Origin of the sequence: Streptomyces griseofuscus, assembly GCF_014673495.1 — a bacterium.
Lineage (GTDB): Bacteria > Actinomycetota > Actinomycetes > Streptomycetales > Streptomycetaceae > Streptomyces > Streptomyces murinus.
In genome coordinates, this window is the sequence record NZ_CP051006.1 from 4,449,163 (window position 1) to 4,505,412 (window position 56,250).

The 56,250-nt window shown below is 72.6% G+C and carries 49 protein-coding genes, 7 tRNA genes and 1 other RNA gene (1 of these 57 only partly in view); 25 read left to right on the plus strand and 32 right to left on the minus strand.

The genetic code is table 11. From position 1 onward, the window contains the following. Positions 1–355: the 3' portion of a long-chain fatty acid--CoA ligase gene (locus tag HEP81_RS19775; protein WP_037650600.1), read on the plus strand. 1,301 nt of this gene lie to the left of the window's left edge; only the last 355 of its 1,656 coding nucleotides appear in the window; its start codon lies off the left edge, out of view; it ends in the stop codon at positions 353–355. Between the two features lie 67 nt (positions 356–422). Here the strand turns inward: HEP81_RS19775 and HEP81_RS19780 are convergent, their stop codons facing one another. Together HEP81_RS19780 and HEP81_RS19785 are read right to left on the minus strand one after the other, a co-directional pair. Continuing rightward, positions 423–4,829, minus strand: a complete 4,407-nt coding sequence (locus HEP81_RS19780) for a PAS domain-containing protein (protein ID WP_078967100.1) — start codon at positions 4,827–4,829, stop codon at positions 423–425. A gap of 179 nt (positions 4,830–5,008) precedes the next feature. Then, positions 5,009–5,479, minus strand: a complete 471-nt coding sequence (locus HEP81_RS19785) for an SSI family serine proteinase inhibitor (protein ID WP_078967101.1) — start codon at positions 5,477–5,479, stop codon at positions 5,009–5,011. A 186-nt stretch (positions 5,480–5,665) separates the two neighbouring features. Between HEP81_RS19785 and HEP81_RS19790 the strand changes: the two genes are divergently transcribed. The 3 genes from HEP81_RS19790 (at position 5,666) to HEP81_RS19800 (ending at position 6,554) form a co-directional block, all read left to right on the plus strand. Continuing rightward, a tRNA-Ser gene (locus tag HEP81_RS19790) sits at positions 5,666–5,756 on the plus strand. A gap of 180 nt (positions 5,757–5,936) precedes the next feature. Continuing rightward, positions 5,937–6,009 (plus strand) — tRNA-Arg (locus HEP81_RS19795). Between the two features lie 128 nt (positions 6,010–6,137). Continuing rightward, positions 6,138–6,554 carry a DUF6234 family protein gene (locus HEP81_RS19800; RefSeq protein WP_037650606.1) on the plus strand — a complete coding sequence of 139 codons (417 nt, stop codon included), beginning with the start codon at positions 6,138–6,140 and terminating at the stop codon, positions 6,552–6,554. An 11-nt stretch (positions 6,555–6,565) separates the two neighbouring features. Here the strand turns inward: HEP81_RS19800 and HEP81_RS19805 are convergent, their stop codons facing one another. Next, a complete protein-coding gene (locus HEP81_RS19805; RefSeq protein ID WP_037650609.1) occupies positions 6,566–6,841 on the minus strand; it encodes a hypothetical protein in 276 nt (91 codons plus the stop codon). Positions 6,842–6,891: 50 nt separating this feature from the next. Further along, complete coding sequence (locus HEP81_RS19810) at positions 6,892–9,480, minus strand: ATP-binding protein (protein WP_078967102.1); 2,589 nt, start codon at positions 9,478–9,480, stop codon at positions 6,892–6,894. 31 nt (positions 9,481–9,511) lie between these two features. Here HEP81_RS19810 and HEP81_RS19815 point away from each other — a divergent pair, with 31 nt between their 5' ends. Continuing rightward, the gene (locus HEP81_RS19815) at positions 9,512–10,399 is read left to right on the plus strand and encodes a hypothetical protein (RefSeq protein ID WP_190276012.1); all 888 of its coding nucleotides are present in this window, start codon (positions 9,512–9,514) and stop codon (positions 10,397–10,399) included. Between the two features lie 67 nt (positions 10,400–10,466). On the opposite strand, the gene HEP81_RS19820 is transcribed toward HEP81_RS19815, so the two are convergent. Further along, complete coding sequence (locus HEP81_RS19820) at positions 10,467–10,895, minus strand: hypothetical protein (RefSeq protein WP_037650612.1); 429 nt, start codon at positions 10,893–10,895, stop codon at positions 10,467–10,469. A gap of 182 nt (positions 10,896–11,077) precedes the next feature. Beyond that, a complete protein-coding gene (locus HEP81_RS19825; RefSeq protein ID WP_037650614.1) occupies positions 11,078–12,253 on the minus strand; it encodes an MFS transporter in 1,176 nt (391 codons plus the stop codon). 233 nt (positions 12,254–12,486) lie between these two features. Here HEP81_RS19825 and HEP81_RS19830 point away from each other — a divergent pair, with 233 nt between their 5' ends. The 6 genes from HEP81_RS19830 (at position 12,487) to HEP81_RS19855 (ending at position 20,349) form a co-directional block, all read left to right on the plus strand. Continuing rightward, the gene (locus HEP81_RS19830; RefSeq protein WP_078967103.1) at positions 12,487–13,359 is read left to right on the plus strand and encodes a DUF2797 domain-containing protein; all 873 of its coding nucleotides are present in this window, start codon (positions 12,487–12,489) and stop codon (positions 13,357–13,359) included. 101 nt (positions 13,360–13,460) lie between these two features. Then, positions 13,461–14,198 carry a response regulator transcription factor gene (locus tag HEP81_RS19835; RefSeq protein ID WP_037650620.1) on the plus strand — a complete coding sequence of 246 codons (738 nt, stop codon included), beginning with the start codon at positions 13,461–13,463 and terminating at the stop codon, positions 14,196–14,198. Then, the gene (locus HEP81_RS19840; RefSeq protein ID WP_078967104.1) at positions 14,198–15,907 is read left to right on the plus strand and encodes a sensor histidine kinase; all 1,710 of its coding nucleotides are present in this window, start codon (positions 14,198–14,200) and stop codon (positions 15,905–15,907) included. The genes HEP81_RS19835 and HEP81_RS19840 overlap by 1 nt, the downstream gene beginning before the upstream one ends. A 14-nt stretch (positions 15,908–15,921) precedes the next feature. Beyond that, the gene (locus HEP81_RS19845) at positions 15,922–17,211 is read left to right on the plus strand and encodes a bifunctional glycosyltransferase family 2/GtrA family protein (protein WP_078967105.1); all 1,290 of its coding nucleotides are present in this window, start codon (positions 15,922–15,924) and stop codon (positions 17,209–17,211) included. Then, positions 17,208–19,439: a glycosyltransferase family 39 protein gene (locus HEP81_RS19850; protein ID WP_078967106.1), complete on the plus strand. Its 2,232-nt coding sequence runs from the start codon at positions 17,208–17,210 to the stop codon at positions 19,437–19,439. The genes HEP81_RS19845 and HEP81_RS19850 overlap by 4 nt, the downstream gene beginning before the upstream one ends. A 154-nt stretch (positions 19,440–19,593) precedes the next feature. After that, entirely contained in the window at positions 19,594–20,349 is a 756-nt protein-coding gene (locus HEP81_RS19855) for a TetR/AcrR family transcriptional regulator (RefSeq protein ID WP_243279492.1), read from the plus strand. 42 nt (positions 20,350–20,391) lie between these two features. On the opposite strand, the gene HEP81_RS19860 is transcribed toward HEP81_RS19855, so the two are convergent. Then, positions 20,392–20,862 (minus strand): PPOX class F420-dependent oxidoreductase, encoded by a 471-nt coding sequence (locus HEP81_RS19860; protein WP_037650622.1) that lies wholly within the window; start codon positions 20,860–20,862, stop codon positions 20,392–20,394. 144 nt (positions 20,863–21,006) lie between these two features. On the opposite strand from HEP81_RS19860, the gene HEP81_RS19865 reads away from it, so the two are divergent. Further along, complete coding sequence (locus HEP81_RS19865) at positions 21,007–21,747, plus strand: GAF and ANTAR domain-containing protein (RefSeq protein ID WP_037650624.1); 741 nt, start codon at positions 21,007–21,009, stop codon at positions 21,745–21,747. Positions 21,748–21,809: 62 nt separating this feature from the next. On the opposite strand, the gene HEP81_RS19870 is transcribed toward HEP81_RS19865, so the two are convergent. The 3 genes from HEP81_RS19870 to HEP81_RS19880 all read right to left on the minus strand — a co-directional run bounded on the left by HEP81_RS19870 (position 21,810) and on the right by HEP81_RS19880 (position 25,806). Further along, a complete protein-coding gene (locus tag HEP81_RS19870) occupies positions 21,810–22,631 on the minus strand; it encodes a YceI family protein (RefSeq protein WP_037650626.1) in 822 nt (273 codons plus the stop codon). A 102-nt stretch (positions 22,632–22,733) separates the two neighbouring features. Next, complete coding sequence (locus tag HEP81_RS19875) at positions 22,734–25,223, minus strand: MFS transporter (RefSeq protein ID WP_037650835.1); 2,490 nt, start codon at positions 25,221–25,223, stop codon at positions 22,734–22,736. An 88-nt stretch (positions 25,224–25,311) separates the two neighbouring features. Further along, positions 25,312–25,806 (minus strand): MarR family winged helix-turn-helix transcriptional regulator, encoded by a 495-nt coding sequence (locus HEP81_RS19880; RefSeq protein ID WP_037650628.1) that lies wholly within the window; start codon positions 25,804–25,806, stop codon positions 25,312–25,314. Between the two features lie 207 nt (positions 25,807–26,013). On the opposite strand from HEP81_RS19880, the gene HEP81_RS19885 reads away from it, so the two are divergent. Next, entirely contained in the window at positions 26,014–26,217 is a 204-nt protein-coding gene (locus tag HEP81_RS19885; RefSeq protein ID WP_037650629.1) for a hypothetical protein, read from the plus strand. 37 nt (positions 26,218–26,254) lie between these two features. Here HEP81_RS19885 and HEP81_RS19890 read toward each other — a convergent pair whose 3' ends face one another. The 9 genes from HEP81_RS19890 to HEP81_RS19930 form a co-directional block, all read right to left on the minus strand. After that, positions 26,255–27,025: a hypothetical protein gene (locus HEP81_RS19890; RefSeq protein WP_078967107.1), complete on the minus strand. Its 771-nt coding sequence runs from the start codon at positions 27,023–27,025 to the stop codon at positions 26,255–26,257. Positions 27,026–27,063: 38 nt separating this feature from the next. Further along, positions 27,064–27,978 (minus strand): RNA polymerase sigma factor SigF, encoded by a 915-nt coding sequence (locus tag HEP81_RS19895; protein ID WP_037650631.1) that lies wholly within the window; start codon positions 27,976–27,978, stop codon positions 27,064–27,066. Positions 27,979–28,381: 403 nt separating this feature from the next. After that, positions 28,382–29,236 carry an RNA polymerase sigma factor SigF gene (locus HEP81_RS19900; RefSeq protein WP_078967108.1) on the minus strand — a complete coding sequence of 285 codons (855 nt, stop codon included), beginning with the start codon at positions 29,234–29,236 and terminating at the stop codon, positions 28,382–28,384. 164 nt (positions 29,237–29,400) lie between these two features. Beyond that, positions 29,401–29,694, minus strand: coding sequence for a Dabb family protein (locus HEP81_RS19905; RefSeq protein WP_037650634.1), 294 nt, complete (start codon positions 29,692–29,694; stop codon positions 29,401–29,403). A 10-nt stretch (positions 29,695–29,704) separates the two neighbouring features. Then, a complete protein-coding gene (locus HEP81_RS19910) occupies positions 29,705–29,884 on the minus strand; it encodes a hypothetical protein (protein ID WP_037650636.1) in 180 nt (59 codons plus the stop codon). A gap of 155 nt (positions 29,885–30,039) precedes the next feature. Then, positions 30,040–30,124, minus strand: a tRNA-Ser gene (locus HEP81_RS19915). Between the two features lie 45 nt (positions 30,125–30,169). Continuing rightward, complete coding sequence (tadA, locus tag HEP81_RS19920) at positions 30,170–30,601, minus strand: tRNA adenosine(34) deaminase TadA (RefSeq protein ID WP_037650838.1); 432 nt, start codon at positions 30,599–30,601, stop codon at positions 30,170–30,172. A 68-nt stretch (positions 30,602–30,669) separates the two neighbouring features. Then, complete coding sequence (locus HEP81_RS19925; protein WP_037650638.1) at positions 30,670–31,212, minus strand: tRNA adenosine deaminase-associated protein; 543 nt, start codon at positions 31,210–31,212, stop codon at positions 30,670–30,672. A gap of 321 nt (positions 31,213–31,533) precedes the next feature. Beyond that, positions 31,534–31,728, minus strand: coding sequence for a hypothetical protein (locus tag HEP81_RS19930; RefSeq protein WP_037650840.1), 195 nt, complete (start codon positions 31,726–31,728; stop codon positions 31,534–31,536). Between the two features lie 103 nt (positions 31,729–31,831). Here HEP81_RS19930 and upp point away from each other — a divergent pair, with 103 nt between their 5' ends. Further along, positions 31,832–32,467 (plus strand): uracil phosphoribosyltransferase, encoded by a 636-nt coding sequence (upp, locus tag HEP81_RS19935; RefSeq protein WP_037650841.1) that lies wholly within the window; start codon positions 31,832–31,834, stop codon positions 32,465–32,467. Positions 32,468–32,547: 80 nt separating this feature from the next. Here the strand turns inward: upp and HEP81_RS19940 are convergent, their stop codons facing one another. Beyond that, positions 32,548–33,198, minus strand: coding sequence for a LytR C-terminal domain-containing protein (locus HEP81_RS19940; RefSeq protein WP_243279499.1), 651 nt, complete (start codon positions 33,196–33,198; stop codon positions 32,548–32,550). Between the two features lie 136 nt (positions 33,199–33,334). Next, positions 33,335–33,631, minus strand: coding sequence for a type II toxin-antitoxin system VapB family antitoxin (locus HEP81_RS19945; protein WP_003986294.1), 297 nt, complete (start codon positions 33,629–33,631; stop codon positions 33,335–33,337). A 155-nt stretch (positions 33,632–33,786) separates the two neighbouring features. Here HEP81_RS19945 and HEP81_RS19950 point away from each other — a divergent pair, with 155 nt between their 5' ends. After that, positions 33,787–35,382: a helicase HerA-like domain-containing protein gene (locus tag HEP81_RS19950; RefSeq protein WP_037650643.1), complete on the plus strand. Its 1,596-nt coding sequence runs from the start codon at positions 33,787–33,789 to the stop codon at positions 35,380–35,382. A 48-nt stretch (positions 35,383–35,430) separates the two neighbouring features. Here the strand turns inward: HEP81_RS19950 and HEP81_RS19955 are convergent, their stop codons facing one another. Together HEP81_RS19955 and HEP81_RS19960 are read right to left on the minus strand one after the other, a co-directional pair. After that, positions 35,431–36,126, minus strand: a complete 696-nt coding sequence (locus HEP81_RS19955; protein ID WP_037650645.1) for an HdeD family acid-resistance protein — start codon at positions 36,124–36,126, stop codon at positions 35,431–35,433. A 103-nt stretch (positions 36,127–36,229) separates the two neighbouring features. After that, positions 36,230–36,823 (minus strand): HhH-GPD-type base excision DNA repair protein, encoded by a 594-nt coding sequence (locus HEP81_RS19960; RefSeq protein WP_037650646.1) that lies wholly within the window; start codon positions 36,821–36,823, stop codon positions 36,230–36,232. A gap of 96 nt (positions 36,824–36,919) precedes the next feature. Here HEP81_RS19960 and HEP81_RS19965 point away from each other — a divergent pair, with 96 nt between their 5' ends. Genes HEP81_RS19965 through HEP81_RS19980 form a run of 4 tightly spaced genes read left to right on the plus strand, consistent with a single transcriptional unit; the run spans position 36,920 to position 40,850 of the window. Beyond that, a complete protein-coding gene (locus HEP81_RS19965; protein WP_037650649.1) occupies positions 36,920–39,010 on the plus strand; it encodes a penicillin acylase family protein in 2,091 nt (696 codons plus the stop codon). Further along, the gene (locus tag HEP81_RS19970) at positions 39,007–39,594 is read left to right on the plus strand and encodes a GNAT family N-acetyltransferase (protein ID WP_037650652.1); all 588 of its coding nucleotides are present in this window, start codon (positions 39,007–39,009) and stop codon (positions 39,592–39,594) included. Before HEP81_RS19965 ends, HEP81_RS19970 begins: the two co-directional genes overlap by 4 nt. A 21-nt stretch (positions 39,595–39,615) precedes the next feature. Further along, a complete protein-coding gene (locus tag HEP81_RS19975) occupies positions 39,616–40,092 on the plus strand; it encodes a cupin domain-containing protein (protein WP_037650654.1) in 477 nt (158 codons plus the stop codon). Next, entirely contained in the window at positions 40,089–40,850 is a 762-nt protein-coding gene (locus tag HEP81_RS19980; protein WP_037650656.1) for an SDR family NAD(P)-dependent oxidoreductase, read from the plus strand. Before HEP81_RS19975 ends, HEP81_RS19980 begins: the two co-directional genes overlap by 4 nt. On the opposite strand, the gene HEP81_RS19985 is transcribed toward HEP81_RS19980, so the two are convergent. Together HEP81_RS19985 and HEP81_RS19990 are read right to left on the minus strand one after the other, a co-directional pair. Continuing rightward, on the minus strand, positions 40,840–42,537 hold the full coding sequence (locus HEP81_RS19985) for an SNIPE associated domain-containing protein (RefSeq protein ID WP_078967110.1): 1,698 nt from the start codon (positions 42,535–42,537) through the stop codon (positions 40,840–40,842). The genes HEP81_RS19980 and HEP81_RS19985 overlap by 11 nt on opposite strands. A gap of 174 nt (positions 42,538–42,711) precedes the next feature. Next, positions 42,712–42,799: transfer RNA gene (locus tag HEP81_RS19990), tRNA-Ser, on the minus strand. Between the two features lie 73 nt (positions 42,800–42,872). Here HEP81_RS19990 and ffs point away from each other — a divergent pair. From ffs to HEP81_RS20020, 6 genes are all read left to right on the plus strand, one after another. Beyond that, positions 42,873–42,967: signal recognition particle sRNA small type (gene ffs, locus HEP81_RS19995), an RNA gene on the plus strand. A gap of 56 nt (positions 42,968–43,023) precedes the next feature. Then, positions 43,024–45,339: a DNA polymerase III subunit gamma and tau gene (locus HEP81_RS20000; protein WP_037650658.1), complete on the plus strand. Its 2,316-nt coding sequence runs from the start codon at positions 43,024–43,026 to the stop codon at positions 45,337–45,339. Positions 45,340–45,875: 536 nt separating this feature from the next. Beyond that, positions 45,876–47,132: a phosphoribosylamine--glycine ligase gene (gene purD, locus HEP81_RS20005; RefSeq protein ID WP_037650661.1), complete on the plus strand. Its 1,257-nt coding sequence runs from the start codon at positions 45,876–45,878 to the stop codon at positions 47,130–47,132. Positions 47,133–47,461: 329 nt separating this feature from the next. Beyond that, positions 47,462–49,303, plus strand: a complete 1,842-nt coding sequence (locus tag HEP81_RS20010) for a M48 family metalloprotease (protein WP_037650663.1) — start codon at positions 47,462–47,464, stop codon at positions 49,301–49,303. A 202-nt stretch (positions 49,304–49,505) separates the two neighbouring features. Then, entirely contained in the window at positions 49,506–51,002 is a 1,497-nt protein-coding gene (locus tag HEP81_RS20015; protein ID WP_037650845.1) for a N,N-dimethylformamidase beta subunit family domain-containing protein, read from the plus strand. A 91-nt stretch (positions 51,003–51,093) separates the two neighbouring features. Continuing rightward, entirely contained in the window at positions 51,094–51,993 is a 900-nt protein-coding gene (locus HEP81_RS20020; RefSeq protein WP_037650665.1) for a phosphoribosylaminoimidazolesuccinocarboxamide synthase, read from the plus strand. A 43-nt stretch (positions 51,994–52,036) separates the two neighbouring features. On the opposite strand, the gene HEP81_RS20025 is transcribed toward HEP81_RS20020, so the two are convergent. The 7 genes from HEP81_RS20025 to HEP81_RS20055 form a co-directional block, all read right to left on the minus strand. Next, a tRNA-Gly gene (locus HEP81_RS20025) sits at positions 52,037–52,112 on the minus strand. Positions 52,113–52,135: 23 nt separating this feature from the next. Further along, positions 52,136–52,750: a response regulator transcription factor gene (locus HEP81_RS20030; protein ID WP_037650667.1), complete on the minus strand. Its 615-nt coding sequence runs from the start codon at positions 52,748–52,750 to the stop codon at positions 52,136–52,138. After that, positions 52,747–54,033, minus strand: coding sequence for a sensor histidine kinase (locus HEP81_RS20035; RefSeq protein WP_037650670.1), 1,287 nt, complete (start codon positions 54,031–54,033; stop codon positions 52,747–52,749). Before HEP81_RS20035 ends, HEP81_RS20030 begins: the two co-directional genes overlap by 4 nt. Before the next feature lie 17 nt (positions 54,034–54,050). Beyond that, positions 54,051–54,854 (minus strand): ABC transporter permease, encoded by an 804-nt coding sequence (locus HEP81_RS20040; protein WP_051849822.1) that lies wholly within the window; start codon positions 54,852–54,854, stop codon positions 54,051–54,053. Further along, on the minus strand, positions 54,851–55,813 hold the full coding sequence (locus HEP81_RS20045; protein ID WP_051849825.1) for an ABC transporter ATP-binding protein: 963 nt from the start codon (positions 55,811–55,813) through the stop codon (positions 54,851–54,853). The genes HEP81_RS20040 and HEP81_RS20045 overlap by 4 nt, the downstream gene beginning before the upstream one ends. Before the next feature lie 164 nt (positions 55,814–55,977). Next, a tRNA-Gly gene (locus HEP81_RS20050) sits at positions 55,978–56,053 on the minus strand. An 82-nt stretch (positions 56,054–56,135) separates the two neighbouring features. Beyond that, positions 56,136–56,207 (minus strand) — tRNA-Gly (locus tag HEP81_RS20055). Positions 56,208–56,250: the final 43 nt, after the last annotated feature.

Below are 56,250 nucleotides of genomic sequence, written 5' to 3' on the forward strand. Positions count from 1 at the left end.
CCTCACCGACCGCGCCAAGGACGTCATCAAGTCCGGCGGTGAGTGGATCTCCTCCGTGGAGCTGGAGAACGCGCTGATGTCCCACCCGGACGTAGTCGAGGCCGCGGTGGTCGCCGTCCCCGACGACAAGTGGGGCGAGCGCCCGCTGGCCACGGTCGTGCTGCGGGAGGGCGCGGACGCCGACTTCGAGACCCTGCGCGCCTTCCTCGCCGAGGAGGCCCGTATCGCCCGCTGGCAGCTGCCCGAGCGCTGGACGATCGTGACGGCGGTGCCGAAGACGAGCGTGGGCAAGTTCGACAAGAAGCTGCTGCGCAGGCGCTACGCGGACGGGGACCTGGACGTCACCCGCCTGTGAGCCACACGTCATGTGGGGAGGGGCCGGGCAGCAGCCCGGCCCCTCCCCACATGACGTTCCCCGTCGGCTAGTTGGTGCCGATCCGGGACAGCAGGTCCACGATCCGCGACTGCACCTCGGTGCTGGTGGACCGCTCCGCGAGGAACAGCACCGTCTCGCCCGAGGCCAGCCGGGGCAGCTCGGCGGACTCGACGGCGGCCGTGTAGACGACCAGCGGGGTGCGGTTGAGCTGTCCGTTCGCGCGCAGCCAGTCCACGATCCCGGCCCGCCGCCGGTGCACCTGCATCAGGTCCATCACCACGAGGTTCGGCCGGAACCGGCCCGCCAGCGCCACCGCGTCGCTGTCGCTCGCGGCCCGCGCCACCTGCATCCCGCGCCGCTCCAGCGTCGCGGTCAGGGCCAGCGCGATCTCCTCGTGCTCCTCGATCAGCAGCACCCGCGGCGGATGCTGCTCGCTGTCACGCGGGGCGAGCGCCTTCAGCAGGACGGCGGGGTCGGCGCCGTACGCCGCCTCCCGCGTGGCCTGCCCGATCCCGGCCGTGACCAGGACCGGCACCTCGGCGGCGACGGCGGCCTGGCGCAGCGACTGGAGGGCGGTACGGGTGATCGGGCCGGTCAGCGGGTCCACGAACAGCGCGGCGGGGAAGGCCGCGATCTGCGCGTCGACCTCCTCGCGGGAGTGCACGATCACCGGCCGGTAGCCGCGCTCGCTCAAGGCCTGCTGCGTGGTCACGTCCGGCGCGGGCCACACCAGCAGCCGGCGCGGGTTGTCCAGCGGTTCCGGGGGCAGCTCGTCGTCCATCGGCTGCGGCCGGGGGGTGTCCGCCACCTCGACGGCCCCTCCGGGACCGTCCAGCGGCTCCGGCCCCTCGGCGGCGTTCGCGTCCGGCGCGCCGATGGCGTACGACCGTCCGCCGCCCTCGGTCCCGGGCGCGATCCGCGCCGCCCCGGGCAGCGAGGAACCCGGAGCGGGCACCGCCTCGCCGGACGCCTCCTGGCGCGCGGCCGGATCGGGCGGCGTACCGAGCTTGCGGCGCCGTCCGGAACCACCCGGCGTGTGCGGCGGCGGGGTGGCCTGCGTGACCTGCCGCGCGAACGGCACACCCTGACCGAGCGTGCGCACGCTGATGGCCCGGCCCTGGGTGGAGTCGGGGTCGTACCCGGGCACGCCCCCGGGGGCCTCGGCGGGCAGCGGCAACGGCTGGGCGGCGCGCGGCGGCTGAGCGGCCGGAAGGGGAGTGCCGGCCGCGGGGGTCGACGGCGGCACGGGCGCCCCGGCGACCGGGCTCGCGGCCCTCGGGGGTACGGCGGTACCGGCGGCCGGGGTGGCCTGAGCCGACCGGGACGCCGGTGACGCCTGCGGTGCCTGAGGTGCTTGCGGTGCCTGCGGCGACGGCGGTACGGGGGTGCCGGGGGCCGGGGTGGCCGGTGCGGGCTTCCGCGCGGCGGCGGCCTCGGCGGGCAGCGGGAGGGGCCCCGCGGCGGGGGCACCGGCGGCCGGGACGGCCTGGGGCGCCGTCGGGGCGACGGGAGCGGCGGGCACCGCGGGCGTCACGGCGCCGGCCGGAGCAGCTGGCGCGGTCTGAGCGCCCGGTGCGGTCGGTGCGCCCGGGGTGATCGGAGCCGACGCGGGCACGGCGACCGAGGGTCCGGCCTGGAGGGCGATGCCCTGGCCGATCGTGCCCTGGGCCTGCGTCGGAAGGGCCGTTCCGGGGATGGCCTGTCCCGGGGCCACCGCACGGGGGGCCTGCGCGGGAAGGGCGATGCCCTGCCCGTTCGTGGCCTGAGCCTGAGCTCGCGCTTGCGCCGGAGCGGGTTGTGCCGGAGCCCCCGGCGTCGTACCGGACTCGGCGGCCCGGGCTGCCGGAGCGGCCTGCACCGTCGGCACCGCCTGCGGGGCCTGCGGGGCCTGTGAGGTCTGCGCGGGAGGCGCCACCGCGCGGCGGCGCCGGCCGGTCGGCGCGGTCGTGGGATGCGGCTGCGGCGGAGTGTGGTCCTCGGCCTGGCTCAGCGGTACGGCGTCGTGCCGCCCCTCCTCGCCGGGCACGGGCGCGGCGGCCGGTGGCGCCTGAACCGGCCCGGTCCCGGCCTGCGGTACCCGGGCCGCCTCCTCCTGCGGAGCGCGGTCCGCGGCGGCGGGCGGCAGCGCGAAGACCGTACGCGCCCCCGTCTCCTGCGCGGCGGCCCGCTCGGCCGCGGCGGCCAGCGCACGGCGCCGCCGCCCGGTGGGCTGCCCCTCGTCGTCGGCGCCCTCGGCACCCGGCGCACCCTCGGCATCCGGCGCGCTCTCGCCCCCGGCCGGCGGCAGGGCGGCGGGCAGCGCGGCCTGCGGAGCCTGCTCGGCGCCGGTACGGGAGTGCTGTCCGGCGGGCACGGGCACGCCACCCGGCGGCACGGCGGCCCCGAGACCCGTACCGGAGGCGGCGGCCCCCGCGGCATGCTCGGCCGCGGTCACCACGGCTCCTTCGCTCACCCCGTCGGCACCGGCGTCGGCGCGCGCCGGATCGAGCTCGGCGGGCCGTCCGCGGCGCCGCCCGGTACCACCGGACGCGCCCTGCGTGGCCTCGGCCGGAACCTCGGTCGTCTCGTCGGCGACCCCGGCCGCGCGCCTGCGGCGGCGTCCGGTGGGCGCCTCACCGCTCGGCGTGCCCGAACCGGTCAGGTCGGCGTCGAGGAAGGCGTCCGTGGAGCCCCGCCGCGCGCGCCGTCGGCCGCCGTCGAAGGTCTCCTGCGCCGTCTCGGCGAGCTCCGGCTGCACGGACGGCGCCACGACGGCCCCCGCGCCGCCCCCGAGCGGCACCTCCAGGACGTACGCGTTGCCGCTCATGCCCGGCACCTCGTGCGTCTGGAGCACACCGCCGTGGGCACGCACGATCCCGCGCACGATCGGCTCGTGCACCGGGTCCCCGCCGGCGTACGGCCCGCGCACCTCGATCCGGGCGACCGAACCGCGCTGCGCGGCCGCGACGACCACGGTGTTGTCGAGGTAACCGCCCGTGGAGACGGGCGCGTTGCCGGTGGCGTCGACGCCCGCGACGTCCGCCACCAGGTGCGCGAGCGCGGTGGCGAGCCGTTGCGGGTCGACCTCGGCCTCGATGGGCGGCGCGTGCACGGCGAACTGCACCCGGCCGGGGCCGATCAGCTCCACCGCGCCGTCGACACCGGCGGCGACGACGGCGTCCAGCATCACCTTCGTACGGGTGATGTCCTCGGTGCCCGTGTCGATCCGCTGATAGGCGAGGACGTTGTCGATGAGGGTGGTGATCCGCGAGTACCCGGCGGAGAGATGGTGCAGCACCTGGTTGGCCTCGGGCCACAGCTGCCCGGCGTCGTCGGCGGCCAGGGCGGCCAGTTCGCGCCGCAGTTCGTCCAGGGGGCCGCGCAGCGACCGGGCGACCAGGGTGAGCAGCTGTTCGTGCCGCCCGGCCAGCGCCTCGTACCGGTCCTTCTCCCGCTCGCCGAGCGCGGCGTACCGCTCCTCGCCCGCCGCCAGCTCCTCCGCGTGCTGCTCGCGCAGCTCGGCCAGCTCGATGTCGTACTTCTCGCGCAGCTCCGCCACCTCGGTGGCGTGCTCCTGGCGCAGCGCGGTGAGGTCGGCGGCGTGTTCCTCGGAGAGCTTCTCCAGCTGCTCGGCGTGTGCCTGCTCCAGCGTCGTCTTCTCGTCCACCAGGGAGTCGAAGGGCCGCCGGTCGGTGAAGGTCATCACGGCGCCGACGAGCTGGTCCCCGTCGCGCACCGGCGCGGTGGTCAGATCGACCGGCACCTGGTGATCGCCCTTGGACCACAGGACCTGCCCGCGCACCCGGTGCTTGCGCCCGGAGCGCAGGGTGTCGGCGAGCGGCGACTCGGCGTACGGGAAGGGGGAGCCGTCGGCCCGCGAGTGCAGGACGAGGTTGTGCAGCTCCTTGCCGCCCAGCTCGCCCGCCCGGTAACCGAGGATCTGCGCGGCCGCCGGGTTGACGAGCACGATCCGCCCGTCGGTGTCGGTGCCGACGACGCCCTCGGACGCGGCCCGCAGGATCATCTCGGTCTGCCGCTGCGAGCGGGCCAGCTCCGCCTCGGTGTCGACCGTCCCGGACAGATCCCGGACGACGATCATCAGCAGCTCGTCGCCCGTGTAGCCGTAACCGTCGTACGCCTGCTGGCCGTTCTCCAGGTTCGCGCTGGTGACCTCGACCGGGAACTCGTGCCCGTCGGTGCGCCGGGCGACCATCCGGGCCGGCTTGGTCCTGCCCTGCGGGTCCCGCTGGCCCGGGCGCCGCATGGAGCCCGGGATGAGCCGCGAGTCGAACTCGGGCAGCAGATCCAGCAGCCCGCGCCCGACGAGCGCGGTGCCGGGCGCCTCGAAGGCTTCCAGCGCGATGGTGTTGGCGTTGACGACGGTTCCGTTGGCGTTGACCAGGACCAACGCGTCCGGTAGAGCGTCGAGTATGGCTGCGAGGCGAGCAGCGCCTCGGGATGGCCTGCTGCTCACGAGACGCTTCCTCCCTGTTACCGCACCTTGCCGACCGCTCGGGCCATCTTGCCAACCGGCCCGCGACGTGTCACGCGAGGGAGTCTATGCGCACGTGTTGTCCGGAGGGTGCCGGATGAGAGGGAGGTCCCACGAGGAAGTGACGCCGATGTGGTGACGACCGGACCTTTGGACCGGCCCTACCCGAGCTTCGGCAGCAGCGGCACCATCCGGTTCCACCGGTCGATCTCGCATCCGTTGTTCCGGTCGTACGACGCGTCGACGGGCCGTCCCGCCCAGGTACCGGTGACCCGCGCGGTGGCCGGCCCGCCGGAGATCATGGAGCAGATGGTCCCGGGCGGAACCGGCGCGAAGAGGTCCCGCCCCCACTGCGTCTGCTCGTCAAGCTTCTGACAGGCACCCCGCACATCCGGGTGATGCCCGCCGGCGGGATGACAGAACAGCTCGTACGTCCCGTCCCGCCCGGCCCCGGCATGCCGTACGACGACGGTGAGGTGATCCCCGCCGCGCCCCTGACCGAGGGCGGCGGCGGGCGCGGCGATCAGCGGTACGACGGCGGCGGCGGTGACGGCGGCGGTGGCGAGGACGGCGAGGCCGCCACGACGGACGCGCCCTTCGAGACCCGGCAGACCCGACAGAAGAGAACCCATGTCCTTCTCAACGCCCGACCTCGCCGGACGTTGCGCCACGTTCCCCCGGAAAACGCCACCCCGTCGAAGAAGCCCTTTGCTCTGCGGCCGGACTGCCTAGTACCGTAGGGGTCGATTGGTGACGGGCCCTGCGGCTGTGTCATCATCTGCACGCACCACTCGCGCGCTCGCGTGAGCGGTTGTGCTGGAGGCGTCGCCTAGTCCGGTCTATGGCGCCGCACTGCTAATGCGGTTTGGGTCTTAAAGCCCATCGAGGGTTCAAATCCCTCCGCCTCCGCCCCAACCGAAGCCCCGGTCCACTGGACCGGGGCTTCGTCGTTCCCCCTCCGGGACGTTTCCGCAGGTCAGAAGGGGTGTGCGGATCGGATTTCACATGACGGCGGCAGTCATGTAATGTTCTTCCTGTCGCCGGAACGGGCCGAAAGGAACGGAAACGGAGACAAGAACAAAAGAACAAGCACTCGTAGCTTAACGGATAGAGCATCTGACTACGGATCAGAAGGTTGCAGGTTCGAATCCTGCCGAGTGCACATCGGTCCAGAGGCCCCGGAGAGATCCGGGGCCTCTGGCGTTTGCCTTGGACCATGGGCATCGTCCGGGTGGAGCTGAGTACTCCTACTCATGCGGCCGCCCCGCTCGCACGAGCAAGGTGACGGGTATGGACTTACCCGTCGCCCCGCCGGCCTTCGACGCGACCACCGGCCCGAGGCAGCGCGGCCGTGCCGACCTGGGCGCCGACATCGGAGCCGGGTGCGGCCTGGTGTTCCTGGAACTGGTCGCCTTGGCCGTGATCTTCGGGCTGTGGTTCCTGTCCGGGTTCAATCTCGACCCGGGCAGAACCGTCACGACCGACTCGCTGTGGGGCTACCTGGCCGCCGCCGGAGGGGTCGGAGTCCTCGCCGTCGCGGCGGCCGCGATCGCCGCGCGGGCCGGGGCCGTCGTCACGGTGGTCACCCAGGCCGGCATGGCCGCTCTGATCTGCGTCCTCGTCTTCGGCGGGGCCGCGGCGCAGTCGCATCAGGACCGGCTGTGCCGTGACCACCCCTCAGCCACGGGCTGCAAGGGGAGCGACTAGGCGGCCCGGAATCAGGCTCCGGACGGGTGGACGTCGTTCAGGCTGCCGACGATCGTCACGGAGGATGGATGCGCGGGCGTGGGCACCTGGATGAGGATGGGCACGTAGACCACGTCGCCGTGCCGGTACTCGGCCTTCCACGAACTCCGGTAACAGATGGGTGTGTCCGGGTCGCGGTGCGTCGCGTAGCACCGAAGTGCCGACCCGGCGGATCCGGCCTGCGGCCCCTGCGCCGGCGAGAACGCCGTACAACAGGAGGCGGCGGCCACGAGACTGATGCCCAGCAAGGTTGCTTTACGAACTTTCATCAACCCCTTCCGAGTTACGGAGACACGCCTCAGAGTTTCGGGTCGTGAAGTCTGCGGGCGGCCTCCTGCCGGGAATGGACGCCGAGCTTGGCCATCACCGCGCCCACATGGTGCCCGGCGGTCTTGGGCGTGATGTAGAGGCGGGCGGCGATCTCGGCGTCCGTGAGACTCTCGTCCAGCAGCTTGAGCACGTCCATCTCGCGGATGGTCAGCCCGTACGGATTGGCAAGGGTGGCTCTCCGCGGGCCGCGCCTGACGGGGCGGACACCCTGAGCACGCATCACGGCGCGGGTGCGCGCCACGACCGGCCGGGCGCCGAGCTCCTCGAAGGCGGCCAGAGCCTGGTGCAGTGCCGGCGCGTCGCCGGACAGACGGACCAGCGCGGCCTCGTACGGGCAGCCGAGGCTGTCCCACTGGGCCGCCGCGCCGCGCCAGTCGCCGGCCAGTTCCAGCGCGTAGGGCCCGGCCGCGGGCACCTGCGGGGGTGTTCCGCCGGTGCGACGGACCCAGCAGGCCAGGGGTCCGGAAAGCCAGGGATGGGTTCGTTCCGCCAAGGCGTCCAGACCGCTTCGGGCCTCCGCCTGGCCCCGTTCGGGATCGCCGCCGAGCCAGGCCGCCTCGACACGGGCCTCCCACCCGAGGCCCGTGTCCAGCAGGCAGCCCGAGTCGACCAGCCCCGCCGCCCGCTCCAGCAGGGGCCATGCCTGGCCGTTGCCCTGGCGGGCCCGCACCAGGCCCAGCACGGTCGAGGCCAACGCCCGGACGACGGGGGGTGAGCCAGGGTGGGAGAGCACTCTCTGCGCGGCGTCGGCGGCCTGGGCCCACAGGCCCCGGTTCAGCAGTCCCCAGCTGCCCCAGGCTCTCGTGCACAGCAGGTGGGGCAGCAGATCGTGATCGCGGCAATGGGCTTCCGCCCGGTCCACAGCCGCGGTCATCCGGCTGGTGTCGCGCCGGAGTGCGGTGAAAAAGCACATGATGAACGCCAGGAAGCCCGCGTCCTCCGGAGGCACCTGCCCCATCGCGCCGGACACGGCCTGCTCGCATTCCTCCCAGCCCGACCCGCTGCCCAGCATGTCCGCCACCGCCGCGTGGAAGCGGGCCTGAACGACCACTCCGTTGTCGCCGAATCGCTCACCCAGAGCGATCGCCTTCTCCGCGCAGGCCGCGGTCACCACAGGTTCCTCATGCCCGCGGCAGGCCAGCTGACAGAGATTCAGGTACGCCCGGGCCAGTTCCCGGCTCGGCTCCAGCCCTTCGAGCACCCGTACCGCCTCCAGGCCGGTCCGTCCGGCCTCCACGGTCCTCCCGAACGGCCACAGCCAGCACGACAGCCAGCGCAGGTCGTCGCCCTCGCGCAGCCGGTCGCCCAGGGCACGGCGCAGCTCCACCGCGGTACGGCGGGAGGCGATCCCTTCGTCCAGCCGACTGGACGCCAGACACGCCAGCGAATGGCCCTCCAGCAGAGAAGCCTTCCGGCTGAGCGGCAGGAGGTCGGCGTACCGCAGGGCGCGGGCGTACTGGACGGCTGCCTCCCGGTGCGCGCCCGACGCGAGCGCGTGGGCGGCCGCGGCGGGTGCGTACTCCAATACGGCGGCCGGGTCTCCGGCACCGTCCGCGTGCTCGGCCAGCAGCGGCAGATCGTCCGCGGTGACCGGGCGGGACCGCTTCGCCGCCAGCACCTGCCGGTGCATCCGCAGACGGTGGGCGGCGGGGACGCAATCCAGCACCGCCAGCCGGGTCAACTCATGGCGGAACTCGGACAGCTGCCCGTCGGTCCGCACGATTCCGCTGGCCACCGCCTCGTCGAGCGCCTCCTCAGAGGCGGGCAGCAGGTCGGACAGGACGGGCAGCGGGACCCGGCGCCCCAGGACCGCCAGCGTGTCGACGACCCTGCGCGCCGCGGCCGACAGACCGGCCAGGCGGCCGGCGACTGCCTCGCGCACGGTGGCGGGAATGGCCTCCGTGGGGGCGGTCAGGACCTCGGTGACGATGAACGGATTGCCGCCGGAGACCTCGTACAGCTCATCGGCGTCGACGGTGTGTCCGCGGGCCAGCCGGGCCACGGCCGGGCGGCTCAGCGGGGTCAGGTCATGGCGGTCCACCCACGGGTAGCCGGCCAGGGTGCCCAGGAGAGCGGTCACCTTGTGGGTGCGGCCGATCTCGTCGTCACGGTAGGTGGTCACCACCAGCGTCGGAACGCTCGGCAGCCGCCTGGCCACGTATCGCAGCAGGTCCATCGTGGCCTCGTCGGCCCAGTGGACGTCCTCCATGACCAGAAGGCTGGGGTAGGAGCTCAGATCGGCGAGCAGGCAGTCGAACACCTCATCGGGACGGCAGGTGCCGGCCAGCGCCCCGGTCAGGGCCCCGCGCACCGCTTGGCCCAGCCGCGGGGCCAGGTCCATCAGAGGACCCAGCGATCGGGGTGCGGCCAATGGATCACAGGCTCCGGCCAGTATCCGGATCCCGGGATCGGCGAGTTGGGCGAGGCGGTTGACGACACTGGTCTTGCCGATACCCGCCTCGCCGCGCACCAGGGCCAGTCGGCCAGGACCGACCACGGCCGCCCGTAGGTGACCGGTGAGGTCCTGGAGTACGGCCTCTCGCTCCAGCAGGTCCATCACCAGCCATTTTCCCTCCGCCACCGGGACCGTGCAAAAGATCCAGACCGATCAAGGCAGCCCGGACGGTGGGTTGACGCGGGGAGTGACGGACCGGGTCGTGGGGTGTGCCGAGGTGGAACTTGGGGTGCCCACCCGATGCGCATCCGACCGTGGCGGAGGCAGGCTGGGAAAGCATTCCACGCCTGGGCTTCCTGGGTTTCCGGTCTGCGCGGCCAGCCGATTTCGGGGCGGGCTCGGGCGGATCGCCGCGACGCAATCGATGAGCCAGGCCGAACGGATCGCCCCCTGCGGATCGAACGGGGCTTCGACTCGGCCGAGCCGCACTCAACGAAAAGGGATCACCATGCTCAAGAAGATCGCAAAGCGTACGGCAGTGCTGACCGCCTCGGCGGCCCTGGCCGCAGGGGGTGCTCTCGTCCCCTCCTCCGCCTTCGCGGCTCCGACGCCGACCGTCGCCCATGTGACGACACCGAACGACAACGGAGGCGGGAACAACAACAACAATAACAATAACAACGGCCGAGGCGGGAACAACAACAACAATAACAACAACAACGGCCGAGGCGGGCGTCACCACAACAACAACAACAATAACAACAACAACGGGAGGGGAGCGAACAACAACAATAACAACAACAACAACGGGAGGGGAGCGAACAACAACAACAATAACAACAACAACGGGAGGGGAGCGAACAACAACAACAATAACAACAACAACGGGAGGGGAGCGAACAACAACAACAATAACAACAACAATGGCGGGGGTGGAAACAACAACAACAATAACAACAATGGTGGAGGCGGAAACAACAACAATAACAACAACAATAACGGCGGGGGTGGAAACAACAACAACAATAACAACAACAACGGTGGGGGTGGGAACAACAACAATAACAACAACAACGGCTGAACTTCGCAGCCCGGGGACCGGTGAAGGCTCACTCGGTCCCCGGGCTGTTCTGTGCCGAGGCGGTGCCTCAGTTCTGGTGGCAGTTGATGTTCTGGTTACCGGTGAAGGTGTTGCCCGAGCCGACCTGCCCCTTCGGATAGCACACCTGGAAGTTGATGAGCGACTTGCCCAGAAGTGAGAGGATTCCCGCGCCGTCAGCCTGAGCCTGGCTGTCGCCGTTGTTGTTATTGTTGTTGTTATTCGTGCCGCCTCCATTGTTATTGTTGTTGTTGTTCGGACCGCCCGTGTTGTTGTTATTGTTGTTGTTGGTCTGAGTTCCGGTGGAGCTGTCACCCGGTCCGGCCGTCCCCATCGAGAAGGGCATACGCAGCAGCGGAATGTCGCCCAGGAGCGACAGCAAGCCCCCGCCGCTTTGAGCCTGGGCGCCGCCGGCGCTGAAGAGAATTGCCGCCGTGACGGCGACGCTGATCGCGGTAAATCGCTTGGCGAGCTTCAATCGACTGACCTTCCGTCGTCTCTGGTGCCGAATCCCGTGCTTTAGTGGCAAGGATGGCGAACGCAAGGCGTCGAACGATTACTAGGCGCGCTGCGGGGCCCTTCTTTTCCCCCGTACAGCCCCAGATTCCTGGGCGGTGGGCCGCGAGGGGTGAGGACCCGCACCGGCCCGGCCCGGCAGGCTCAGGCGATGACGCGGGCCGCCTTGGGGGCCCGGGCCAGGAAGAGGAGATAGGCGCCACCCGCGAGTAGGCAGAGGGCCGAGGCCGTCGCCAGCAGGGCAGGGGTGTGCCGGGGGTGGAGGGAGAGGCCCACCGCGAAGCTCAGGAGCAGGGTGGCGTTCAGGATCCAGTTGAACGCGGCCCAGGCGTGGGGCTGGCCCGCGGCCGGGACGCCCGACCAGATGACGCGGGTGAGGAGGAGGTTGAAGACGCCGTTCCCGATGCCCCCCAGGGCGAAGGTGACGGCGGCGGACCAGAAGGGGAGGCCGAGGCTCGGGAGACCGATCGCGAGGGCCACCAGCAGGTCGGACAGGGGGAGGAGAGCGCGAATGCCGGTGAGACGGCGTGGCGTCACCGCCGCCGCGACCATGGAGGCCACGGCCCAGCAGGCCATCACCACACCGAGCCCGTGCGCGTCGTAACCCGGTGTCCGGGCCAGCATGAAGGGGCCCGACACGCCCTCCAGGCTGGTGGTGATCAGCATGACGGTCACGCAGAGGAGGCCGAGGGCGCCGAACGCGCCGGGGGCCAGCAGGCGGCCGAACCCCGCGGTGGCGCCACGGCTGCCCGCCGTACCGTCCTGCGGGATCCGCGGCGACCAGGCCACGGCCAGCACCAGCAGGAAGGTGAGGGCGTTCAGGGCGAAGGCCGACGCCGCGCCGGACACGGCCACCACCACACCGGCCAGCACCATGCCCGCGGCGCCGGCCCCCGCCTTCGAGACGCTCCACCACTTGGCCAGTTCGGCCTGCCGACCGTCGCTGAGGGCGTGCAGGAGCGAGCGGGAGAACGGCATCGTCAGGGCCTCGCAGGACGCGGCGACGAGAATGCAGGCGAGGACGGCGATCCGGTGGTCCGCCACCGCGCCCGCGACGGCGAACGCCGCCACCTGACCGATCAGCCCGGCCCGCCACGCCGTCCGCGAGCGGATCCAGCCCCGGGAGCTGACGAGCGGCGTCAGCGCCAGGACCGGGATCGTCTGGGCGGCCAGTACGGAGGCGAGGAAGGTCGTCGAACCCGCGCGCACCGCGATCAGCGCGTACGCCACCTGCACCAGCTTGTCCCCGAACTCGGAGGCGGCCAGGGCGAGAAGAGTCCCGACGAGCCCGGCCGGCCGGGCGGCGGAACGGCCTGACAACGCTGGTACCCCCCACGCTCGCGGAACCGACACCGGAGAGATGTCAGGGGAGGCTATCCCGCACTCCGACGGCACCGCTGCGCATTTTCCGGCGCCCGGGTCCGAGGCGATCGTCCGGCTGGGGAGCGCGACATCCGCGCGGACGGGGCGCCGGCTCCCTCGATCTCCTCGCCGACCGACCCGTCCCCGCCGCCCCCAGGCATTGTCAGACCCACCCCCTACCCTCACGAGTGATGGCACAGATGTGGAGATGCTCCGGGCTTCGCTGGTCCGGCGACGGGCTCGTGCTCGCTTGGGAGGGCGGGCGGGGCAGCGCGCTGGCGTGGGGGAAGCGGGTCGGGTTCGCCGTGCCGGAAGGAAGCGGGCGTGTCTGTGTGGGGGCGCGGGGGCACACGTGTCCGGTGCGGGCGGCCGTATCGGGGCGCGGCACCGGCGCCCGGTGCGAGGAGTGCGCGCGGCTCGACCGGGCGCACTCCGTGGCCGCCGACACGATCGCCGACGACCCCCGGCCGTACCGGGTGTATCTCGCCTGGTTCGGACCCGGCCTGGTCAAGGTCGGCATCACGGCCGTCGAGCGGGGGCCGGCGCGATTGCTGGAGCAGGGCGCCATCTGTTTCAGCTGGCTCGGGACCGGGCCCCTGATGGCGGCGCGCCGTACCGAGGAGATGCTGCGGACCGCGCTGGGCGTGCCGGACCGGATCGCGTACGCCGAGAAGCGCGCGGTGCGGGCGAGGCTGCCGGGGACGGCGGAGGAGCGGGCGGCCGAGGTGCGCGCGCTGCACCGGAGGGCCGTCGCGCTCGACCGGTGGCCGGAGTCGCTGCGGGCCGAGCCCTGCGAGGTCGTCGACCACGTGCGGGCCTTCGGGCTCGAAGGCGTACCCGCCGCCTTCGGCGAGGTGACCGAGCTCGTCCCCGGTGGTGCCATCGGCGGGGAACTGGTCGCGGCCGCCGGGCCCGATCTTCATCTGGCGGTGCGCGGCCGCGGGGTCGTCGTGCTCGACACCCGGCTGATACGGGGGTGGGGACTTGTGCCCTCGCTGCGGGACGACGATGAACTCGCCCTGCCCGTACGCGAGTTCCACCAGGAGCAGGATGGGCTGTTCTGAGGGGCCGCCCAGGCGTTGTCTGAGTGGTGGCTGTGTGTTTCTCAGGAAAAACCAAGACTGGTGAAACACTCCTCTCAGAGGGCCCCGCCAGTGTGGCCGCCATGACCACGACCTCGCCCCAGGGGCGCACCGAACTGCTGAGGCCGGACGGGAGCCCCGTCCGCGTGCTGGTGGTCGACGACGAGACGTCGATCACCGAACTGCTGAGCATGGCCCTTCGCTACGAGGGCTGGCAGATCAGAAGCGCGACGGACGGTCAGGGAGCCCTCCAGACGGCCCGCGAGTTCCGCCCCGACGCCGTCGTCCTCGACATGATGCTGCCGGACATGGACGGACTGGCCGTCCTCGGCCGGCTGCGCCGTGAACTGCCGGACGTGCCCGTGCTGTTCCTCACCGCCAAGGACGCGGTGGAGGACCGGATCGCCGGGCTCACCGCGGGCGGCGACGACTATGTGACCAAGCCGTTCAGCCTGGAGGAGGTCGTCGCCCGGCTGCGCGGACTGATCCGCAGGTCCGGGGCGACCGACCGGCGTTCCGAGTCCGTGCTCGTCGTCGGGGACCTCACTCTGGACGAGGACAGCCACGAGGTGACCCGGGGCGGTGACTCCATCCACCTGACCGCCACCGAGTTCGAGCTGCTGCGCTTCCTCATGCGCAACCCGCGGCGCGTGCTCAGCAAGGCGCAGATCCTGGACCGCGTCTGGTCGTACGACTTCGGCGGCCAGGCCAATGTGGTCGAGCTGTACATCTCGTATCTGCGCCGGAAGCTGGACGCCGGACGCGAGCCGATGATCCACACCCGGCGCGGCGCCGGTTACCTGATCAAGCCCGCCGTGTGATGGGCGCACCGCCCGGGCCCCGACCCGCACCCCGGTCGAGCCCGGTACGACGGTCCACACGAGTACGGCGGCCCACCGAGCGGCCGTCCCGTCCCTCCCGGAGCCCCCGCCCCCGCTCCCCCCGCACCCTGCGCACCCGCCTCGTCGTCGCCTCCGTCGTCCTGATCGCCGTCGTCTGCGCGGTGATCGGCACCGTGACGACCCTGGCCCTGCGCTCGCATCTGTACGCCCAGCTGGACGGCCGGCTGGACGAGGTCGGCAAGCGGGCCTCCGGTGCCTTCGCCCCGCCGGGGCAGGACAAGGGGCCCGGCGGACCCGGCGGCGGGCGGGCGCCCACGGGCACCGAGCTGGGCCAGTTCGTCGCCCTGGGCCCGCAGCCGCAGTACACGGTCGTGGCCGTGGTGAGCGACGGCACCGCGACCGAGGGCAAGGTCGGCCGTAAGTCGAGGTCGGCGCCGTACATGAGCGCCCACGATCTCGACGCGGCCCAACTAGCGGCCCTCGGCGAGGTGCCCGCGGACCTCCGCGCGCACACCCTCGACCTGCCCGGCCTCGGCAGCTACCGCGCCGAGTACACCACCGGTCCCAACGGCTCCTTCTATGTGGCCATTCCGACCGACGACACCGACGGCATCATCAACACCCTGATCCTCGTCGAGGTCTGTGTCACCGCGGCCGGGCTGCTCGCGGCCTGTCTCGCCGGGACCGTCATCGTCGGCGTGGCCACGCGCCCGCTGCGCAGGGTCGCCGCCACCGCCACCCGTGTCTCCGAACTGCCGCTGCACACCGGCGAGGTGAACCTCAGCGAGCGCGTCCCGGACGCCGAGTGCGATCCGCACACCGAGGTCGGACAGGTCGGTGCCGCGCTGAACCGGATGCTCGACCATGTGCACGGCGCCCTTCAGGCCCGGCAGCGGAGCGAGACACGGGTACGGCAGTTCGTCGCCGACGCCAGCCATGAACTGCGCACCCCCCTCTCCTCCATCCGCGGCTACGCCGAACTGACCCGGCGCGGCCATGAGCGGGTCGGACCCGACACCCGGCACGCCCTCGGGCGGATCGAGTCCGAGGCCGGGCGGATGACCCTGCTGGTGGAGGACCTGCTGCTGCTCGCCCGCCTGGACGCCGGCCGGCCCCTGGAGTTCGGGCGGACCGATCTGGTGCCGCTCGTCGTGGACACCGTCAGCGACGCCCGCGCGGCCGGCCGGGACCACGAGTGGCGGCTCGCGCTGCCGGACGAACCCGAGCCGGTCCGCGCCGACCCCGCCCGGCTCCAGCAGGTCCTGGTCAACCTGCTGGCCAACGCCCAGCGCCACACCCCGCCCGGTACGACCGTCACCGCGCGGGTGCGCCGGCAGGGGCCCTGGGTCTGCGTGGACGTCGAGGACGACGGGCCGGGGATCCCGGCCGAGCTGCTGCCGCATGTCTTCGAGCGCTTCGCGCGCGGGGACTCGGCGCGGACCCGGGCCACCGGCTCCACCGGGCTCGGGCTCGCCATCGTGCAGGCCGTCGCGGCGGCGCACGACGGCGCGGTGAGCGTGCGGAGCGCCCCCGGGCGGACCGTGTTCACCCTGCGCCTGCCCGCGCTCGGCACCCGGTCCGGCCCCGGCACCGACGGCTGCGATGGCGTCAACTCCCCTGTTGTGCAAGCCACTTCGGACTCACAGCCGTACCACAGCGCCACCACATCGATGCGACAGGGCATCTGACAAGAGTCGGTTCCATGCGAACCGACTCTTCTCCCGACTCGCCCCCCGGCACCCTGCCGGCCCGGGAGCACCTGCCGGTCTCGGCCGCCGGCAAGGCCGTCCTGGACGTGGTGATCCCCGTCTACAACGAGGAACAGGACCTCCAGCCGTGCGTCCGCCGGCTGCACGAGCATCTGACGCGCACCTTCCCGTACGCCTTCCGCATCACGATCGCGGACAACGCCTCCACCGACAGCACCCCAATTCTCGCGGCGCGGCTGGCGGCCGAGCTGCCCGGGGTGGGGGTCGTACGGCTGGAGCAGAAGGGCCGCGGCCGGGCGCTCGCCACCGTGTGGTCCGCGTCCCAGGCGCCGGTCCTCGCCTATATGGACGTCGATCTGTCCACCGACCTCAACGCCCTGCTGCCGCTGGTCGCACCGCTGATCTCCGGTCACTCGGACCTCGCGATCGGCTCCCGGCTGGCCCGCTCCTCCCGGGTGGTGCGCGGCCCCAGGCGCGAGCTGATCAGCCGGGCGTACAACCTGATCCTGCGCGGCTCGCTCCAGGCCCGCTTCTCGGACGCGCAGTGCGGGTTCAAGGCGATCAGAGGCGATGTGGCGCGGGTGCTGCTGCCGCTGGTGGAGGACACCGGCTGGTTCTTCGACACCGAGATGCTGGTGCTCGCCGAGCGGGCCGGGCTGCGGATCCACGAGGTGCCGGTCGACTGGGTGGACGACCCCGACTCCACCGTGCACATCGTGCGCACCGCGACCGACGACCTCTTGGGCGTCTGGCGGATCGGCCGGGCGCTCGCCACCGGTTCGCTGCCGCTGGACCTGCTCGCCCGGCCGTTCGGCGACGACCCGCGCGACCGCGAGCTGACCGGAGTGCCCAAGGGCCTGGCCCGCCAGCTGATCGGCTTCTGCGTGGTCGGCGTCCTGTCGACCCTCTGCTATCTGCTGCTCTACAGCGGCTTCCGGGAGTTCTGCGGGCCGCAGCCCGCCAACGGCCTCGCGCTGCTGGTCTCGGCCGTCGCCAACACGGCCGCCAACCGCCGGCTCACCTTCGGGGTGCGCGGCCGGGGCGGTGCGGTCCGCCATCAGGCGCAGGGCCTGGTGGTCTTCGCCATCGGACTCGCCCTGACCAGCGGTTCCCTGGCCGCCCTCGACGCGGCAGGCGGCCGTCCCGCGCACTCCACCGAACTGGCGGTCCTCGTCACCGCCAACCTCGCCGCGACCGTACTGCGGTTCCTGCTCTTCCGCGCCTGGGTGTTCCCGGACCAGCGGCAGCCGTACGACACCGACACCCCCGAAGGGTCCCGATGAGCACCTCCTACGACCGTCCGCTCGACGCGAACGAGGGGCCGGCCGGCACGACCGGCTGGGGCCCGCCCGGGTCACCGCCCCCGGCGGCCGCACCGGAAGCCGCGTCCCGGCCGTCCTCCCTCCCGCACCGCCTGTGGCGCGGCCGCCCCGAGGACCCCCGCTGGGCGCGCCCCGCCCTCCTCGGCCTGCTCGCCGCGACCCTGCTGCTGTACCTGTACGACCTGAGCGCCTCCGGCTACGCCAACTCCTTCTACTCGGCGGCCGTCCAGGCGGGCAGCACATCCTGGAAGGCGCTGTTCTTCGGCTCGCTGGACGCGGGCAACGCCATCACCGTCGACAAGCCCCCGGCCTCACTGTGGCCGATGGAGCTGTCGGTGCGGATCTTCGGCCTGAACTCCTGGGCGATCCTCGCGCCCGAGGTGCTGATGGGCGTGGCGACCGTGGCCGTCGTGTACGCCGCGGTGCGCCGCCGCAGCGGCCCCGCGGCCGGTCTGCTCGCGGGCGCGGTGCTCGCGCTCACCCCGGTCGCGGCGCTGATGTTCCGGTTCAACAACCCGGACGCCATGCTGGCCCTGCTGATGTCGCTGGCCTGCTACCTCGTCGTACGGGCGCTGGAGGACGGCCGGACCAGGTGGCTGGTGTGGGCCGGGGCCGCGATCGGTCTCGCGTTCCTCGCCAAGACGCTCCAGGCGTTCCTGATCCTGCCGCCGCTCGCCGTGGTGTACGCGGTGTGCGCGCCGGTCCCGCTGAAGAAGCGCCTCGGCCAACTGGCCGCCGCCACCCTCGCGTTGGTGGTGGCCGGGGGCTGGTGGGTGGCGATCGTCGAGCTGTGGCCGGCCGCCTCCCGCCCGTACATCGGCGGCTCGCAGCACAACAGCTTCCTTGAACTGACCTTCGGCTACAACGGGTTCGGCCGGCTGAGCGGCGAGGAGACCGGCAGCGTCGGCGGGGGCGGCGGCCCCGGCGGTGGCGCGGGCGGCGGGATGTGGGGGGAGACCGGCTGGAACCGGATGTTCGACTCCGAGATCGGCGGCCAGATCTCCTGGCTGCTGCCCGCCGCGCTGATCCTGCTGGTCGCGGGGCTGGTGGCGACCCGGCGGTACCGGCGTACCTCGGTCACCCGCGGCGCGCTCCTGGTCTGGGGCGGCTCCCTGGTGACCACCATGGTGGTGTTCAGCTACATGGCGGGCATCTTCCACCAGTACTACACCGTGGCCCTCGCCCCCTGTCTGGCCGCCGTCATCGGCATGGGTGCCGGGCTGCTGTGGGAGCGGCGCGGGCAGGTGTGGGCGGCGCTCGCGCTCGCCGCCTCCGTGGTGGCGGCCGCGGCCTGGGGCTATGCGCTGCTGCACCGCACCCCGGCCTATCTGCCCTGGCTGAAGTGGCTGGTTCTGATCGGCGGCCTGGTGGCGGCCCTCGGCCTGATCTTCGCCGGGCGCCTCACCCGGCCCCTCGCCCTCGGAGCGGCGGCCCTCGCCCTGGTCGCCGCGCTGGCCGGGCCGACCGCGTACACCCTGAGCACGGTGGACTCCGCGCACGAGGGTTCCATCCCGACGGCGGGCCCGGCGGGCGCGAGCATGATGGGCTTCGGCGGCGGCCGGGGACCGGGCGGCGGCCGGATCGGCGGCGCCCGGGGCGGCTTCGGCGGCGGCATGCCGGGCCAGCAGGGGCAGCAAGGACAGCAGAACCAGCAAGGCCGGCAGGGCATGCCCGGAGGTGGTCAGGGCATGCCGGGTGGGCGGAACGGGAACGGATTCCCGGGCCTCGGCGGCGACTTCGCCGGAGGTTTCCCAGGAGGCGCCCGCGAGGGCGGGGCCGGCGGCATGGGCGGCCTGCTGAACGGCGCGAACGTCGGCTCGGCGGCCAAGGCGCTGCTGGAGAAGGACGCGTCCCGGTACACCTGGGTCGCCGCGTCCATCGGCTCGCAGAACGCGGCCAGCTACCAACTCGCCACCGGGGACCCGGTGATGGCGATCGGCGGCTTCAACGGCACCGATCCGTCCCCGACGCTCGCCCAGTTCAAGAAGTATGTGGCCGACGGCCGGATCCACTACTTCATCGACGGCGGCGGCATGGGCGGCGGCAGGGGCCAGGGCGGAGAGGGCGCCGGGCGCGGTGGCGACAGCGGCACCGGGTCGCAGATCGGCTCCTGGGTCCGGAGCAACTTCAAGAAGGTGACCGTGGGCTCGGCCACCTTCTACGACCTCACCCAGCACAGAGGAAACTGAGAGGAAACGGCGGAGCGGGCCGCGCCTAAGAGCCGGGGGATATGGGTAACGGCTCAGGGATGCGGGCCCGTGCCCCCGCGCCGGCCGACCCCTGGCCTCCCGGGCAGTGACCTCGATGGGCTCCGACTGGCCGGAAACAGAGGAAGGTGCGCCGGTGGCGAAGACGGCGGGGCGGACGGCGCGGGACAGTGTGTGGCTCCAGGAGAAGCCCCCGCGCGGCGGCCGCGGTGGACAGCCCTCCGGCCTCGACCGGGAGCGGATCACCGCCGCGTCCGTGCGCCTCCTGGACGCCGAGGGCCTCGCGAAGTTCTCCATGCGCCGCCTCGCCGGCGAGCTGAACGTCAGCGCGATGTCCCTGTACTGGTACGTCGACACCAAGGACGACCTGCTCGAACTCGCCCTGGACGCGGCCTACGGCGAACTGCGCCTGCCCGCCGAGGACGACGCGGCCGACTGGCGGGAGCGGCTGCGGGCACTGGCCGCCGAGTACCGGAGCCTGCTGGTGCGCCATCCCTGGCTGTCCCGGCTGGCCGGCCAGTACCTGAACATCGGGCCCCACTCGCTGGACTTCTCCCGCAGCGTGCAGCGCACCCTCGGCCGCTCCGGGCTGCCCGCGCACCGGGTGATGGGCGCGATCTCGGCCGTCTTCCAGTTCGTGTACGGCTTCGGCACGAAGGAGGCCCAGTTCATGGGCCGGATCGCGGACTCCGGGCTGACCCCGGACGACTACTACCAGCAGGCCAGGAACTCCGTACGGGAGGACCCGCACACCGCGGACTTCGTCCAGGAGTCCCGGCAGATCATGGAGGCCCGCGGCCGGGGCACGGTCGCCGAGCTGATGGGCCGTGACTTCACCTTCGCCCTGGACCTGCTGATCGCGGGCATCGAGGCGATGGTCGAACGGGGCTGAGCCCTCTCCTGCCCGGCAGGGGCCGGAGCCCCTGCCGGTCGGTCACTCACCGCCGACCAGCCGCGCCGGGAACCCCCCGGTCGCCACCGGCCCCCAGCGCTCGGGCGTCACCCGGATGATCGACTTGCCCTGCTTGCGCATGGCCGCCCGGTACTCGTCCCAGTCGGGGTGCTCACCGGCGATGTTCCGGTAGTACTCGACCAGCGGCTCCACCGACTCCGGGGTGTCGACGACCTCGGCGGTGCCGTCGATCTGCACCCAGGGGCCGTTCCAGTCGTCGCTGAGCACGAGCAGGCTCACCCGCGGGTCCCGCTTGGCGTTGCGGGTCTTGGCCCGCTCCGGGTAGGTCGAGACCACGATCCGGCCCGAATCGTCCACCCCGCAGGTCAGCGGGGAGGCCTGCGGGGAGCCGTCGGCACGGCGGGTGATCAGGAGCGCCCGGTGGCGGGGTCGTACGAAGTGCAGCAGCTCGTCCAGGGAGACACGGGTGTTCGTCGCGATGTTGGGTGCCATGGCCGCAGCCTAGAACGCTCCCGGCCGCCGCGAGCGGCACCGGACGAAGGTCACTTCACCGCAATGGAGCAGCTAAAGTTCTTCTGTCCTGTGCTCGCAGTCGGGAATGTGCTGCGGAGCTCTCCTGCGCATGGCCGTACGGTCATGTCATCCGAGAGGTTCGTGGTGGCTGCGTCCGACTTTTCCGTGCCCGACTCCCCCTCGTACGACTTTTCCGCGTACGACGTCGTCGAGGCGACCCGTTCCCCCGGCGCCCTCGATCTGGCCGAGGCCCTGACGGCGGCCGCCCAGGAGCTGCACGAGAGCGCCTCTCCCAGCGCCACCCTCGACACCGCGGTCCGGCTCGCGGTGCATCTGCTGCCCGGCGCCGAACACGCCGGGGTCTGCGAGATCGAGCGGGGGGAGAGCCGGCGCACGGTCGCCTGGAGCCATGACATCGTGCGCGCGGCCGGCACCCCCGACCTGCCGCACTGGGAACGCCTGTGGGACGCGCCGGTGGTGCGGGTGGCGGACAGCGGCGGCGCGGACGGCGAACCGCAGGAGCTGCGCTCGGTGCTGTCGATGCGGCTGCGCGCCGACCGGCGCCGGCTGACGGTGCTCACCGCCTACTCCCGGGAGCCCGGCGCCTTCGACGAGTCGGCGGCCCGGCTCGGCCGGCTGTTCACCGCGCATGTGAGCCTCGCCCTGAACTCCGTGATGGTACGCGAGCAGTTGACCGCGGCCATGCACACCCGGGACCTGATCGGACAGGCCACCGGGATCCTGATGGAACGCCTGGACATCGACGCCCAGGCCGCCTTCGAGAGCCTGGTGCGCGCCTCCCAGCGGGAGAACGTCAAGCTCCGCGACCTGGCCCGGCGCATCGTGGGCGCGACGGACAACTAGCGCGGCGCACGGGAAGAGCCCGCCGACCGGCATCCGGTCGGCGGGCTCTTCCGTGCCGTGGATCAGCCGGTCGGCAGGCTGTCCCCCTGCACCGCCTGGATGTCCAGCTGGACCTTCAGCGTGGTGCCGATCGCGGCGATACCGGCCTGGAGGACCTGGTTGTAGTTCATCGCGAAGTCCTCGCGGTGCAGCTCCGCCGTGGCCCGGAAGGCGGCGCGGGTGCCGCCCCACGGGTCGGCGCCGGTGCCGAGGTAGGCGAGGTCCAGGGCCACCTCGCGCACCACGCCGTGCAGCGCCAGCTCGCCGTGCACGGTCCAGCGGTCCGAACCGGCCTGGGTCAGCCCGGTGGAGCGGTAGGTGATCTCCGGGTGGTTCTCGATGTCGAGGAAGTCACCGGAGCGCAGATGCGTGTCGCGCATCCCGTTGCCGGTGTCGATGGACCCGGCCTTGATCACCGCCTCCACCCGGGACTTGGCGATGTCGTCCGGCGCGATCTCGATGGTGCCGCCGAACTCCGTGAACCGGCCGTGCACGCTGGAGATCCCCAGGTGCTGGGCGACCGCGGCGACCGAGGAATGCGCCGGGTCGATGGTCCAGGGGCCGGGCGGGGGCAGCTCGGTGCCGCCCTGCCGGGCCAGGGTCACGGCGCCGATCTCGGCGCGGCCGCTCGCGGTGACGATCGCGCTGGACGCGGCAGGCGCGTATCCGACGGCGGTCACGATCACGGTGTACGCCCCCGGGGCCAGCTCGGTGGTGTCCCGTACGGCTCCCTCGGCGTCCGCCTCGGCCCGCAACACCTGCGTACCGGTCATGTCGGTCACCGTGACGACCGCGTGCGACACGGCCCACCCGTCCCGCGTACGGATCTTCGCGGTCAGTCCCATCCCGTTTTCTCCCTGCGAGGCCATGCAAATCGGTCATAAGAAGCCGGCCCGTGGCGCCGGGCAGCTCCGCTCGGAGCGTGCCCTGCCACGGGCCGGGTGGAACTACTCGCCGGGGTGGGCGAGTTCGATGTCGTGACCGTCGGCACCGGTGCCGGTGACGGTCAGCGCGGTCGCCACCGGCGGGTAGCCGGTCGCGATGACGGTGTACTCACCGCTGTCCAGGTCGGTGAAGGCGTACGCGCCGTCCGTACCCGTGGTGGCGCTGCCGACCACGTTTCCGGCCTGGTCGACCAGGGTCACCCGGGCGTCGGCCAGCGGTCCGTGCGGGGCCTTGACGACACCCTGGAGGCGGGCACCGGCGTCCAGGTCGACGCCGACCCGGGTGATACCGGTGGCGGCCACCTCGACGGGCAGGGCGCGCGGCCGGAAACCGCCCGCGTTGACGGCGACCGTCACCGGTCCGGGCACCAGGTCGGTGAAGGCGAACTCGCCCTGCTCCCCGGTGGCGGCGGTGGCCAGCAGGTCACCGCGCACATCGGTGACGATCACCATGGCGTCCTTGACCGGCAGCGCGCTCCCGCTCGCCCGCACCACACCGGTCAGCCCGCTGGTGCCGCTGAGCAGAAGGTCGTACGACAGCGCTTCCTCGCCCACCACGACGGTGGAGGCCTGCGGCTGGTAGCCGTCGGCGGAGGCGATCAGGACGTAGCTGCCGGTGCCGGGGGCGGCCAGCGCGTAGGAGCCGTCGGCCTGGGCGACGGAGCGGCCCAGCTGGCGGCCGGCCAGCGAGATCAGGGTGACCGCGGCCCCCGGGACCGGGGCGCTCTCGGCGCCGCGGACGAAGCCGTGCACCGGGGTGCCGTCGCCGCCCGAACCGGGTTCGGCGATGGTCGCCACGGCCGTCATCGGGGCCGCGCTCGCGGTCGCGGTGGCCAGCGCTTCGGTGGCACCCACCACCGGGGCGGGCGCGGTCAGGCTGGGCACCTTCTCCTGGACGGGCTCGTCCGGCACGTTCCGCATGGTGTTCTCCACAGTGCTCTCCAGCGTGTTCTCCACGATCCCGGCCTTCTCCTGCGCGGCCTGGGTCAGCGCGCCGGTCGTCCGCAGCGGGACCTCCTTGATGAACATCACCACGACGAAGGCGACCAGGGCGCAGGGCGCCGCGTAGAGGAAGACGTCGGCGATGCCGTGCCCGTAGGCGCTTTCCAGCCAATGACGGATCGGCAGGGGCAGGCTGTTCATGTCGGGCAGCTCGCCGCCGCCGACGGCCTGGGCCGCGGCCATCCGGGCCTTCGGGCTGAGTTCGCCGATGCTGTTGGCGGCGTAGTGGCTGATCCGGTCCGACATGACCGAGCCGAGCACGCCGACGCCGACCGCACCACCGAGGGAGCGGAAGAAGCTCACCGTGGAGGAGGCGGCGCCCAGGTCCTTCGGGGCGACCTGGTTCTGCGTGGAGAGCACCAGGTTCTGCATCATCATGCCGACGCCGATACCCAGGAGCGCCATGTAGATGGACAGCTGCCAGTAGGGGGTGTCGTAGCGCATCAGGCTGAGCAGGGACAGCCCCGCGGTGAGGAACAGACCGCCGGCGACCAGCCAGTTCTTCCAGCGTCCGGTGTTGGAGATGATCCGCCCGGAGACCATGGAGGAGAGGAACAGACCACCGATCATCGGGATGGTCATCACACCGGACATGGTCGGGGACTTGTCCCGCGCCAGCTGGAAGTACTGCGAGAAGAAGACGGTGCCCGAGTACATGCCGACGCCGACGAACAGCGAGGCCACCGAGGCCAGCGAGATCGTGCGGTTGCGGAACAGGCGCAGCGGGATGATCGGCTCCGCCGCCTTGGTCTCGGTGAAGACGAAGGCCAGCGCGAGCAGGATCGTGCCGCCCACCATCACGTACGTCTGCCAGGACAGCCAGTCGTACTTGTCGTTGGCGAAGGTCACCCAGATCAGCAGCAGCGAGGCGGCCGCGGTGATGAAGAAGGCGCCGAGCCAGTCGACCTTGACCTCGCGCTTGGTGAGCGGCAGGTGCAGGGTCTTCTGGAGGACGACCAGCGCGATCAGCGCGAAGGGGATGCCGACGAACAGGCAGTAGCGCCAGCCGAGCCAGCTGGTGTCGGTGATGACACCGCCGAGCAGCGGACCGCCGACGGTGGCGACGGCGAAGGTGGCGCCGGTGTAGCCGGAGTACCGGCCGCGCTCACGCGGGGCGATCATCGCGGCCAGGATGACCTGCACCAGGGCGGACAGACCGCCGGCGCCGAGGCCCTGGATCACCCGGGCGGTGATCAGCATCGCCGGGTTCTGCGCGAGACCGGCGATGATCGAGCCGGCCACGTAGATGACCAGGGATATCTGGACGAGCGCCTTCTTGCTCATCAGGTCGGACAGCTTGCCCCACAGGGGCACGGAGGCGGTCATCGCCAGCAGGGCCGCGGTGACGACCCAGGTGTACGCGGACTGGCCGCCGCCGAGGTCCTTGATGATCGTCGGCAGTGCGTTGGTGACGATCGTGGAGGACAGGATGGCGGCGAACAGGCCCAGCAGCAGGCCGGAGAGCGCCTCCATGATCTGGCGGTGGGTCATCGGGGCGTCGCCCGCCGAGGAGCCTCCCCCGTGCTTGGCGTGAGCCCGCACACCGGCTGGTGTGGTCGTTGCCATGGGCTTCCTTTTCTTACGTGCTTGCGGGTGTACGGGTGGTCTCTTCGACTACGGGGGTGGGTGGCCGGGCCGCGGGGGACCGGCAGTCGCCGAACGACGAGCGCAGGCGGGTCATCAGCCGGATGAGCTGGCCGACCTCGTCGTCGGTCCAGTCATCGAGCCGCTCGGCGAGCAGCTGAGAGGTCCGCCGGGACAGGTCGTCCAGCTGTGCCTCGCCCGCGGGCGTCAGGCGCAGGATGCGCGAGCGCTTGTCCGCCGGGTCCGGGTGCCGTTCGATCCAGCCGCGTGCGGCGACATGCGCGACGTGCCGACTGGTCACCGACAGATCGACGGCCAGCAGCTCCGCGAGCTTGCTCATGCGCATGTCGCCATGCCGGCCGAGCAGCGTCAGCACGGCGGCCGAGCCCCCGGGACACTCGGGGGGCAGTACCCGTACGAGGTCCCGTTTCACGGCGCCGACGGCGCTGAGCTGACGCGCAAGCTCGTCAAACTGCGCATGCTCGGCCATCACACCTCCCGTATTCGTTGCTTAGGGCAACCATAAGGGCCATTGGTTGCTACAGGCAAATAAGTAGGGAGTTGCTCATGTAAAACCTTGGCAAAGGCATGGCGTTGCGGATGTGAATATGCAGGGAGGTGCGCGAAGGGTGTCCCCGTCTGTCCCGGTGGCCCCCCACTTGGGTGCCCCGGCCCGTCTTCGCTAAGGTCTCGGCTCATGGCTAACACCCAGGGCCCCCAGGGCAATTACGACCCTGCCGGCAGCACTCAGATGTTCCGCGCGTTCGTCGACGAGGCTCCGCAGGGGCGTCAGCAGCAGGCGGCCGCCCCCTCTTCCTCCGGTCCGCGCGTCGGCGTGATCATCGGCGTCATCGTGGCCCTCGTGGTCGTGGCCGGCGTCGCCTGGCTCGCGCTGAAGTAACCGGCGCACCCGGAGGGGGGCACCCCTTCTCCGGCGATCACTTCCACTGGACGGACAGGTCCCGCGTCTCGATGTGCATGCCCAGCGGCACTCTCCAGGCGTCGAGGCACACCGTCCAGGTGTGGTCCGTGCGCGCCCCGGCGCCGATCGGCACCGGGAGCGCCTCGGACGTCCGCACGGTCGACCAGTCGATGCCGAGCGCCCCGATGACGTGCGTCCCGAACGTCACCGACCCCGAACGCACCGCTGTGCCCCCGGAGTTCCGGAAGCCCACGGTCACCTTCTGGCACCACCGCTGATCCCCGTCCGCCGTCACCGGCTCTCCCCAGGAGAGGGCGGCGGGCGCGGGCGGCGCGGTGGGAGCGGGGGTCGGGTCCGGTGGGGCGGGGGCGGGGGTCGTACGACCGTCACCCGTACCCGGGCCCCCGCCCGGGCTCGCACCCGCGCCCGTGCTCGTGCCGGTCGGGGAGGGCCGGTCCGGCGTGCTCGGGACGGGGCCGTTGCCGACCCGCGCGGGACCCGGTCCGGAGCCGGTGGCGCCCGACGGGGAGCCGGCGGTGCCCGGAGAAGTCGTCCCGCCGCCCTTCGGCCCGTCCAGCGGGGCCATCGTCACCGACCCCGTGGGGCTCGCGTCGACCGGACCCGGGCGTCCCGCGCCACCCACCGCCACATAGCCGCCCCCGCCGCCCGAGCCGGCGCACGCCCCGAGGGCCGCGCCCAGGCACACGACGGCCGCCGAGGCTCCCGCGAGGGCGCGCCGGCGGCCGGGTGACCATGTCGTCGAACGAAGCGTCCCATGACGAAGCATCCGGCCATGGTGGCTGACGCTCCGTCAGATGGGAACCCTCAGTCCGAGATCAGGCCCTCGCGCAGTTGGGACAGGGTCCGGGTGAGCAGCCGGGAGACATGCATCTGGGAGATGCCGACCTCCTCGCCGATCTGCGACTGCGTCATGTTGGCGAAGAAGCGCAGCATGATGATCCGCCGCTCCCGGGGCGGGAGTTTGGCCAGCAGCGGCTTGAGGGACTCGCGGTACTCCACCCCCTCCAGGGCGGTGTCCTCGTAGCCCAGCCGGTCGGCCAGGGAGCCCTCGCCGCCGTCGTCCTCCGGGGCCGGGGAGTCCAGCGAGGAGGCGGTGTACGCGTTGCCGACCGCGAGGCCGTCGACCACGTCCTCCTCGGAGACACCGAGGACGGCGGCCAGTTCGGTCACCGTGGGGGAGCGGTCCAGCTTCTGCGACAGCTCGTCGCTGGCCTTGGTGAGGGCCAGGCGCAGCTCCTGGAGGCGGCGCGGCACCCGCACCGACCAGGAGGTGTCGCGGAAGAAGCGCTTGATCTCGCCGACCACCGTCGGCATCGCGAACGTCGGGAACTCCACGCCCCGTTCGCAGTCGAAGCGGTCGATCGCCTTGATCAGGCCGATGGTGCCGACCTGGACGATGTCCTCCATCGGCTCGTTGCGCGAGCGGAAACGTGCCGCCGCGTAGCGGACCAGCGGCAGGTTCAGCTCGATCAGGGTGTCCCGGACGTAGGCGCGCTCGGGGCTGTTCTCGTCCAGCGCGGCCAGGCGCAGGAACAGGGAGCGGGACAGGGTGCGGGTGTCGATGGCCTCGCCCGTCGGCGGGGTGGCCGGGGCAGGCACGGCGTCGAGGGTCGTGACGACCTCGATGCCGTCGAGGACGTCGAGTGCGTCGAGCTCCTTGGGCGCCGCCTCGCTCTTCGCGGGCGTCAGCACTTTCGAGCTGCCCTGTTCTGCGGACATGCCACCCCCTTCGGGTCGCGGGACGATCGCGGCCGCGCCGTCGAGTCGAGCAACGCAGCCTTCACCTGAATACCGGTGCCGAGGCCCCGGCAAACGCGTCTTCCGCAGAATGTCACATGTCGGCAACGCGCTGTAGAGACATGTCGACACGGAAGATCCGAATCACCGCTGGATAAAAGGGGTCTGACGGGCTTTCGGGTTCTCAACTCCGGAAACAGCCCTGGTGAGCGAATCGCTCGGGGCGGTGAGCGCTCGATCGGGTTTGCGATGCAGAGCTGTTCGGGTGTGTGCTTCGGTGCGCCCACTGTGCGACCACCGACTTGCCCGGTATGCGCCCGGGGCTCTGTTATACGTCGGACCGCTTGTGGGGCGGCCGTGACCACGGTCCGGTTGTGGTCACCGGCTACGCGTCGATGCGGTTCGCCGAGCGCAGCCGCTGGAAGCTGCGGGCGAGCAGACGCGAGACATGCATCTGGGAGACGCCGAGTTCCGCGCTGATCTGCGACTGGGTGAGGTTGCTGTAGTAGCGCAGCAGCAGGATCCGCTGTTCGCGCTCGGGGAGTTGGACCAGGAGGTGGCGGACCAGGTCGCGGTGCTCCACGCCGTCCAGGGCCGGGTCCTCGTAGCCGATGCGGTCCAGCAGCCCGGGCAGCCCGTCGCCCTCCTGCGCGGCCTCCAGGGAGGTGGCGTGGTACGAGCGGCCCGCCTCGATGCAGCTGAGCACCTCCTCCTCGCTGATCCGCAGCCGCTCGGCGATCTCGGCGGTGGAGGGGGAGCGGCCGTGCAGCGTGGTCAGGTCCTCGGTGGCGCTGTTGACCTGCACCCACAGCTCGTGCAGCCGGCGCGGTACGTGCACGGTGCGGACGTTGTCCCGGAAGTACCGCTTGATCTCGCCCACGACGGTCGGCATGGCGAAGGTCGGGAACTGCACGCCCCGGTCCGGGTCGAAGCGGTCGATGGCGTTGATCAGACCGATGGTGCCGACCTGGATCACGTCCTCCATGGGCTCGTTGCGGGAGCGGAAGCGGGCGGCGGCGTAGCGCACGAGCGGGAGGTTCGCCTCGATCAGCGCGCCCCGCACGCGGTTGTGCTCCGGAGTGCCGGGCGCGAGCTCCTTCAGCTCGGCGAAGAGCACCTGGGTCAGGGCCCGGGTGTCCGCGCCGCGGCGTTTCCCTGGGGGTAGAGAGGCGGGGACGGGGGCCTCCTCCTGGGGCGGCGCAGTACTGGCCGGCACGGTCAACGCCACCTCTTCGGTCAATCATCCGTCAAAAGCGGTCATAGCATCACAAGACATGTGCACTGTGTGCAAGCACCGGATAACGCCGTGTTGTGTTCAATCATTGACAAGTTGGGGCGTGGAACACGCGAAAGCCCCCCGCCTGCACGGCGGGAGGCTCAGGAAAAGGTGGGCGGGAAGGGGGCCTAGAACTCGTAGTCCGCGATCACCCACGTGGCGAACTCGCGCCACAGGGCGACGCCCGCCTGGTGGGCCGGGTGCTCCAGATAGCGCTGGAGGGCACCGGTGTCCTCGACCGCCGAGTTGATCGCGAAGTCGTAGGCGATCGGCCGGTCGGTGATGTTCCAGGCGCACTCCCAGGAACGCAGTTCCTCGATCTGCTCCGGCAGCGCCCGGAAGGCCGCCACGCCCGCCGCGACCCGCGGATCGTCGCGCTCGACGCCCTCGTTGAGCTTGAACAGGACCAAGTGGCGGATCATGCGGAGTACCTCAGTTCTTTCCTCCGTTGGCGGCCCAGGTCATGAAGTCCCCGATGGCCCTGGCCGCGTCCGATATGCCCTCGAAGCCTATCTGGACATAGCTGGCCGCCTTGGCCGGGTCCGTGATGATCACGTACAGCACGAAGACCACGAGCGCGTACAGAACGATCTTCTTGGCGTTCACCGCCACCGCGGCCCTCCCGTGTGTCCATGGCCCGATGGGCCCCTGCCTGCCGGCGGCGAGTGTAACGTTCACCCCTTTATCGGGGACCAACGGCCCGCTGTGCAAGGCGATTTGGGCGTATGCGGAAAGGGCCCCGTCTTGCGACGAGGCCCTTTCGGAAGCGGTAGCGGAGGGATTTGAACCCTCGGTGACTTGCGCCACACTCGCTTTCGAGGCGAGCTCCTTCGGCCGCTCGGACACGCTACCGAGGGAGACCTTACAGCACGGTGGGGCGTGGTTCGAAATCGGTATTCAGCGGTCCCGGAAAAACTCCGTGAGCAGGGCCGCGCACTCCCCCGCGAGGACGCCTTCGACGACCTCCGGGCGGTGGTTGAGCCGCCGGTCGCGCAGCACGTCCCACAGCGAGCCCGCGGCGCCCGCCTTGTCGTCCCGGGCGCCGTAGACCACCCGGTCCACCCGGGACTGCACCAGCGCGCCCGCGCACATGGTGCAGGGCTCCAGGGTGACCACGAGCGTGCAGCCGGTCAGCCGCCACTCGCCGAGGCGCGCGGCGGCCCGGCGGATCGCCAGGACCTCCGCGTGGGCTGTGGGATCGCCGGTGGCCTCGCGCTCGTTGTGCCCGGTGGCGAGCACCGTCGTACCGTCGGGGGACAGGACGACGGCGCCGACGGGGACGTCCCCGCCCCGGACGGCGGCCTCGGCCTCGGCCAGGGCGAGCCGCATCGCGTCCCGCCAGGGGTCGCGCACCGGGTCCGGCGCCGCACGGGTGTCACCCACCGGTCGTCCCGCGGTCAGCGGACGGTCTCCAGCACCTCCGAGGCGCCCAGGGCCTCGGCGATGGAACCGAGCGCGTCCTCGGCGTCCAGGGTGCGCAGTTCCTTCTCGCTGATGCCCAGGTCGTCGAGGATCCCGCTGTCGCCGACCGGACTGTGCGGCACCGCGTCGCCGGTGCCACCCTCCTCGTCCCCGTCGTCGTCATCGGCCTCGGACTCGCCGTCCTCGGTGCCGTCGAGGTCGAGTTCGTCCAGGTCGGGGACATCGGCGGCGCCGGGCTCCCGGCCCAGCAGCTCATCGGTGAGCAGCAGCTCCCCGTAGGCGCTGCGGGCGGCGGCAGCCGCGTCCGAGACGTAGATGCGGGGGTCTTCCTCCCCGTCCACGCGGACGACGCCGAACCACGCGTCCTCCTGCTCGATCAGGACGAGCACCGTGTCCTCCTCGGGAGAGGATTCACGGGCCAGATCGGCCAGATCCGACAGGGTCTCCACATCGTCGAGCTCTGTGTCGCTCGCTTTCCACCCGTCTTCGGTGCGCGCGAGCAGTGCGGCGAAGTACACCGTGACTCTCCCACTGGTCATAGGCGTGCCGGTTGGGGGTCCCCCCGGCGGAGGTTCTTGGGCGGAGAGAGCTGGGCTCCGAGCCCCACCCACTCGGAATCGTGGCAGAAACAAGGCGTTCAGGGGACGTCTTCGGCTCCCTGTGTCTGGCGGTTTCGAGCGTGAATCGTCACAGAGTCACCAGCGCTCTCATTGCGGCCACCTGCGGATCGTACGCGGCTTTGCGAGACGCTCACGCACGCCCACCTCGGAAACTTCGGCCCGGCCGGCGATCTTCCTCACCCGCTTCTTGCCCAGGGGTCCCAGCTCATGGCCCCGGCCTTACCAGCGGAAGGTCCGCATCCGCATCGCGTGGCGCAACCGGGCCGCCTTGGCGCGTCGCGGCTGGACCCGCTCGCGCAGCGCACGGGCCTCGGCCAGCTCGCGCAGGAACCGGGCTCTGCGACGGCGCCGTTCGGCCTCGGCCTCGGGACCAGCGGTCCTGGACCCGTACGCGTCGTCGGGAGTATCAGGCAGGTCAGACACGTCACACCACCCCAGTCCGTCTCTGTCACCTTCCCCCGGACGGCCGGTTTGACGCCAGCGCGGACCGGTCCGGGGCGCAGGTACCGTTATGGGCATGCGCCTCCACGTCGTCGACCACCCCCTGGTCGCTCACAAGCTCACCACGTTGCGCGACCAGCGCACCGACTCCGCGACCTTCCGCCGGCTCGCCGACGAACTGGTCACCCTGCTCGCCTACGAGGCCACGCGGGACGTGCGCACCGAGATCGTCGACGTCGACACGCCGGTCGCCCGCACCACCGGCGTCAAGCTCGCCCGCCCCCGCCCGCTCGTGGTGCCGATCCTGCGTGCCGGTCTCGGCATGCTCGACGGCATGGTCCGGCTGCTGCCGACCGCCGAGGTGGGCTTCCTCGGCATGATCCGCAACGAGGAGACCCTTGAGGCCTCCACGTACGCCACCCGGATGCCGGAGGACCTCTCGGGCCGCCAGGTCTACGTCCTCGACCCGATGCTGGCCACCGGCGGCACCCTGGTCGCCGCCATCCGCGAGCTGATCCGGCGCGGCGCGGACGATGTCACGGCCGTGGTCCTGCTGGCCGCGCCCGAGGGCGTCGAGGTGATGGAGCGCGAACTGGCGGGCACGCCGGTGACGGTGGTGACCGCCGCGGTCGACGACCACCTCAACGAGCACGGCTACATCATCCCGGGCCTCGGCGACGCGGGTGACCGGCTGTACGGCGCGGCGGAGTAGCGAGGGTTTCAGCGCGCCCCCGTGGGGGCGCGGGGAACTGCGCGATCAGCCACGTCGGAACCGCACGTGGCGACGAAGCCTCAGCACCCCTTCTTTCCCGGCGAGCCGACGGCGGTCACCGGCGCGGACAGGGCCGCCACCGCCTTGTTCGCGTCCGCCGGCTTGACCAGCCCCTTGAACCCGTCCCCGAGGATGAGATCGAGCGTGGCCCCCTTGCGCCCGTCGGGGCGCTGCTCCGCGCCCGAGACCTGCGCGCCGAGCACCGGCAGGGACGTGTCGACCGCGGACGTCGGCCCGATGACCACTCCCGCGCCCTTCACCTTCTTGTCGTAGTCCGCACCGGCGTTGCCGACGTCACCGATCTTGAACCCGCGCTTCTTCAGCTGGTCCGCGGTGTCCTTGGCGAGCCCGGTGCGGGCGGTGGCGTTGAAGACGTTCACGGTGATGCGGCCGGGCGGGGGCAGCACCTTCCCGCCGTGCGCGGTCGCGGCCCGCGCCGCGTCGGTCTTGCCCTTGGCCGGGCAGCGCTTCGCGGCGTCGGCGGTCGATCCGCCGCCGCTGAAGACGTCGATGAGTTCCAGCGTGCCCCAGCCGAGCAGACCGAGTGTGCACACGGAGGCCAGTACGGCCGCGACCAGCCGGCCTCGCCGCCGGGGCCGGCGCATCCGGGGGTACTTCGTCCCCGTGATCCGGTATTTGCCGCCCATGCCGGGGGGAGTCAGCATGCTCATGAACGCAGCGTAGTGCGCCGAGGCGGGGATGCCTATTAGATGATCAGTCCAGGGCGCTCAGTGGAACCCGAAAGGGTCAATCCGCGGCCGCCACAGGGCCGATCGGAGCATCGGCGAGGCCCGGCCGAAGGTCCGGTCAGCCGAGTTCGAGCACCCGCGCGTGCAGCACCTGGCGCTGCTGGAGCGCCGCGCGCACCGCGCGGTGCAGGCCGTCCTCCAGGTAGAGATCGCCCTGCCACTTCACGACATGCGCGAAGAGGTCGCCGTAGAAGGTCGAGTCCTCCGCGAGCAGGGTTTCCAGGTCCAGCTGCTGTTTGGTCGTCACGAGCTGATCGAGGCGGACCGGGCGCGGCGCGACGTCCGCCCACTGCCGGGTGCTTTCCCGGCCGTGATCGGGGTACGGCCGGCCGTTTCCGATGCGCTTGAAGATCACACGGAAAGCCTACCGGCCCAGACGTTCCGGGCGCAGCCATGGCGCCGGAGTGCGACGCTTGAAAAGGTTCCGCAAACGGGACAAAAGCCGTCGATCGGCGACAGGGGCCGTGGCGAAGGAACAGACGGGGCCGTGGCGAGGGAACAGGGGACCGGATGAGCGACCGCGACGCAGCGCCCGGCGCGGACCCCGGAGCGAACCGCGACACGGGCCCCGGAGCGGACCCCCGGGGCCCCGCCGGGCTCCCCGACCCGGCCCGGCGGATCGCCGCCGGCTACGCCTTCTCCGGACCCGCCCTCGACCTCGGCGCCCTGCTGTGGGACGGCGGCTGCCACGCGGACGCCCCGATCCGCGTCCCGCTGGCCATGCTCAACCGGCACGGCCTGGTCGCGGGCGCCACCGGCACCGGCAAGACCAAGACCCTCCAGCTGATCGCCGAACAGCTGTCGGCGCAGGGGGTGCCGGTGTTCCTCGCGGACATCAAGGGCGACCTGTCCGGCATCGCGCGCCCCGGCCAGGAGAACCACCGGGTACGGCAGCGGTCCGGTGAGGTCGGCCAGGGCTGGACCCCGGCCGGGTTCCCGGCGGAGTTCTACGCGCTCGGCGGACTCGGCCACGGCATCCCGGTGCGCGCCACGGTCACGAGTTTTGGACCGGTGCTGCTGTCCAAGGTGCTGGGGCTCAACCAGACCCAGGAGCAGTCCCTCGGCCTGATCTTCCACTACGCCGACACCAAGGGCCTGGAGCTGATCGACCTCAAGGACCTCAGGGCGGTCGTCGCCTTCCTCACCTCCGACGAGGGCAGACCCGAGCTGAAGGGCATCGGCGGGCTCTCCACGGCCACCGCCGGGGTGATCCTGCGCTCCCTGACCGCCTTCGAGGCGCAGGGCATGGCGGACTTCTTCGGGGAGCCGGAGTTCGACACGGCCGGCTTCCTGCGCACGGCGGACGACGGCCGGGGCATCGTCTCCGTCCTCGAACTCTCCGCCGTACAGGACAGACCGCAGCTGTTCTCCACCTTCCTGATGTGGCTGCTGGCCGACCTCTTCCACGACCTGCCCGAGATCGGCGACGCCGACAAGCCGAAGCTGGTGTTCTTCTTCGACGAGGCGCATCTGCTGTTCAACGGCGCGTCCAAGGCGTTCCTGGACTCGATCACCCAGACCGTGCGGCTGATCCGCTCCAAGGGCGTCGGGGTCTTCTTCGTCACCCAGACCCCGAAGGACGTGCCCGCCGACGTCCTCGGCCAGCTCGGCAACCGGGTCCAGCACGCGCTGCGGGCCTTCACACCGGACGACCAGAAGGCGCTGCGGGCGACCGTGCGGACCTTCCCGAGATCGGCGTACGACCTGGAGGAACTGCTCACCGGCCTGGGCACCGGCGAGGCGGTGGTGACCGTGCTCGGCGAGAGCGGCGCCCCCACCCCCGTCGCCGCCACCCGGCTGCGCGCCCCCGAGTCCCTGATGGGCCCGCTGGATCCGGCCGAACTGGACGAGGCGGTACGGAACTCGCCGCTCCACGACCGTTATGCACAGGCTGTGGACCGCGAGTCGGCGTACGAGAGGCTGACCGCCGCACCGGTGGCGGCGCCGCCCGAGGCCCCGCGCGAGCGCCCGGCGAAGGAGGAGCCCACGCTGGTCGAACAGGTCGTCGGCAGCGGGATGTTCAAGTCCCTGGCCCGCTCGGTCGGCACCCAGCTGGGCCGCGAGATCACCCGCTCCCTGTTCGGGACCGCGCGCCGCAGACGGTGAACGACCGGGGGCGGTGAGCGCGCCCCCGGTCCCGCGGTTCGGCCGGGTTCAGACGGTCTGCGGCACCTGCTTCGCCCGGTGGCGGATGCGGAACGCGGTGATGATCTCGGTGACGCCCACCACGATGAGCCAGATGCCGCCGACGAGGGTCAGCACGGCCACCGACCGGAAGGGCGAGTCGATCAGCACGATCCCGGCGACGAAGGTCAGCACGCCGAGCACGATCTGCCAGCCGCGCGCGGGCATCCGGGGGTCGGAGATCGCGGCCATGGTGTGGGTGACCCCGCGGATCAGCCAGCCGATGCCGATCCACAGGGCGAGCAGCAGGATCGACTGCATGGGCCCGCGGAAGCAGAGCAGGCCGAGCAGGATCGACAGCGCGCCGCTGATGAACGCCAGCACCCGCAGCGAGGTCGCCTGGTGCGTGCCGAACGCGGCGGTCAGCTGGAAGACGCCGCTGACCAGCAGGTAGAGCCCGAAGAGGACGCCGGCCACGACCAGGGAGTGGCCCGGCCACACCAGGACCAGGATGCCCAGGATCAGCGAGGCGATCCCGGTGACCAGGACCACCTGCCAGGCGGCCTTGGCCAGGGCGTGCAGCGGTCCCTCGACCGGCGGTTCGGCCTCATGGCGCTCATGGCGCGCCTGCGGTTGGCGCGGGGCGCCCGGCGGCCGGCCGCCGTGGACGCGCTGGTCGTCGTACTCACGGCCCTGTTCCGGTCCGTGCTGCGATGCCTCGGTCATGCTCCATGCTCGGAACGGCTCCGGGTGGTCCGCCACCCGGGTGGGCCACCCGGGTGGGCCACCAGGTGTACCCGGGGGGCTGCCGCGGGTTCTGTTCCCGGGGCTACCCGCGGGCCGCTTTCGCCGCCTTGGCCGCGGCCTTCATCTCCTGCTTGTGGGCGCGCACCTTGATGAGCGAGTCCGGTCCGGTGATGTCGGCGACGGACCGGTAGGACTCCGGTTCGCCGTAGGCGCCGGCCGCCTCGCGCCAGCCCGTGGGCGTGACCCCGAGCTGCTTGCCCAGCAGCGAGAGGAAGATCTGCGCCTTCTGCCGGCCGAACCCCGGCAGGTCCTCCAGGCGTTTCAGCAGCTCGGCCCCGCTGCCGACGCCCCGCCAGACGGCCTCGGCGTCCCCGTCGTAGTGCTCGACCAGGTACTGGCACAGCTGCTGGACGCGCTTGGCCATGGCGCCCGGGTAGCGGTGCACGGCGGGCTTCTCGGAGAGCAGCGCGGCGAACACCTCCGGGTCCCGCGCGGCGATCTCGTGCGCGTCCAGGTCCTCGGCGCCGAGCCGGTCCGCGATGGTCCGGGGCCCCTTGAACGCCCACTCCATCGGGACCTGCTGGTCCAGCAGCATCCCGGTGAGCGCGGCGAGGGGCGAGCGCCCGAGCAGCGCGTCGGCCGCCGGGTCCTGGGCGAGGTGCAGGGTGACGTCCATGGGTCGATGATCCCGCGTCGCGGGTGATCGCGCGTCGCGTACGATTCCCCCCGTTGGAAATTAGGCAAGGCTAACCTAAGATTTGGAGGGCTCGGGGTGACCAGCGAGACCTACCGCGACGCCTTCGGCATCCCCCATCTGCGCGCGGCGGACGTGCACGCGCTGGCCCGCGCCCAGGGCCGGGTCACCGCGCTCGACCGGGCCTGGCAGCTGGAGGTCGAACGGCACCGCGCCCAGGGAACTTCGGCATCCTTCCTCGGCCCCGGTGAGGTCCCCTGGGACGTCCTCGCCCGCCGGGCGCGCCTGGCCGACACCGCCCGCCGCTGCTTCGCCGCGCTGGAACGCCGGGACCCGGAGACGGCACGCTGGGTACGGTCGTACGCCGACGGCGTCAACGAGGGACTGCCGGCCGGCGCCCGCCGCGCGCCGGAGTTCGCCCGCACCGCGCTCACCCCGGGCCGCTGGGAGCCCTGGACCCCGCTCGCCGTCTGGCTCTCCACCCATCTCCTCTTCGCGGGCTTCCCGGCCAAGCTCTGGCGCGAGCAGGCGATCCGGCACCTGGGCCCGGACGCGGTGGGCCTGTTCGCCACCGACGGCCCCGGCACCGCGGGCAGCAACGGCTGGCTGCTCTCCGGCGCCCGCACCGCCACCGGCCTGCCGCTGCTCGCCGGCGACCCGCACCGCTTCATCGAGGACCCCGGCGTCTACCAGCAGATCCGTCTGGCCTGCCCCGAGTTCGACGCCGTCGGCCTCGCCGTCCCCGGCGTCCCCGGCCTGCCCCACTTCGGCCACGCGGGCGCGGTCGCCTGGGGCATCACCAACGCCATGGCCGACTACCAGGACCTCTACCGCGAACGCCTGCGCCGCGCGGGCTCCTCCGTCGAGGCGCTGGGCCCGGACGGCCGCTGGCACCCGGCGCACACGCACACCGAGACGCTGGAGGTCGCGGGGGAGGCGCCGGTCGAGGTCGAGGTGGTCGAGACGGAGCGGGGGCCGGTGATCGCGGGAGGCCCGGAGGCGTCGTACGACCCGGAGGGCGCCGACGGCGGGGCGCTCGCCCTGCGGTACCCGCCCCGCGTCACCGAGGACCTCGGCTTCAGCGCCCTGCTCGGGCTTCTGCGTGCGCGGAACGTCACCGATGTCGACCGGGCCCTGGACGCCTGGGCCGAGCCGGTGAACGTCGTCCAGGCGGCCGACACCGACGGCGGCACCCTGCACCGGGTCGCCGGGCGCGTCCCGCTGCGCGCCCGCGCCAACCGCCTGCACCCCGTGCCCGCCTGGCGCCCCGGCCACGACTGGCACGGCTGGCACGAGATGCCGTACGCCCCCGTCCCGGACGGCATCGCCGTGATGGCCAACCAGCGCGGCCCGGCCGCCCCGCTCGGCGTGGAGTTCGCCCCGCCGCACCGCGCCGACCGCATCCGCGACCTGCTCGACACCGGTGGCCGCTGGAGCGCCGGGGAGATGGCCGCGATCCACACCGACACCCATCTCGCCTCCGCCGCGCCCCTCCTCGACCACCTCACCGCGCTCGACGGCCTCACCCCGGCCGCGACCCGGCTGCGCGAGAGCCTGCTCGCGTGGGACCGCCGCATGGCCGCCGACAGCACCGACGCGGCCCGCTACGCGGCGCTGCGCGGCGCCGTCGTACAACTCCTGGCCGCACAACCGGTGTTCGCACCGCTCACCGAACCCCCGGCGTGCCCGGAGGCGCTGCGCCCCTGGCTGGCCCTCGTCCCGCGCATCGGATTCGCCCTCGAACACCTCCTGCGCGCCGAGGAGTTGTACGGCATCGACCGACCGGCCCTCATCCGCAGGGCACTTGAGGCCGTGGCCGCCGAACCCCCCACCGGCACCTGGTCGGACACCCACCGCCTGGCCCCCTGGGGGGCCCTGCCGGACGGCCTGGCCACCCCCGGCCTCGCCGGCGACCACGACTGCGTGCTGTGCACCTCCGCCGTGCCCGGCCTCACCGACCGCGCCGTCCGCGGCCCCGCCGCCCGCTGGGTCTGGGACCTCGCCGACCGGGACGCCAGCCGCTGGGTGGTCCCCTTCGGCGCCGACGGCGTCCCCGGGAGCCCGCACCACCACGACCAACTCCCGCTGTGGCTCGGGGGAGAACTCGCCCCCGTCGTCACCGACTGGAACCGGCTCACCCCCGACCGCACCCTGGAGCACCCCGCATGACCACTGACACGCACCAAACGCCGTACGAACAGCACGTCGACGGCTTCGGCACCGTCCGCATCCGCCCCCTGGACCCCGCCAGCGACACGGACGTGATCCACGCCTGGGTGAGCGAGGAACGCGCCGCCTTCTGGGGCATGACCGGCCTCAGCCGCGACCAGGTCGCCGAGATCTACGCCCATATGGCCACCCTGGACACCCACCACGCCCACCTGGTCACCAAGGACGGCGCCCCGGCCGCCCTGTTCCAGACGTACGAGCCCGCCGCGGACCGCGTCGGCGAGTGCTACGACGTACGGCCCGGCGACCTCGGCGTCCATGTCCTGCTCGCCCCCGCCGACACCGCGGGAGCCCGCCCCGGCTGGTCCACCGCGCTGCTCACGGTCCTGACGACGTACGCGCTGACCGCCCTCGGCCGGCGGCGGCTGGTGGTCGACCCGGACGTCCGCAACGCCAAGGCGATCGCCCGCTTCGTCCGCCAGGGCTTCGTGCCCGGACCCGCCGTCGTGCTGCCCGAGGTGGACCTCCCCGATGTGTACCTGCCCGAGAAGCACGCCCAACTCGCCTTCCTGGAACGCGGGTAGAGCGGGGGTAGCCTTCCGGGGGTGACGACTCCGCACGAGCTGATCGCGCACTACGGACTCGAACCGATCCCCCGCGAGGGCGGTCTGTTCCGGCGTACCTGGGAGGGGCCCGAGCGGGCGGACGGCCGCCCCGCCGGCGCCGCCATCGTGGCCCTGCTCACGGCGGACGACCACTCCGCCCTGCACCGCCTGCCCTACGCCGAGATCTGGCACTTCTACCTCGGCGACCCGCTGCGCATGCTGCTCCTCGCCCCCGACGGCACCACCCGCACCGCCGTACTCGGCCCCGACCTGCGCGCCGGCCAGCAGGTCCAGCTGACCGTCCCGGCCCGCACCTGGATGGGGGCGCGAGTGGCCCCGGGCGGCGGCTGGACGTTCTTCGGCTGCACGACGGCCCCCGGGTTCACCTACGCGGACTACGAACACGGGGACGCCGCGGACCTCACGGCGCGTTACCCCGCCGAGGCCGCCCGGATCAGGGAACTGTGCCGCCCATGAGCCTCCTCGACGGACAGACCGCCCTGGTGACCGGCGCGGGCGGCGGCATCGGCCGGGCCCTCGCGCTGCGCTTCGCCGAACAGGGCGCGGCGGTCGCCCTGCACTGCCGTACGGCGACCGCCGCGGCCGGGGAGACCGCCGACCGGATCCGGGCTGCGGGCGGCCTGGCGGTCGTGCTGCGCGCGGACCTGACCGACGAGGACGCCTGCCACCGCCTGGTCCACGACACCCTGGAATGGTCCGGCGGCCGGCTCACCGCGCTGGTCAACAACGCGGCCGCGCAGCCGGTCCAGCCACTGCCCGGGATGACCGCCGCCGAGTGGCGCGCGGTGGTCGACACCGACCTGACCAGCGTCTTCGCCTGCACCCAGGCCGCCGCGGCCCATATGCGCGGGCACGGCGGCGGCACCGTCACCCACATCGCCTCCATCGAGGCCGGGCACCCCGCCCCCGGCCACGCCCACTACGGCGCGGCCAAGGCGGCGGTGGTGACGCACGCCCGAGCAGCCGCCCTGGAGTACGGCCCCGACGGCATCCGCGTCAACACGGTCTCCCCGGGCCTGATCGACCGCCCGGGCCTCTCCACCGCCTGGCCGGACGGCGTCCACCGCTGGCTCGCCGCCGCCCCCACCGGCCGCCTGGGCCGCCCCGAGGACGTCGCCGACGCCTGTGTCTTCCTGGCCTCGCCGCTCGCCTCCTGGATCACCGGGCACGATCTGGTGGTGGACGGCGGTGTGTCGGCGCGGCCTACCTGGTGAGCGCTCCGCCCGGCCGCGTGGTGCCGCCCGCGTCGCCGTTCCTGCTCGCCCGCCACTCCAGGGCCTGGGGCTCCTCGGTGAACTCGATCAGGTGCTGCCCGGCGAACCGGTGCAGCGCGTCGCGGACCTCGACCGGCGTGGCGTAGAAGAACTCCTTGCGGCTGTTGACCTGGTTGACCCGCTGGGACGCGAAGTGCCGGTGCAGTTCCGCCTCCAGACCGACCGCGTCCTTGCTGAAGATCAGCGCGTGCACGTCGAAACGGAAGGGGACGGCCGCACCGCTCAACTCGTAGACCCGCTCAAGGGGTTCGAGCCGGCGGGTCATGCCGATCTTCACGATGCGATCGCCGAAGGCGCCGATGTTCGAGATGACGTACACATAGCCGGTACGGACGTTGGCCGCACGGGACTCGACGTCCTGGAGCGAGTGCTCGATCTCGGCCAGCTTGGCCTCCAGCTCCGCGGCGCCGCCCGCGTCCCCGCGCTCGCGCAGCCGCTCCAGCGCCGCCTGGTAGTGGCCGAGTTCCTTGTTCAGCTTCTCGCGCTGCCGGTCCAGCTCCCGCTGCACGGCCGCCTCCTCCCGCTCCCGGGCACGCGCCTCGCGCTGGGCCTCCTTCTCCTCGTCCTTCTTCTGGAGGTAGTCGGCGGTGAGCTCCAGCTCGCGCACCCGCGCGTTGTGGAACTCGTCGCTGATCCGGATGTGCATGGTGGCGCCCAGCTTGGCGATCGTCTCGCGGCTCTTGTAGAGCCGGTCGACGAGAGAGGCGAGCCGGTACGGCCGCATGGACCGCACCGCGTAGTCGGCCTCGGCGTTGTAGGCGCGCAGCATGAGCTTGGAGAAGTCACGGACCATCTTCTGGCCCTCGCGCTTGGAGCCGTTGACCGTCCAGTCCGTGGTGGCGTGCACGGCCCGGCCCGCGCGGGTGAGCGACTTGATCTCGTTCCGGAGCGTGTCCAGGCGGCTGCGGTAGGCGATCGCGTCCTGGAGGACATGGCGGTAGGCGTAGATCCCCGCCTCCTGGAGCAGGGCGGTCTCATCGGCGTTGACGATCCGCGCCTGGAGTTCGGCGAGCCGTCGCTCGGCGGCGGAGACGTCCGCACGCTGCCGGTCGGCGTCCCTGCGCAGCCGGTCCGTCACCTTGGCCGCCTCCCGCGCGTCGGCGAGGATCTCCCTCGCCGTCGCCCGCGCGTCCTCGACGATCTCCCGGGCCTCGGCACCGGCTTCGGCGACCGCCCTCTCCCGCAGCGCCGCGGCCTCCGCCTCGACCTGCCGTACGAGACCGGCGACGCGCTCGGCGTCCAGCCCCTGCGTCCGCGCGATCCAGGCCCGCAACTCCTCCGCCTCGGAGACGGCCTCCGCCCGACGCCGCCCGAACAACCGCCCCTTGCGCGGCGCCGGAACCGCGGCCACGGCACCACCGACAGGGGCGCCGGTGGTGGGACCGACGGCAAGGGTGCCGGTGGTGGGACCGGCGACCGGGGCACCGGGTGCGGGACCGGCGACAAGGGTGCCGGGTGCGGGGCCGACGGCAGGAGTGCCGGGTGCGGGGCCGCCCTCCGGTATCCACAACTGCCACCCCTCCGGAGCGGCCGGCCATGACGGATCGGGCCGCCAGTCCGCCGGCGGCGTCCACCCCGCGGGCGGCACGGGCCAGCCCGGCGGCGGATTGAAGCGATAAGCGCTCATTCCCACCCCCCAGTGAAATGCGCAGAGCGCGATTCTCCGGGCGATCGGCGACCGGGGCGCCCGCCTGTTCCGCCTTGTGACTTTCTTGTGATCACACGCGGGCGGTGAGCGCACAACGTCGAAGGGCCCCACTGCAAACAGTGGGGCCCTTCGACATCGTGCCCGGTGAGGCACTGGCGGAGGATACGAGATTCGAACTCGTGAGGGGTTGCCCCCAACACGCTTTCCAAGCGTGCGCCCTAGGCCTCTAGGCGAATCCTCCGGTCGGAACATTACATGACCGAGGAGGGTGCTCGCGAACTCGTTCCCGCAGGCCCGGATCGGGTACTCTCTGCGTAGCCCCTCACGCGGCGCTATCTGACTGAACTCCCCCAGGGCCGGAAGGCAGCAAGGGTAGGTCGGCTCTGGCGGGTGCGTGGGGGGCGTCTGCGTTGCCGGGGGCTTCGGCGGGCCCGGTTGTCAGTGCACGCCTATAACCTCGTAAGCGTGTCGTCTCTCGCGCTGTACCGCCGCTACCGTCCCGAGACCTTTGCCGAGGTCATCGGGCAGGAGCATGTCACCGACCCGTTGCAGCAGGCGCTGCGCAACAACCGGGTCAATCACGCGTACCTGTTCAGCGGGCCGCGTGGCTGCGGGAAGACCACCAGCGCGCGCATCCTCGCCCGCTGCCTCAACTGCGAGCAGGGCCCCACCCCCACCCCGTGCGGCGAGTGCCAGTCCTGCCAGGACCTCGCGCGCAACGGACCGGGTTCGATCGACGTCATCGAGATCGACGCCGCCTCCCACGGTGGCGTGGACGACGCCCGTGAACTGCGCGAGAAGGCATTCTTCGGCCCCGCGGGCAGCCGGTACAAGATCTACATCATCGACGAGGCCCACATGGTCACGTCGGCCGGCTTCAACGCCCTGCTGAAGGTCGTCGAGGAGCCGCCCGAGCACCTCAAGTTCATCTTCGCCACGACCGAGCCCGAGAAGGTCATCGGCACCATCCGCTCGCGGACCCACCACTACCCGTTCCGGCTGGTGCCGCCCGGCACCCTGCGGGACTACCTCGGCGAGGTGTGCCAGAAGGAGGACATCCCCGTCGAGGACGGTGTGCTTCCCCTGGTGGTGCGCGCGGGCGCCGGATCCGTCCGTGACTCCATGTCGGTCATGGACCAACTCCTCGCCGGCGCGGGCGCGGACGGTGTGACGTACACCATGGCCACCGCCCTCCTCGGCTACACCGACGGCTCCCTCCTCGACTCCGTGGTCGAGGCCTTCGCCACCGGTGACGGCGCGGCCGCCTTCGAGGTCGTCGACCACATCATCGAGGGCGGCAACGACCCGCGCCGCTTCGTCGCCGACCTGCTCGAACGCCTCCGCGACCTGGTGATCCTCGCCGCCGTGCCGGACGCCGTCGACAAGGGGCTCATCGACGCCCCCGCCGACGTCCTGGAGCGCATGCAGGCCCAGGCGTCCACCTTCGGCGCGGCCGAGCTGAGCCGCGCCGCCGACCTGGTCAACCAGGGCCTGACCGAGATGCGCGGCGCCACCTCGCCCCGCCTCCAGCTCGAACTCATCTGCGCCCGCGTCCTGCTCCCCGCTGCCTACGGCGACGAGCGCTCCCTCATGGCCCGCCTCGACCGCATCGAGCGCGGCGTCAACTTCAGCGCCGGCGCCGGCGCCCCCGCCATGGGCTACGTCCCCGGCCCGGAGGCCCACGGCGGCGCCCCCGCCGTGACGGTCCCACCCGGCGGCGGCCCGGCTGCGGCCCGGGCGGCGGCGCGGGGAGTGCCGGGCGGAGCGGCTCCTGGCAACGGTCCCGGTCCGGTTCCGGGTGCCGGTGGTGTGCCTGGTGCCGGTGGCGTCGGTGGTGCGCCTTCGGCTCCGGCTGCCGCTCCGATCGCGCCAGCACCTGCCCCCGCTCCCACCCCTGCTCCCGAGCCCGCCGCTCCGGTGGCGCCCGCTCCGGCCCCTGCCCCCGTCGAGCAGCCGGCCCCGGCCGCTCAGGCTGCTCCCGCATCCGGCGCCCCCGGTGCCTGGCCCACGGCCGCTCCCGTCGGTGGCGGACGGCGCCCCGGTGGCTGGCCCACCGCCGCCGCGCCCGGCGCCCCGCAGCAGCAGGCCCCCGCGGCCGCCCCCCGGCCGCAGGGGGCCCAGCCGGCTCTCGCCGCCCCCGCGCCCTCGGCTCCCCAGCCTCCCGCGGCCGCCCCCGCCGGTGGGCTCGACCCCCGGATGCTCTGGCCGAACATCCTGGAGGCCGTGAAGAACCGCCGGCGCTTCACCTGGATCCTGCTCAGCCAGAACGCCCAGGTCACCGGCTTCGACGGCACCACGCTCCAGCTGGGCTTCGTGAACGCCGGGGCTCGTGACAACTTCGCGAGCAGCGGCAGCGAGGACGTGCTGCGGGCCGCGCTGGCCGAGCAGTTCAACGTGCAGTGGAAGATCGAGTCGCTGATCGACCCGTCCGGCGGCGGCTCCGCGCCCCCTGCCCCGGGCGGCGGCTCAGCGGGCTTCGGTGGCGGCTCGGGTGCCCCCAGCGGCGGTTACGGCGGTGGCGGCGCGCCCGCCGGCAGCGGCTACGGCTCCTCGCCCGCGCCCCGCGCCCCTTCCCCCCAGCCCTCCGCCCCCGCGTCCACACCCCCGGTATCCGGCCCGGCGAGCCCTCGCCCCGCCGCCCCCGAGCCGCCCCCCGTCTCCCCCGAGGACGACATCCCCGAGGACGACGACCCCGACCTGGACGAATCCGCCCTCTCCGGCCACGACCTGATCATGCGCGAACTGGGCGCGACAGTGGTGGAGGAATTCACCAACGAGTGAGCGACCGCCGACCGCGCCCCCGGCAACCCCCTCGGGGGCGCGGGGAACCGCGCGCCCGGCCACGACGCTCCCGCACCGGGCGACGGCCCGCAGTCCCCTCAGTCGCGTTCAGGCTGCCTTGTGCAGTCGAGGCCCCCGGCAACCCCTTCAGGGGCGCGGGGAACTGCGCGCCCTGCCACGATGCTCTCGCACCTGACGACGGCCCGCAGTCCCCTCAGCCGTAATCAGACAGCCCCTTGCAGTCGAGGCCCCCGGCAACCCCTTCAGGGGCGCGGGGAACTGCGCGCCCTGCCACGATGCTCTCGCACCTGACGACGGCCCGCAGTCCCCTCAGTCGCAGTCAGACAGCTCCTTGCAGCCGACGCCCCCGGCAACCCCTTCAGGGGCACGGGGAACTGCGCGCTCAGCCACCACGGCCCCGGCACCCGAACACGCACGGTCCACCCCCGCCCCCCTTACCCCCCGCCACACCCTTGTAGGAACGTACGGCTTCCCCACCCCCAAGGCTTCGGCAACCTTGCCATTAGGCTGACCCCGTGAACGTCCTCGTCATCGGCAGCGGCGCCCGCGAACACGCCCTGTGCCGTTCCCTGTCCCTCGATCCCGACGTCACCGCGCTGCACTGCGCCCCCGGCAACGCCGGCATCGCCGAGGTCGCCGAGCTGCACCAGGTCGACGCGCTCGACGGTGCCGCGGTGACCGCGCTGGCGCAGCGGCTCGGTGCCGAGCTGGTCGTCGTCGGCCCGGAGGCCCCCCTGGTCGCCGGTGTCGCCGACGCCGTGCGCGCCGCCGGCATCCCGGTGTTCGGCCCGTCCGGCGCGGCCGCCCGGCTGGAGGGGTCCAAGGCGTTCGCCAAGGACGTCATGGCCTCGGCCGGGGTGCCGACCGCCCGGTCGTACGTCTGCACCACCGCCGACGAGGTCGCCGAGGCCCTCGACGCCTTCGGTGCCCCCTACGTCGTCAAGGACGACGGACTCGCCGCCGGCAAGGGCGTCGTCGTCACCTCCGACCTGGCCGCCGCCAAGGCACACGCCGCCGCCTGCGAGCGCGTGGTGATCGAGGAGTTCCTCGACGGACCCGAGGTGTCCCTGTTCGCGGTCACCGACGGCGAGACCGTCGTACCGCTCCAGCCCGCCCAGGACTTCAAGCGCGCCCTGGACGGCGACGAGGGCCCCAACACCGGCGGCATGGGCGCCTATTCGCCGCTGCCGTGGGCCGACCCGAAGCTGGTCGACGAGGTGCTGCACACGGTGCTCCAGCCGACGGTGGACGAACTGCGCCGCCGCGGCGCCCCGTTCTCCGGACTGCTCTACGCCGGTCTGGCGATCACCGCCCGGGGTGTGCGGGTCATCGAGTTCAACGCCCGCTTCGGCGACCCCGAGACCCAGGTCGTACTGGCCCGGCTGCGCACCCCGCTGGCCGGGCTGCTGATGGCCGCCGCCACCGGCAACCTCGCCGACCTGCCGCCGCTGCGCTGGAGTGAGGACGCGGCCGTCACCGTCGTCGTCGCCTCCCACAACTACCCCGGCACCCCGCGCACCGGCGACCCGATCACGGGTCTGGCCGAGGTGGCCGCCGAGGACGCCCCGGATGCCTATGTGCTGCACGCGGGCACTCGGCAGGACGGCGACGCGGTCGTCAGCGCGGGCGGTCGCGTGCTGTCCGTCACCGCGTCCGGCAAGGACCTGACCGAGGCGCGCGAGCGGGCGTACCGGGCGGTGGGCCGGATTCGGCTCGACGGCGGGCAGTACCGTACGGACATCGCGGCGAAGGCGGCCGCCGAGGCGCTCTGAGCGCCCTCCCGACGCCTCCCAGCTCCCGTTTCACCCCGACAGGCCCCGGATCCGCAATCCGGGGCCTGATCTTTGCTGTCTGTCACCCAGCTTTGACCAAGGCCATTCCATCGAGTGAGCAATCGCCCATCCGGCTGACGTGGGCCGGGGCCGCAACTAGGGTGCCGCGCAAGCGTTCCGGTACTTGGCACACCGGCATTGCGCGCTTGCCCACCGGCACTGCGCACTTGGCCCACCGGCATTGCGTTGTCAGTGACGGATGCCACAGTGGGGGAGTGAGCAGCACCAGGACAGCGCGGCATCGGCAGGGGAGGGGGTGAGGTCGGCAGATGACCGGAATCGGTGTGGAAGCGGGCGCGCAGGCCGCGCGTTCCCGGGCCCTCGCGGTGTTGCGGGTCCGGGGCCGGGCCCTGGGCGTGGCCGTGCTGCCCGCGGCCGCCGAGGTGATCCTGCTGGCCGGCGCGGCCACCGGCCATCTGGTCGGCCCCGGCTGGGACGCCGCCCGCTGGGCCGTGGGCGTCCTCGCGGTCCTCGTCCTGCTGGCCACCGCCGGCATCGCCCTGGTCGTCGCCCGGGCCCGTCCCGCCATGACGCCCACCGTGCCCGTCACGGAGGAGTCCGCCCCCGACCTGTACCGGATGGTGCGCGACCTCGCCGACAGGCTGGCGGTCCCGGCGCCCTCCGCCATAGCCCTCACCCCGGACTGCGACAGCTGGCTGGAGGACCGCACGCACCCGGCGCACGGCCCGCCCGTCCGTACCGGTCCCGGTGCGGCGGACCCGCCGGGTGAGGGGCGCCGCCCCCGCCGGGTCCCCGTCGCGCCGGTCCTCGTCATCGGCTCCCCGTTCCTGTGGTGGATGCGGGTCGGTGAGCTGCGTGCCGTCATCGCCCCGGTCGTCGCCGGTACGGGCCCCTCGGCGCAGCCCGACATAGCCGCCGCCCGGCGCTTCGTGCGCGGCCTCGACGCCACCGTGGCCGTGGCCGCCACGCCGCGGCGGGGTCCGCTGGCCCGCGGCGCCTGCGCGGTCCTCGGCCGGGTGGCCCGGCTGCTGCTGGGCGCCTGCCGTGAGCACGCCGCGCAGATGGAGCGCGGGGTCGCCGCGGCGGCCGCCGAGCGGGCGCAGACGGTGGACTACGGACTGCGGATCGTCGCCCAGGAGCAGGTCGGGCTCGCGTACGCGGGCTGGGACCGGCTGCTGACCCGGGTGGCGCTGCCCGCGTGGCGGATGGGCCGCTGGCCCTCCCGGCTGGACGCGGGCGTGGTCGCCGCGCTCACCGAGTTGTCCCGGCGCGACCGGCTGGCCGAGGGCTTCACGTCCCGCCTCGGCGAGCGGCCCGCCTGCGATCTGCTGGAGGAGCCCGGCAGCGTGGACGAGGCCACCTCGCTGCTCGCCGCGCGCCTCTTCCACGGCGGCCCCGCCGGACCCCGCGCCGACTGGGCGCCGGTGGACTGGCAGTCGTACCCGGAGGAGGTCGTGGACCGCACCTGGCGCGCCGACGCGGCCCGGCTGCACCGGGTCCTGGACTCCCTCGGCCCCCGCCCCGCCCGGCACACCGGGGCCCCCACCCTGGCCCGGATCCTGGACCACCTCACCGAGCCGACGGACCCCGCCACCGAGCCCATGGACCCCGCCACCGGGCCAGCGGGCCCCGCGGGCCCGACGGCGACCGCGTCCGGCGCCGCCCTCGTCCCCGCCCGCCCCGATGCGGGCAGCCACGCGGACACCGGTCTCACGGCGGCCGACGACCCCGACGAGGACGACGACCCGGGCACCGAACGCAGCGCCCTCCTCGCCGCCGGCCTCAGCGCCGAGGTGGCCCGGGAGGAGAACGCCGTGCCGCGCGGCGCCACCGCCGCGGGCCAGAGCCCGCCCCGCACCCTCTGGGACGGCGGCGCGCTGCCCCTCGTCCCCCTCCAGCCCCCGCGTACCGCCCGCGAACTGCTGACCGCCCACGTCACCGCGATGGTGTGCTGCGCCGCCGTCGACACCGCGGGCGCGGTCCCGGCGCTGGACTGGCTGGACGGCCCGTCCCTGCTGCTGCACGGCGAGCGGGCGGCCGACCTGACCCCGCGGGTGCTGAGCCTGATCGAGGAGGGCGACCCGGGCCCGCTGCGCGACTGGCTGGCCACCGCGGGGATACGCCCCGAGAAGCCGATACGCCTCGTCTGACAGCCGGGACGCCTCGCCCAACGGGAGCCTCAGCTTCCACTTCAGGTCAATTCGCAACGAATAGTGACCGAGCCCGTGCGTTATGTGATGTGCTGGAACCATCACGCACCTGGCAAAGGCATGCGACATACGACAGCACGGCCGAGCACCGCGAGTACCACCCGCCCACAGGACATCGGGGGGCTCGGGGAGGGGAGTGACCATGGCCTCGGACCACATCCGCCGCTGGGAGTCCGGAGCGATCGCGCACGCCGTCACCGATCCCTTCGGCCTGGGCCCGGTGCCCTGGCTGCGCGGCAGCGAGACCTACTTCGACGACACCGGCCATGTCGTGCCCTGGTACGTCGACGCCGTCCCCCAGCAGCACACCCGGGGCGACGCGCGCATCCCCGCGCCGCGCACCTCCCCCGGCGGCCCCCGCTCGGCCGACGACGTACACCGCCAGATCAAGGGCTTCACCGCCACCGGCGCGGTCGCGCCCGGCGAGGCGATCGACTTCCACATCACGGTCGACCCGCCGCAGGAGTTCGCCGTCGACATCTACCGGATCGGCCACTACGCGGGCGACGGCGCCGCCAAGATCACCACCAGCCCCCGGCTGTCCGGCATCGTGCAGCCCCCGCCGCTGACCGCCGACCGCACGGTCTCCTGCCACCACTGGTGGCAGTCCTGGCGCCTCCAGGTGCCCTCGCACTGGAGCGTCGGCGCCTATGTGGCCGTGCTGACCACCGCCGACGGCCACCGCTCCCATGTGCCGTTCACGGTCCGCGACGACCGCCCCGCCGATCTGCTCCTGCTGCTGCCCGATGTCACATGGCAGGCGTACAACCTGTATCCGGAGGACGGCCACACCGGCGCCAGCCTCTACCACGCCTGGGACGAACAGGGCGCGCTGCTCGGCGAGGCGGACGCCGCGACCACGGTCTCCTTCGACCGGCCGTACGCGGGCGCGGGCCTGCCGCTGCATGTCGGGCACGCCTACGACGTCATCCGCTGGGCCGAGCGCTACGGCTACGACCTCGCCTACGCCGACGCCCGCGATCTGCACGCCGGCCGGGTGGACCCCACCCGCTACCGGGGCCTGATCTTCCCCGGCCACGACGAGTACTGGACGGGGCCCATGCGCCGCGCCGCCGAGCGGGCCCGCGACCACGGCACCTCGCTGGTCTTCCTGTCCGCCAACACCATGTACTGGCAGGTCGAGTTGGGGGCCTCGCCGTCCGGGACGCCGGACCGGCTGCTGACCTGCCGCAAGCGCAAGGGCCCCGGCAAGCCGGTGCTGTGGCGGGAGGTCGACCGCCCCGAGCAGGAGCTGATCGGCATCCAGTACGCGGGCCGGGTCCCCGAACCGCGCCCGCTGATCGTGCGCAACGCCCGGCACTGGCTGTGGGAGGCCACCGGCGCGCACGAGGGCGACGAGATCCCGGGCCTGGTCGCGGGCGAGGCCGACCGGTACTTCCCGCGCACCGCGCTGCCCGCGCACGACGAGCGCATCCTGCTCGCCCACTCCCCCTACACCGACACCGGCGGCACCCTGCGCCACCAGGAGACCTCCCTGTACCGGGCCCCGTCCGGCGCCTGGGTGTTCGCCTCCGGCACCTTCGCCTGGTCCCCGGCCCTGGACCGCCCCGGCCATGTGGACCCCCGTATCCAGCGGGCCACGGCCAACCTCCTGGACCGCATCTGCAAACGTGACTGAGCCGCCCCCGGCCCCGGACGACCCCTGGCCGAAACCGACCGCCCCCATAAGGGAGAATCGAGGCAGTTGGACAGAACCACGGGGAGGAACCGTGTCCGGATTCGTAGAAAAGCCCGAGCCGATCGAGGTTCCGGGCCTGGTGCACCTGCACACCGGAAAGGTGCGGGACCTGTACCGGAACGAGGCGGGCGACCTCGTGATGGTCGCCAGCGACCGCATGTCCGCCTACGACTGGGTGCTCCCCACGGAGATCCCCGACAAGGGCCGTGTGCTCACCCGGCTCTCCCTGTGGTGGTTCGACCAGCTGCGCGACCTGGCCCCGAACCATGTGATCTCCGAGGAACTGCCCGCCGGCGCCCCCGCCGACTGGGCGGGCCGGACTCTGGTCTGCAAGTCCCTGAAGATGGTCCCGGTCGAATGCGTGGCCCGCGGCTACCTCACCGGTTCGGGCCTGGTGGAGTACGAGGAGTCCCGGACCGTGTGCGGCCTCGCCCTGCCCGAGGGCCTCGTCGACGGCTCCGAGCTGCCCGCCCCGATCTTCACCCCGGCCACCAAGGCCGAGGTCGGCGAGCACGACGAGAACGTCTCGTACGAGGAGGTCGCCCGCCAGGTCGGCGCGGAGACCGCCGCCCAGCTGCGTCAGGCCACCCTCGCCGTCTACTCCCGGGCCCGCGACATCGCCCGTGAGCGGGGCATCATCCTCGCGGACACCAAGTTCGAGTTCGGCTTCGACGGCGACACGCTCGTCCTCGCCGACGAGGTGCTCACCCCGGACTCCTCCCGCTTCTGGCCGGCCGACCAGTGGCAGCCGGGGCGCGCGCAGCCGTCGTACGACAAGCAGTTCGTGCGCGACTGGCTGACCTCCGCGGAGTCCGGCTGGGACCGCAGGAGCGAGCAGCCCCCGCCGGCGCTGCCGCAGCGGGTCGTGGACGCCACCCGCGCCAAGTACGTGGAGGCGTACGAGCGTCTCACCGGCACCAGCTGGTCCTAGGCACATGAAGAAGACCCCGGTCCGATGGACCGGGGTCTTTCTCTGGAGCGGACGACGAGGCTCGAACTCGCGACCTCAACCTTGGCAAGGTTGCGCTCTACCAACTGAGCTACGTCCGCAGTGCGCCGTGGCGCGACAGCTACTATACCCAACCTCGCTCGCGGGCGAGACGCACTGCCGTATGCCGGTTCTCGGCGCCGAGCTTGGTGACGGCCGAGGAGAGGTAGTTGCGCACGGTCCCGGGGGACAGCGCGGCCCGCTCGGCGATCTCCGCGACCGGCGCCCCGTCGGCGGCCAGCTCCAGCACCTCCGCCTCCCGGGCGGTCAGCGGGGAGTCCCCGGCGGAGATCGCGTCGGCCGCCAATTCCGGGTCCACATAACGGTTTCCGGCGTGCACGGTCCGGATGATCTCGGCGAGCCGCCGGGCACTGAGGGTCTTCGGCACGAACCCGCGCACCCCCGCCGCGAGCGCCCGTTTCAGATGCCCGGGCCGACCGTGGCCGGTGATGATCAGCACCTGGCAGCCGGGCAGTTCGGCCCGCAGTGATGTGGCGACCCTCACACCGTCCGCGCCCGGCATCTGGAGATCCAGCACCGCCACATCGGGGGCGTGCGCCCGCGCCATCGCCAGCGCCTCGGGCCCGGTGGCCGCCTCCGCGACCACCAGCAGATCGTCCTCCAGGGAGAGCAGGGCGGCCAGCGCGCCCCGGATCAGATGCTCGTCGTCGGCGAGCAGCAGCCGTACCGGATCACTCATGACGTGATGTCACTCACTTCCCGCGCCGTGCGCGGCGCCTCGTCCGGCAGCGGCGTCCCCTCCGGCAACGGCACCTCGGCCACCAGCCGGAACCCGTCCTCGCCCCTGACCTCGGCCGCCAGCGTCCCGCCCACCGCCGCGAGGCGCTCCCGCAGCCCGGCGAGCCCCGACCCGCCGCTCGTGCCCGTCGCGGCGGCCCGCACCCCGTCGTTCTCCACCGTCAGCACCACCACTCCCTCCCGTACCGCCAGCCCCACCGCGCACCGCCGTGCGTCCCCGTGCCGCAGCACATTGGTGGTCGCCTCCCGCACCACCCAGCCGAGCGCCGACTGCACCTCGGTGGGCAGCCCGGCCGGCTCCGCGCGCACCTCGCAGCCGATCCCGGCCGCCTCCAACACGCCTTGTGCGCCCGCGAGTTCGGCACCCAGATCGGCTTCACGGTAACCGCGTACGACGGCCCGCACCTCCCGCTGGGACTCCTGCGCGATCCGCTGCACCTCGATCATCTGCTCCACCGCCTCCGGCCGCCCCCTCCGGGCCAGTTGGACGGCCAGTTCGCTCTTGAGGGAGATCACGGAGAGGTTCCGCACGAGGACGTCGTGCAGATCGCGCCCGAACCGCAGCCGCTCCTCGGCGACCGCGAGCCGGGCCTGGACCTCCCGGCCGCGCTCGGCCTCCCAGAGCACCGCGAGGGTCCAGGCGCCGCAGCGGGCGGCCAGCAGGGTGAAGGCGGTGGCGAAGGCGGCGGCCAGCGCGGTCGCCGCCGCACCGAGGCCGCTGGGATGGGCGAGCAGCAGGACGACCACGAGCAGCGCCGACAGGGCGGCGGCCCGGCGCAGGAACACGGCCACGGGAACGGTGAACGCGTAGGTCATGCCGAAGGACACCAGCACCGCGCCGAGCACCATCCGGCTGGTGGGCCCGTTGAGCCTGCCGAGCGCGACGAGCGTCACGAGCAGGGCGAGGGCCAGGGCGAGCAGCAGGGCCGGACCACGGTGGGCGCGCGCGGGCAGTTCGGACCGGCCGAGGTAGTGGTCGAGCGCCGGGCGGGTGAGCCGGCAGGCGACCAGGCACTGGAGCAGACCGACGGCGATCAGCAGGAGGCCGAGCGCGAGGGCTCCGGGGTGCCGGTGGAAGCCGACCGTGATCGGGGGCAGCAGCCAGCTCAGCGGGAACAACCAGATGGTGGCCTTCCAGGTGACCACGCTCTGGAGCTCGACCCGCTCCGCCTTGCTCCGCTCGCCCCAGTACCGCCGCTGCCAGCCCCGCAGCCGCCCCAGCATGCGTCGCACCCCCGTCCTCAGCGCCGTGGTTCCCAGCGGAACCACCGTCGTACAGCAAACACCGCCACCACGGCCCAGGCCAGCGCGGTGGCCAGGGCGGCCAGTGTCCCCGGGCCGCTCGACCGCCCGGTCCAGCCCGCCTCGACCAGCCGGATCGCCGGGGACAGCGGGAGCAGCGCGCACAGGGACGCGATCCGGTCGGGCAGGGCCGCGGCGGGGACGGTGATCCCGGAGCCGAGCATGGACACGAGAAGCAGGGGCAGCGCGGTCACCTGGGCGCTCTCGGTGGTCCTGGTGAAGGACGCGGTGACGGCGGCGAGCGCGGCGCTCACCACGAGACCGGACAGCAGCCCCGGCAGGATCAGCCAGGGCGCCTTCGGTGGGCCGGTGTGCAGCAGCAGGGCGCAGCCGACGGACAGCACCAGGACCTGGGCGAGGCCGAGTCCGACGGCGGGCAGGGCGGTGCCGGTGAGGATCTCGGCGTCGGAGAGTTCGCCGGTGCGCAGCCGCTTGAGGACGCGTTCCTCGCGGCGGGCGACGAACGCGCCGACCAGCGCGGTGTAGACGGCGAAGAGGAAGGAGAAGCCGATGGCGGCCGTCAGCATCGCGATGCCGGCACTCGCCCCGTGCGCCTTCAGATCGAGCCGCGCGTACGCCCCGCGCACGGTGAACGGCAGCGCGAGCGGCACCAGCAGCGCGGTGACCACGGCCCCCCGGTTCCGCCCGAGCAGCGCGAGTTCGGCCCGCCCGAGCGCCCCCAACCGCCGTCCCGCAGACGTCCTCAACTGCCGTCCCGCAGACGTCCGTACGGCCCCGCTCATGCCGCCACCCCCTGACCGAGCCCGCTGTCGTGCCCCGCGATCCCCAGGAACGCCTCCTCCAGGGAGGCCGAGCGCACATCGAGGGCGGGCAGGCGCAGGCCCGTGCGGTCGGCCCAGGCGAGGACGCCGGCGGCGGTGCGCTGGGGGTCGGTGGTGTGCAGCCGTACGGTCCGGCCCTCGTGCTCATGGCCGCAGACGCCGAGGGCGGCCAGCGGGGGCAGATCGCCCAGGTGGTAGCCCTCGGGCAGGTGGAAGGACATCCGGCCGGGGCGGCCCGCGGTGACCTCGGCCGGGGTGCCCGCCGCGGCGATACGGCCCGTGTGCAGGATGGCGAGCCGGTCGGCCAGGCCCTCGGCCTCCTCCAGATAGTGCGTGGTGAGCAGCACGGTCGTCCCGGCGTCCCGCAGCGCGCGCACCAACTCCCAGGTGTCCCGGCGGCCTTCGGCGTCCAGGCCGGTCGTCGGTTCGTCCAGGAAAAGCACCTCGGGGTCGCCGAGCAGGGCGAGTGCGAGGTCGAGCCGGCGCCGTTCGCCGCCGGACAGCTGCTTGACCCGCACCCCGAGCCGGTCCCCGAGCCCCACCCGCGCCAGCGCCTCCGCCGCGGGCCGGGCGCCGCTGGTGCAGCCCGCCCACATCCGCGCGGTCTCGGCGACGGTCAGCTCCGCGGGGAAGCCGCCCTCCTGGAGCATCACCCCGGTGCGGGGGCGTACGGCGGCCCGTTCCCGGTAGGGATCGTGCCCGAGGACCCTGATCTCGCCGCCGGTCGGCGCGGCGAGCCCTTCCAGGAGTTCCACGGTGGAGGTCTTGCCCGCGCCATTGGTGCCCAGCAGCGCGAAGATCTCCCCGCGCGCCACGGAGAAGCTGATTCCGCGTACGGCCTCGAATCCGCCGGATCCGCCGCCGTAGACACGTGTGAGGCCGGTGACCTCGATCACCCGCTCGTGCCCGTCGATGTCCATGTCTTCAGCGTCCCGGCGTCCGGGGAGGGCCGGCAGTGCGCGGTGTCATCGGCCGGCATGACAAATGTCAGCGGGCGGTTCGGATGTCGCTTCGAGGAGAGCGGGGAGAGCACACCAGAGGAGGACACGAAAAAACCCCGGTCGCGAAGACCGGGGTTTTTCCTTGGAGCGGACGACGAGGCTCGAACTCGCGACCTCAACCTTGGCAAGGTTGCGCTCTACCAACTGAGCTACGTCCGCACTGCCCCCGACCGGCTCCCACCGATCGGTGCGAGCACCAGCCTACCTGATCCACAAGAGTGGTCGGGACGGCCGATGCCAGAGCGGGTGACAGGAATCGCACACTGCGCCTTCCCCCTGGAAGGGGGATGTTCTACTACTGAACTACACCCGCACGATCCTCGGGGTTTCGGCTTTTCGGCCTTGCCCTTCGGCGT

What these genes read in the sequence shown, in the direction of transcription:
- HEP81_RS20030 (WP_037650667.1), bottom strand. Translation starts at nt 52,750, where the DNA reads ATGAGTGATCCGGTACGGCTGCTGCTCGCCGACGACGAGCATCTGATC.
- HEP81_RS19960 (WP_037650646.1), bottom strand. Translation starts at nt 36,823, where the DNA reads ATGGACGTCACCCTGCACCTCGCCCAGGACCCGGCGGCCGACGCGCTG.
- HEP81_RS19950 (WP_037650643.1), top strand. Translation starts at nt 33,787, where the DNA reads ATGAGCGACCGCGACGCAGCGCCCGGCGCGGACCCCGGAGCGAACCGC.
- HEP81_RS19980 (WP_037650656.1), top strand. Translation starts at nt 40,089, where the DNA reads ATGAGCCTCCTCGACGGACAGACCGCCCTGGTGACCGGCGCGGGCGGC.
- HEP81_RS19845 (WP_078967105.1), top strand. Translation starts at nt 15,922, where the DNA reads ATGCGAACCGACTCTTCTCCCGACTCGCCCCCCGGCACCCTGCCGGCC.
- HEP81_RS20045 (WP_051849825.1), bottom strand. Translation starts at nt 55,813, where the DNA reads ATGGACATCGACGGGCACGAGCGGGTGATCGAGGTCACCGGCCTCACA.
- HEP81_RS19870 (WP_037650626.1), bottom strand. Translation starts at nt 22,631, where the DNA reads ATGGGACTGACCGCGAAGATCCGTACGCGGGACGGGTGGGCCGTGTCG.
- HEP81_RS19830 (WP_078967103.1), top strand. Translation starts at nt 12,487, where the DNA reads ATGGCACAGATGTGGAGATGCTCCGGGCTTCGCTGGTCCGGCGACGGG.
- HEP81_RS19850 (WP_078967106.1), top strand. Translation starts at nt 17,208, where the DNA reads ATGAGCACCTCCTACGACCGTCCGCTCGACGCGAACGAGGGGCCGGCC.
- HEP81_RS19985 (WP_078967110.1), bottom strand. Translation starts at nt 42,537, where the DNA reads ATGAGCGCTTATCGCTTCAATCCGCCGCCGGGCTGGCCCGTGCCGCCC.
- HEP81_RS19875 (WP_037650835.1), bottom strand. Translation starts at nt 25,223, where the DNA reads ATGACCCACCGCCAGATCATGGAGGCGCTCTCCGGCCTGCTGCTGGGC.
- HEP81_RS19810 (WP_078967102.1), bottom strand. Translation starts at nt 9,480, where the DNA reads ATGGACCTGCTGGAGCGAGAGGCCGTACTCCAGGACCTCACCGGTCAC.
- HEP81_RS19865 (WP_037650624.1), top strand. Translation starts at nt 21,007, where the DNA reads ATGTCATCCGAGAGGTTCGTGGTGGCTGCGTCCGACTTTTCCGTGCCC.
- HEP81_RS19800 (WP_037650606.1), top strand. Translation starts at nt 6,138, where the DNA reads ATGGACTTACCCGTCGCCCCGCCGGCCTTCGACGCGACCACCGGCCCG.
- HEP81_RS19785 (WP_078967101.1), bottom strand. Translation starts at nt 5,479, where the DNA reads ATGGGTTCTCTTCTGTCGGGTCTGCCGGGTCTCGAAGGGCGCGTCCGT.
- tadA (WP_037650838.1), bottom strand. Translation starts at nt 30,601, where the DNA reads ATGCGGCTCGCCCTGGCCGAGGCCGAGGCCGCCGTCCGGGGCGGGGAC.
- HEP81_RS20010 (WP_037650663.1), top strand. Translation starts at nt 47,462, where the DNA reads ATGACCGGAATCGGTGTGGAAGCGGGCGCGCAGGCCGCGCGTTCCCGG.
- HEP81_RS19955 (WP_037650645.1), bottom strand. Translation starts at nt 36,126, where the DNA reads ATGACCGAGGCATCGCAGCACGGACCGGAACAGGGCCGTGAGTACGAC.
- HEP81_RS19890 (WP_078967107.1), bottom strand. Translation starts at nt 27,025, where the DNA reads ATGCTTCGTCATGGGACGCTTCGTTCGACGACATGGTCACCCGGCCGC.
- HEP81_RS19835 (WP_037650620.1), top strand. Translation starts at nt 13,461, where the DNA reads ATGACCACGACCTCGCCCCAGGGGCGCACCGAACTGCTGAGGCCGGAC.
- HEP81_RS20040 (WP_051849822.1), bottom strand. Translation starts at nt 54,854, where the DNA reads ATGAGCGGGGCCGTACGGACGTCTGCGGGACGGCAGTTGAGGACGTCT.
- upp (WP_037650841.1), top strand. Translation starts at nt 31,832, where the DNA reads ATGCGCCTCCACGTCGTCGACCACCCCCTGGTCGCTCACAAGCTCACC.
- HEP81_RS19940 (WP_243279499.1), bottom strand. Translation starts at nt 33,198, where the DNA reads ATGAGCATGCTGACTCCCCCCGGCATGGGCGGCAAATACCGGATCACG.
- HEP81_RS20035 (WP_037650670.1), bottom strand. Translation starts at nt 54,033, where the DNA reads ATGCTGGGGCGGCTGCGGGGCTGGCAGCGGCGGTACTGGGGCGAGCGG.
- HEP81_RS19840 (WP_078967104.1), top strand. Translation starts at nt 14,198, where the DNA reads ATGGGCGCACCGCCCGGGCCCCGACCCGCACCCCGGTCGAGCCCGGTA.
- HEP81_RS19905 (WP_037650634.1), bottom strand. Translation starts at nt 29,694, where the DNA reads ATGATCCGCCACTTGGTCCTGTTCAAGCTCAACGAGGGCGTCGAGCGC.
- HEP81_RS19970 (WP_037650652.1), top strand. Translation starts at nt 39,007, where the DNA reads ATGACCACTGACACGCACCAAACGCCGTACGAACAGCACGTCGACGGC.
- HEP81_RS19860 (WP_037650622.1), bottom strand. Translation starts at nt 20,862, where the DNA reads ATGGCACCCAACATCGCGACGAACACCCGTGTCTCCCTGGACGAGCTG.
- HEP81_RS19885 (WP_037650629.1), top strand. Translation starts at nt 26,014, where the DNA reads ATGGCTAACACCCAGGGCCCCCAGGGCAATTACGACCCTGCCGGCAGC.
- HEP81_RS19895 (WP_037650631.1), bottom strand. Translation starts at nt 27,978, where the DNA reads ATGTCCGCAGAACAGGGCAGCTCGAAAGTGCTGACGCCCGCGAAGAGC.
- HEP81_RS19880 (WP_037650628.1), bottom strand. Translation starts at nt 25,806, where the DNA reads ATGGCCGAGCATGCGCAGTTTGACGAGCTTGCGCGTCAGCTCAGCGCC.
- HEP81_RS20015 (WP_037650845.1), top strand. Translation starts at nt 49,506, where the DNA reads ATGGCCTCGGACCACATCCGCCGCTGGGAGTCCGGAGCGATCGCGCAC.